The organism is Kitasatospora sp. NPDC094019, assembly GCF_044764505.1.
Taxonomy (GTDB): domain Bacteria; phylum Actinomycetota; class Actinomycetes; order Streptomycetales; family Streptomycetaceae; genus Kitasatospora.
In genome coordinates, this window is record NZ_JBIWIF010000013.1 from 57,672 (window position 1) to 114,114 (window position 56,443).

A 56,443-nucleotide genomic window follows, 5' to 3' on the forward strand; every position below is an offset into this window, starting at 1 on the left:
AGGTGGGGGGCGAGGTGGTGGGCGCGGAAGCCGTCGACGCCGGCGGACGCCCAGTCCTCCAGCAGGCGTTCCGGAGGACGCCAGAACAGCCCACCGTTGACCACGGTGGTTCCCCCCACGCAACGCCCTTCCCCGAAGGGGATGGTGGGCGCGCCGTGGATGGGCAGCAGGCCACCCTGGCGGTAGAGCAGGCGCAGGTTCTCCGCCGGGGACGCCCGGGTGATCCACTCCTGCGACACGCGCGGGCCCTCCTCGAGGACGCGGACCTCCCTGCCCGCGCCGGCGAGCTCCAGGGCAGCCGTACTGCCGCCGGCCCCCGAGCCGATCACCAGGGCGTCGCAGCAGACGGAACGGACGGTGCCGGTCATCCGAGCCCCCGGCGCGGTGCGGTGGCGGATCCGTCCGGAGCGCGGTCCGTCCCGGCGAACGGATCACCGTCGGAAGCGGCGTCGGGAGCGGCGTCGGGATCGGGGGACGGAGCACCGCCCGAACCTCTGGACGGGGCACCGGCCCGGGCCCCGTCGGGAGCCCCGTCCAGAGCTCCGTGCAGGGCCAGCACGAGGCTCACCCTGAACAGTTCGGCGCAGCCGGGCACCTTGGACAGCCGGTCGGCGACCCGTCGCGGCCGAGCCCGGTCCCCGGTGTCCCGGAGCGCGCCCCTCGGGTCCGCGAGCACGACGGCGACCGGGAACGTCCGCATCAACAGGGCGAACACCAAGCGGTACGGTCTCGGGAGGGCGGCCAGGGTGGCGGCCGTGTGCCGGACGGCGGCGGCCCGGCGGGACGGTTCGGACAGGGCTGCGCAGCGCCCCGCCCAGAGCGGCGGCAGTCCGGCCGAGCACACCCTCCGTTCCCAGACCCGCAGGCGGCGGTGCTCCCGCGCGGTGCGGAACCCTCCGACCGGTGCCGCGGCACGGACCGCCGGGGAGCTCATGCGGAGACCTGCTCCCTGACCAGCCCCGCCAGGAGGCGGGGCATCCCCTTGGCCAGTACCGCGTCCAGGGCCGCCAGGAAGACGTCGAGGTCGGAGTCCTCGGCCACCAGGGGAGGCGCGGCGATCAGGGGAAGGTCCTGGTTGGAACCGTAGTAGGTGAGCACACCGTGGTCGCGGTAGAGGCCGGCCACCACGGCGGCGGTGGCCAGCTTGGCCGCGGCCTGCGGGTCGCGCGCGAAGGAGGACGGCAGCAGACGCAGCGCGTGGTCGAGGACGGCCGGACCATGGCGCAGGACGACGCCCCGGAGGGCACCGGCGCCGCGCACCTCCGCGATCCGGTGCGGGTGCGCGGCGGCGAGGGCGGTGAGGCCGCGGTGCAGCCGCTCGCCGAGGCGGCGGGCCCGGGCGGGGTAGTCGTCCTCGACCGCGATCGCCACGGCCTCCAGCGCGGTGGCCGTCTCCTCGCCGAACCCGTAGTAGGTGGTGCTGTGCAGGGTGGCGTCGGGGAGCGAGTCGTAGGCCCGGCGGAAGACCGGCTCCCTGGCCACGTAGCCGGAGATCGACGCCTTGCCGCCGCCGAAGGACTTGGAGGTGGTCACCACGTCCGGAACCAGGCCGGGGTGGCGCATGAAGTGGAAGAGCGAACCGGTCCTGCCCCACGAGGTGTAGACCTCGTCGAAGATCAGGACGATGTCGTGCCGGGTGCACAGCCGGCGCGCCTCGCGCAGGAACTCCTCCGAGCACTCGCGGAGGCTGGACGCGCTGAAGGGTTCCAGGACCAGTGCGTAGACGTCGCTCTCCCCCTCGGGCGTGGTGTGCCGCTCCAGCGCCAGTTCGAGGGAGCGGAGGTCGTCGAAGGCGAAACTGTCCGTGCCGGGGATCCGCGGGAAGGTGAAGTGCACCTCCGGCGAGGCGGTCAGGCTACCGGCGCCGAGCAGCTTGCCGTGGAAGGCGATGTCGGTGTGCAGCACGGTGCCGCGATGGCCCCGGTGGTACTTGTAGGCCATTTTGAGGGCACCCTCGACGGCCTCCGCGCCCGAGTTGGGGAAGTAGCTGACCTCCAGGTCCCCGGGAAGCAGTTGCGCCAGGTTGTGCCCGAGCGCGGCGACGTACGGTGAGAGGTAGTTCTTGTGCACCTCCATCCGCCGCAGTTCCTGGAAGCGCCGGCGCGCGGCCAGGATGCGGGGGTGGTTGTGGCCGTGGTTGAGCACGCCGATCCCGCCGGTGAAGTCAAGGACCCGCCGTCCGTCGCGCAGGGTGATCCAGCACCCCGAGGCGCTGTCCACGGCGTCCCGGCCGAATCCGAAGGCGGAGAGCAGCGTCACCTGGCCCCGGCTGACGTGCCGTCGGTAGAGTTCGTGCACCCGCTCGACGGGCATCAGCTCGCATTCCTCGGTGCTGATCAGGGCGTTCATGGCGTCCCTTCCTCGTGCTGGCCGGGGTGGTCGGCGCGGCCGGGGTGGCCGGGGTGGCCGGGGCAGTCGGGGTGGCCGGGGCAGTCGGGGTGGCCGGGGTGGCCGCGGCGTTCACGGCGTCCCTCCCCCGGGGGCGGACCGCGGGCCCGTACCGTCCCCGGTGCCGGAGCACACCGGATCACGGGCGGTGCGGATCCGGTCGGCGATCAGGCGGCCGACCTGCCGTCCCTGCCGCACGGCGTAGTTGGTGCCCCGGTCCTGGGGGTAGACCTGGGCCATGCTGGCCAGGTAGAGCCCCGGCACATCGCTCTCCACCGCCGGGATGCGGTCGGAGTAGTGCGGGGTGATGACCGGCTGGGCGTGATCGGCCCGCCAGACGTGGTGGCCCCGGACCCACTCGCGCCGGAACTCCGGGAACATCCGTCTCAGGTGCGGCAGGCTGGCCTCGAACACCGCGTCGTCGTCCATCCGGTACAGCTCGGCGCCGGTCGGCAGGTAGGCGGACAGGTAGACCAGGTGGCGCCCGGCATAGACGTCGGAATCCTCCAGGTTGGTGTGCTCGATGACGCCGACGTAGGGGAACGACGGGTCGGTGACGTTGAGCCAGTAGGTGTCCGACAGGGACCGGTCGGTCTGCAGCACCAGGCACAGATTGGCCAGGTAGGAGATGTCGGACAGCCGGCGGCGCACGGCGGGCACGTCCGGATGGGTCGGGGGTCCGCCGCGGGCGGGGGCGAGGAGGCCGGCGAGCAGGTCCGGTGCCGTGGTGGCCAGCACCCGCCGTGCTGGCAGGACGCCGCTCCCGGTGCGGACCCCGCACACCCCGTGGGCGTCGGTCAGCACCTGCCGGACCGGGGTGTCCGTGCAGATCCGCACTCCCAGTCCGGACAGCCGCGAGACCCAGGCGTCCAGCAGTGCGGCGCAGCCGCCCCGCAGGTAGTAGAGGACCTCGTGGCCGCTGTGCGACCGGCTGCCACCGCGCAGGTGGAGTTTGGTCCACATCCAGGTGGCGCCGACCTCGGTCGCGTACTGGCCGAACTTGCCTTCCAGCAGCGGACGCCAGACCGTCTCGTAGACCTGCGGCCCGCTCAGCTGCACCAGCCACTCCCGGGCCGTGAGGTCCTCCAGGTCCCGCCAGTGCTTCACCCGGTGGGCGCGCACCGCGGACCAGCCCAGCCGGACCCGCCCGGGCAGCGGGAGGGGGGCGAACCGCAGCACGTCCCACGGACTCGACAGCCGGTACACCGAGTTCGCGTAGTAGACGCCGGTCCGGGTCCGGTGCGGCTGGAGCAGGTCGGAGCAGCCGAGTTCCGCGCACAGCCCCTGGACCTCCCGGTCGGAGGAGAACCAGTGGTGGTAGAACCGTTCGAGCCGGGCTCCCCCGACCTCGAACGACCCCGCCAGACCGCCGACGTACGGGTCGCGCTCCAGCACCCGGCAGGCCACCCCGGCCAGGGCCAGCTCGTGGGCGGCGGCCAGGCCGGTGAACCCGCCGCCGATCACCAGGACCTCGTCGCCGGGCACCGGGGCCGGGGTCCGGCCGTTCCGGGGTGCCGTGGCCGCCGTCGAGCCGCTCACGGGGCCGCCGCCCGCGTCGTCCGCCCGGTCCGTTCCGGTCGGTCCGTGCGATCCGGTCGTTCCGTGCGTTCCGTGCGTTCCGTGCGTACGCGTTCCGGGTGCTCCATCTGCTCCGTGCGCTCCGTGCGCTCCGTGCGGCCGTCGTCCGCGAGGAGCGGCTCCCGGTCGCAGCCGGCCGGACCACTCGTCACGCCGGTCGGCCGCTCGTACGCCACGGGCAGGACGGCCACTTCGCCGGAACGCGGGACCACGACACCGATCGGACTCGGCGGGCCGAGTCCCGGGGCCGCGCTGTTCTCGGACATCGCTGCTCCCTTCGAGTCCTCCGGCGCTCTTCCGTCCGAAGGCGACGGCCGGCGGAGGTACAGAAGGTGATGTGGAAGGGTGGAAGGTCCGGGCGGCGCTGGCCGGATCGGATCCGGCCGGCCTGGTAGGCATCGCGGACGCCCGCCGCCCCGGCCGCGGTCGCCAAGGGGGCTCCGGCCGGTCACTGGTCCCGGGGGAGGAGGGGGCGTACCGCCCCGCCGAGGGAGGCGTCGCCGCACGGGAAGCGCATCGGGACCGCCGTCGGCGATCCGGGCTCCCCAAGGACCCTAGCACCGTCCCCGGCTCGCGGCCTGTGAAGCGGCCGGGCACCGCCGGGACACCCGGCACGACCCCGCTCCGGTTGCCCCGGCCGTCGCGCAGCCGGGACCATCGAGGCGGGAACCGGTCGCACCGGTGACCACCGGGGTCCGGTCCGGAGAGTCGTCCGGGACCCCGCGGGCCGTCGGGACGGCGATCAGGAGAGCGACCGGGCAGCCGATCAGGAGGGCGACAACCGATGGACGCCACACCACTGCAGCCCCTGCGCTACGCCGTCGGACTGCCCAACAGACGCGAGTACGCCGATCCCCGCCTGCTCCGGGAACTCGGAGTGCTGGCGGAGCGGTCCGGATGGGACGGCTTCTTCCTCTGGGACGGCCAGGTCGCGGAACACCCGGACGAACACGTCACCGACTCGTGGACCACCCTGGCCGCGATCGCCGCCGACACGGAACGCCTGCGCATCGGCGTCATGGTCAACGTGCTCGCCCTCAAACGTCCGGCCGAAGTCGCCCGCGCCACCGTCGCACTGGACCTCCTCAGTGACGGCCGGCTGATCTTCGGCGCCGGACTGGGCTCCTCCGCCGCCGAGTTCGAGGCGCTGGGCCAGGACCCGGCCCCCCGGGTGCGCGCGGAGAAGCTGGACGAGGCGCTCCGGATCCTCGACGGCCTGTGGACCGGCCGTCCGTTCACCTTCCACGGCCGGTGGTTCACCGTCACCGACCTCACCTTCCAGCCGGTGAGCCCTCAACGTCCCCGGATCCCGGTGTGGATCGCCGGGACCTGGCCCGCACGACGCCCCATGCGCCGGGCCGCACACTGGGACGGCGTCTTCCCCACCCGGGCCGGAGTGGGCCACACCGAGATGATGCCCCCGGCCGACCTGGAAGCCGTGGTCTCCTACGTCCGCTCCCAACAGCCCTCCCAGGACAGGCCGTTCGACGTCGTCATGGAGGGCCGGACATCGGGCGACCAACGGGCTGCCGACGCCGCGCTCGTCGCCCCGTACCGGGCGGCCGGCCTCACCTGGTGGGTGGAGAAGCTGGGCTGGTTCCGGGGCCCGGTCGAACTCGTCCGCGCCCGCATCGCATCCGGCCCCCCGCGTCCCCCGGCCCCGGACGCCGCCCCCGCCGGCGGCCGCGCCTGACTTCGCCCCCGCCACCCCGTCTCCACTACCCCGCCCCGCCGACCACCCGGCCGAGGCGACCTCCGGCCGGGGAAATGATCGATCGAGCGCGTACCGACCCCTGTCGACCGCCGTCCGGAACGGACAGAATCACCCGTATGACAACCGCTGCGGTCGTACCGCCCACCGGTGCCGCTCCCGTCGACCTCGCCAGGGGGTTCCTGACCGGTGGCGTGATCGGGGCGGCGGCGGCCGCCTTCGTCGTCGGCTGCGTCCTCGGGAGGGTCCCGCTGATCGCCGCCGGGCCGGTCCTGCTCGCGGCCTACGCGCTGCTGTTCCGCCTCGCGGGCGCGCCGCGCCGGGCCCGCGAGGGGTCTCTCGCTCCCCTGACGGCGCTGGCGCTGATCGACGCGCGGGAGCTGCGCAAGGGCGAGGAGACGGACGTCCCGGTGCGGTTCGACCTGACCGTCGCCCCAGACCGGGCGCCCGCCTTCCGCATCCGGATCACCCAGGACGTGCACGTCTCCGAGCTGACCGACTACCGGGTCGGCACGGTCCTGGTGGTCCGCTACCCCCCGGAGCGGCCGTGGCTGGTGCGGATCGTGAAACGGCCGACCCCGGCGTGGGAGGAGCGGGCGGCCGGCGCCGTCCTGGAGCCGGCGCCCGGGCCGATCGTGGTGGCGGAACGTCAGGACGGCTGTGCCTGGAGCCTGACCACCCTCCTCGGGGTGCTGCTCGGCGCGGCCGCCGTGGTCCTGCCCCTGCGTGCGGAACTGTTCGGGAACGAAACCGGCACACCCGCCGGACAGCCCGTCCCCGTCAGCACGTCGAGCACCAGCACGACCACGAGCACGACCACGAGCACCGTCACGGTCCTTTCCTCCGCCACCGGCACGGTCACCTTCGGCCCCGGCCGGTCGGTGCTGGACCGGGGCGTGTTGCGGGAGGCCGTCGAGTCGCTCACCGGGAGCGGGGACGGCCGGCAGGCGCTGACCGTCGTCGTGCGGGAGCAGCTGCTGACGGTGGTGTTCGCCCCCGACGGGGCGGGTGCCTCGGCGTTCGACCCGCGGTCGCTGCCCCTGGACCGGGTGCCCGCGCTGGTCGAGGAGGCCAGGACCACGCTCGGCGTCGACGCACCGCACGGCTGGCAGCTCTCCGCGGAGCGCCTGAGCGGGGCCCTCACCATCAGGATCGGTGTGGCGGGGGCCGGCGGCTCGGCCTCGTTGGAGGCGGACGCGCGGGGCGTGGTGGTACGGCGCAGCCCGGCCCGTTGAGGGCGTACCCCGGGGGTCGGGCCGCCGTGGCCCGGTCCGGCGGGGCTTCAGGGGTCGGTCAGGGGTCGGAACGACAGGAGGGGTGGGTTCATGGGGTGGCACGGGTACCTGGCGCTGTGGTGCGCGCTGCTGGGCGCGGTGGCGCTGGTCGGGTACGGCCGGTCGCTGGCCGGGGCGACCCGCGAGCAGCGGACGCTACGGGTGCGGGGGCGGATCGAGCGGGTGCGGGTCCCCCGGCACGGCGGTTCCCGGCGCGGGGGGATCGCGGTGGTGGTGTCCTACCGCGATCCGTCCAGCGGTTCACAGGTCGTCGTGACGAACGACGGCGAGCACGGTGAGCGCGGAGAGATGATCACCGCCGCGTGGACGGGCCGGGAGATCGGGGTCCGCCACCCGCCCGGCAGGCCGCACGACTACCGGTTCACGGACCGCCCGCAGGCGGGCGGCCGCGGGCTGGGCCCGCCGAACACGGCGCTCCTCCTGATGTACGTGAGCCTGGTGGTCGCTGCCTCGGTCGACCGGGGCTGGCCGTGGGCGCTGGTCGGCGTCTGCGGACCATGGGCCGTGATCGGCGTCTGCTACCTGCCGGGGAACATCCGCGACACCCGGCGCCGCCGCGCGGCGCTGGAGTCGATGGTCGAGGTCCCGGGCCGGATCGTCGCCGTCCTGCGGGACGTCACCACCGACGCCGAGGGCAGCACCTCCACCACGATCACACCGGTCGTGGCGTTCACCACCCACGAGGGGACGGCCGTCACCGCGCACTGCGACCGCGGGGTCCCGGAGCCGGCCGCCTCGTACGGGCGGACACTGACGGTCCACTACCCCGCCGACGACCCCGCCGGGTTCGTGCTCGACCACACGGCCCGCCGACGCTCGACGCGCTCCGACGTCGCCGTCAACGTGGTGTTCCTGGCCCTCGTCGCGGCGGCGGCCGTCGCGGGCGTGCTCCTTCTGTGACCCGGATCCGCGCCCGCCCACCGCGGACACCCGGTCGAGCGATTCTCTTCACCGGCCCCCGGGCCCGGGCGTCCCGGTCCCGGCGCGCCCGCCGGGCCGTTCGCCCGGCGGGCGCCCCCGTCGACCGATCGGCGTTGTCCGCACAGGCTGATCCGTGCTCGAACGGGTCGACGATCGACCGTCCGGGCGGCGGGCCGGGATGCCGGAGGGGGCAGGTCCGCAGGTCACGCACACACAGGGGGACGAGGACATGCGCGAAGAACGGGAACCCGACGGGTACCAGGAGTACGCCGAATCCGGCGGCACCGTCACCAACAGCTGGTTCATCGCCTACCGCGTCGACCTCGCCGTCGCCGCCGAGGTCGACGGCGGCGGCAACGGCTGACGGCGGCCGACGGCCCACCCGCAGCGGGAGCCTCGGCCCGGACCGGGTCCGCACCGCGCGGCCCGGGCCACGTCCTGTGAGCCCGTGTCCGGAACCCCGGACCGTTTCGGTACACGGCCTGCCTGAGCGGTCGGGGCCGGCGTCGCGTGCGACGCCGGCCCCGACGGTGCTCATCACGCGCCCGCCCCGGCCCTGTCGGCCGGGCCCCGGCGCGGGCCGGATCAGATGTGGATCCAGAACGCCTCCATCCAGCGGCCCTCGCCGATGCTGCCGATCCACTGGTTGTACGAGTACAGACCCGTACCCTTCCAGCCGACGTTCTTCACATGGGCGGCGGCCATCATGCTCTCGTTGGAGCTCCACAGGTGGATCGCCTCAAGGACATTGCCGTTGGCGTTCCAGATCTCGACCGCTCCACCCGGGGCGATGTGACCCTCCGCGCCAGTGCCGTCGTTCGCCCAGTGCAACTGCACGTTGAAGTCCATCCCGCCGGTCGCGCCGACGGAGAAGCGGACGGCGTCGATCGGGTCGACCTGCCCCTGCGATCCGGTGAAGCCCGACTGATCGGTACAGATCGTGCTGGTCCACCCGGCGGACCGGGCGTGCGCCTGGAAGCACACGCGGCGCCCCCCGGCCGCGGTGCCGTCCGTGACTCCCTGCGCGTTCGCGTCGGCCTGCGCCGCCGCCATCTCCCGGAGCCCCTCCGGGCCCAGCTTCTCGACCCTGGTCACCCCGTTCACCGCGGGAACCGGCGAGTCGGCGGCCTGCGCCGCCGGCACCATGCCGAGGAACGTGAGCGCGGTGAGCGTCGAGACAGCGGTCAATGCACGAACTCGCATGACTGTTTCCCCTTTTCCATCACTCCGTCAACTGCTTTGCAGACGCCAGTAAATGGCACTCCGAATGATTGCACCGTATGAAAACCAGCCAGGTTTCCCAACCTTCCCCGACGATTGCGAGGGGGCCGAATTCCTCGAAATTCATAGCTTTTGACGGATATTTGACCCCATGCATTCCCACTCGTACGACGGAGCCGGCCGACGCGGTTCGACGCCCGCAGGGGCCGCCCATTGCTCCGTCCACGACCGGGGGTGGCGCAGGAGGGTGGCGCGGTGGCTCGCATCGGCACGCAGGGGGCGGGCGCGGGTCGTGCCGAGACCGCCCCACAACCGCTGCATGCGCAACAGTGCGGCAGGAACGGGCCGTTGCCCCGCCAGGACCGCACCGCCCCACCGCAAGAACGGCACGAGGCACCACGGCACCCCGGCACCAACCCCGGCAACGCGGCCAGCGGGTCGGCCCGGCACCCCCCACCGGAACTCGCCCGCAGTGGGGACCTGGCCGAATCTCCGCCGAAGGACGGGCGGTGCGGTGGCCGCCGCCCGGTGTCAGCAGGCGACAGAGACGGCGAACGGTGCGAATCCGGAGGTCCGGATCACGTGCGGCAGGAAGAGGACGCAGGGCGGCCGTTGGCGTCCTTCGCCCGGCGTGCGTCGAACGACGCGACCTGGACGCGCATCCCGTCGGCGATGTCCACGCCGACCGACACCGCCCCGTCGGTCAGGGAACCGAGCCCCGACCCGGCCGGAAGGCCCAACGGGAACCGGCACCCCTTCACCTCGGCACCACCGGCCACCACGGGAGCCCTCACCGGAACACGGTGCCCCACTCCCGGACCAGCACCCCCTGTCAGGACGGCACGCGGGTGCGCCGCTGCACCCGGGACGCCGTCCTGTCGCCCGGCGCCTGGGGCCCCAAACGGCGGCGCAGCAGCACGGCGCCCAGCGCGGCGAGAGCGAACACGGCTCCCGCCCAGGGGAGTTGGTGCGTTCCGGCGGTCGCGACCACCAGGCCGCCGACGGCACTGCCGATCGTGATGCCCAGGTTGGAGAAGGAGATGAAGAGACTGTTGCCGAACTCCGGAGCGTCCCGAGCGTCCCGGGCCAGCCAGGTCTGGCTCACGACGAGCCCTCCCGAGTGCATCGCGCCCCAGAGCAGCACCGCGAGGACCGTCGGGACCGCCCACGGGCCGACCGCGCGCAGGAGGACGTAGAGCAGGGCGTAGAGGACGGGGAAGGCGGTCACGGTCCGCACGGGGTCGCGTTCCAGGAGCCGGCCGAAGAGGAGGTTGCCGAGGACCATCACGGCCCCGAAGGCCATCAGCAGCGCGCCGGTGGCCGATCCGCCCAGGTGGGTGACGCGTTCCAGGTACTCGGCGAAGTAGCCGTAGACCGAGAACATCGCCGCGAAGACGAACACCACGGCCGACAGGGACAGCCACAGCCGGGGGCGGTGCAGGATGCCCAACTGGCTGCCGTAGGAGAGGCGTTGCCCGGCGGGCTCGGACGGGAAGAGGGCCAGGATCCCGAGCAGCGCGAGCAGGTTGGCGCCGGCGCCGAACCAGAACGCGGCGGCGAGGGAGAGGTGTTCGGCGAGGTAGGAGGTGATCGGCACGCCGAAGGCGAAGCCCAGCGTCACTCCGGCGAAGACGGTGGTGGCGGCCCGGGTTGCCTTCTCCGGCGCCACGAGCCGGGTGGCGGCGGTGAGCGCCACCGCGAAGAACACCGGATGGAAGAGCGCCGGAACGATCCGGAAGAGGAGCATCACCGGGAAGCTGTCGGTCAGCGCGTAGACGGCGTTGGAGGCCGCGAACACCGCGAGTGCGGCCGCCAGGACACTCTTGCGCCGCACCCCGGATGCCAGCAGCGTCGTGAACGGCCCGGCCACCGCCACCACCAGCGCGAACACCCCGACCAGCCAGCCGGCCTCCGCCGCCGGCACGTCGAGTTCCTCGGAGATCCGGGGCAGGACACCGACGACACCCATCTCCGTGGTGATGATCCCGAACACCCCCAGGGAGAGGGTCAGGACGACAGGACCGGTCTTTCTCATGACTGCCTTCCGCCGCCCGGACCGGAGGAGGGCAAGGACGCGCCGCCCCACCGGACCGAGCTACAAATCTAGATAGTTAGATGGATTTTCGCGCGGAAAAGGGCAGACCCCTCCCCCGCGCCGACCCGACAGGGAGGCTCAGAGCTCGTCGCGCACGTACGCCGCGAAGGCCGCGATCGTCTCCTCGTCGCGCCGGTAGAACGTCCACTTGCCGACCCGCTCGGACACCAGCAACCCGGCGTCCCGCAGGATCTGCAGGTAGCTGGAGACCACCGACTGCGCCAACCCGGAACGCTCCCGGATCTCCGTCACGCACACACCGATGTGGAATCCCACACCGCGCTCGCGGTAGTACTCCTCGTCCCAGTAGAGCTCCGGCGTCTTCAACCAACGCAGGAACTCCGCCCGCGCGGGGTTGGCGAGCGCCTTGTGAACGGCCAGCGGGTCCACCGCACACCCCTTTCGCGAACCGGACCTTCCAGGACGCATCTAATATTCTCGATACGAAGAAACGTGTCAAGCCCGCCACCTCGGGGAACCCGGACCGGACCGGACCCGGCAGCAACGGTTCTCCGTCCCGAACCACCGTCCGCCGCACCAGCCTCACGACGTGGCCACGCCCCCCCGGCCAGCGCGTGCGGGAGGCCGCGGTGCCCGTCCTGCCGGCCGGGGCCCTCGACACGCCCACCGGGTCCCACCGAGCCGCAGCACCGGTGAACCGCCCGATCGGCAGACACACGGACGGCGAAGTCCGGGTCGTCGTCGCCCGAGCCACGGCTCCCGGGTCACGGGCGGTCGGGGGCGGGGTCGTCGAGGAGGGCACGGCCCAAGGGGGTGAGGGTGTGGCGGACGGCGGGGCCGGCGCGTTCGGTGGTGAGCAGGCCGGCCGCGCGCAGGACGGCCGTGTGGTGGCTCGTGGTGGCGGCCGAGGTGGCGGTGCGGCGGGCGAGTTCGGTCGTGCCGGCCGGGTCGGTGGCCGCGCGCAGGGTGCGGGCGCGGGTGGTGCCGAGCAGGGCGGCGAGCGCGCCGCCCCGGCCCTCCGGCACGGCCGCGGAACGGGTCCCGGGATGAGGGGCGAGGTCGGGGGCGAGCGGGTAGTGCACGACGAGCGGGTGGTCAAGGCCCCGGTTGTCGATGAGGGCCATCGGGTCGGGTCGGAAGAACGTGGGGACGAGCATGACACCGGCGCCGCGCAGCCACACGTCCGCGTCGACGGGCCAGGGCAGCGTCAGCACCGGTGACCGCCACCTGATGTCGGGGTGCAGAGCGGCCAGCAGCGCGTCCAGCCCCTGGTCGGCCACGACGGCGGCCCGCCGCCCGCGGTCGGCGCGCGCGGCGGCCAGCAACTGCGGCCAGTACGGCGCGAGGGCGAAGGCGTGGTACTCGCGCAACCCCCGGTCCACCGGCTCGCGCGACCCCCGCCCGCCCCGGCGCAGGTCCTGGACCCATCCGCGCGTCCCGGGGCGCGGCCCGCCCAGCACGGGCAGCTCGGCACTCCACCGCCGCCGGGGCAGTGACCAGGTCTGCTCCAGACTCTCCGCCAGGGTGTGACTGCCCGCGTGCAGGAAGACCTCCGCGCCCTCCACCGCACCCACCGGCGTCACCAGGTCCAACAGCACCCGTAGTCCGGGGCGCAGACCGGTACGGGTCCGGCTGCGCCACCCTTCGAACGCCACACCGCCGGCCCGGCGGGTCCGCAGCAGTGACAGGCTCAGAACCGTCTCGGCGAGCGGGTCGGGTGCCCGCGCGATCCGGACCCTGGCGAGGTCCTCGTGGGTGAAATGGATCCGCAGCAATTCCGCCCCCTCCGCCGAACACCGAACACCGAACATCCGCAGGGTGCTGCGGCGTCCCCTCCCCGCCCCCGCGACCTCACACCCACCGTAGACGGAACGGCTCAGCAGGAGAGGGGTGTTGCCCGGCCATGACCGGTTCGTTCCACGGCACGGACGGAGGAGCGGATGGCAAGGGCCGCCACGGCGCTCGCGCGACCCCCCGCCCGCCCCGGCGGCGGCAGGGTCGGAGGGTCGGCCCGGCGCCGGGTGGGCCGGGCGCCCGGCGGACGGGGCCGAACGGTCAGGGCGGTTCGGACGCGGGCACCGGTGGCGGCCCCGCACCTCCCTCCCACCGGCGCCCGCCCGCGGCGGGGACCTGGCCGGGTCCCCGCCGGAGGGCGGGTGGTGCGGCGGCCGTGGCCCGCTGTCAGCGGGCGACGGCGATGGCGAAGGGTGTGAATCCGGAGCTCCGGACCACGTGCGGGACGAAGAGGACGGCGGCTTCGGTGGCGCGGGCGGTGGTGATGCCGCCGAGGTCGGTGATCCATTCGGGGTGCCGGCCCAGGTCAGGTCCGCCCCTGCCGGTGACGGTGCGTGAGTCAGGGAGCTGACGGTGGATCGGCCGGACCGGGTCTGTTGCAGGGCTGGACGAATGACGGGGCCGTTTCGGGTGGTCTGTTCCGGCGCGAGAGTGGGATAAGCAGCTGATCGCACAAATCTGTGTGGTTGTGACCGCCGCTGCCCGGCCCCGTTACTCGGAGTTCTGGATGTCCGCACACCAAGGCCACGCCTGGCGAGCGTCGCTCGCTGCCCCGGTACGACGTTCGCTCGCGGGCATGGCCGTCGCCTCGATACTGGTCGCCACGGTGCTCGGTCCCCTGACGGACAGCCCGTCGGCGCAGGCCGCCGTACCGATCCCCGAGTGCGTGGCCGATCGTGGCTTCGACCACTGTGCGGCCTTCGGCCACGGGACCGAGCCCCACTCCTTCACCGTGCCCGAGGGCGTCTCCGCCGTGACCGCCAAGGTCTGGGGCGCGGGCTCCGGCGCGAACGGCGAGCGCGCGGGCGCGGCCGGCGAGTACGTCACGGGTGTGCTCGCCGTCGACGGCGGCCGGACCCTCACCGTCTCCCCCGGCCTGGGCGGCCGGGCGGCGACCTCCGCCACGGCAGGGGTCCCCGCGCACCAGGGCGAGGCCGGAGGCCGCTCCGGGGTCCGGGTCGCCGGCGCCAACGCCGGTAGCGACGTCGTTCCCGAGGCCGCCGGCGCCGACGGGCGCGAGCAGCCGGAGAAGTCCTCGCTGGTGGCCGTCGGCGGGGCCGCCGCACCGAAGGCGCCCGGCGCCGAGGCCCCGCACCGCGGCGAGGCGCAGTACGTCGCCGGCATCGCCGCCGGCGGCACCGCCGGGGTCGCCCGGGGCGCGGGCGGCAACGGCCTGGTCGTCCTGGAGTGGTCCGGCCCCGCGGCCACCGAGCCGGTGGCGGGCCGCCGGGCGGAGTCACCGTCGCCGAGCGCGCCGGGATCGGCCTCCGCCACGGCCGCCGCGTCCGCGTCCGCCTCTGCGGAGCCGGGTGCGCAGCCCTCGTGGTCCGGTGCCACCGCCCGGACCACGGCACCGCCGTCCGGCGCCACCACGGCGACGCCCGACGGCACCACCCGCACGGCGCCCGCCCCGGGTGCCACCGGCACGGTCCCCAAGGGCCGGGCCCCCGGTGACCCGCTCGACTGCACCGGCAACGTCATCTACGCCTACCAGCGCGGCGCCAGCGCCACGGCCAACGGCACCCTGCTGGCGCTCAGCGCGCCCACCCTGGCGGGCCCGACCCCGACCAGCGTGACCGCGACGGCGATCAGCACGGTCCCCGGGGCGGGCTTCGCCAACGCGCTCGGCATCGCCAGCGGCGGCACCGCCGCCTACCTGGTCCGGCAGACACCGCTCGTCGCGGGCTCGGTCGACGTCTACGGGTACAGCACGGCCACCAACACCTGGACCACCTACACCGGCAGCGCGACCGGACCGACCGACAACTTCGTCGCCGGCGCCATCGACCCCGCCAACGGCATCTACTACTACGCCGACTACACCAACGGGATCGCGACCCTCTACGGCTTCGACACCGCCACCAACACCGCGATCCCCGGCATCGTCGCCACCTTCCCGCTGCCGATCAGCGCGACCGGCGGCTCCAACGGCGACCTGGCCTTCGACGCCGCGGGCAACCTCTACGCCCTCAGCTCGCTCGGCACCACCGCCGCCATCGGCCGCGTCGACGGCCCGCTGCCGACCACCGGCTCGGCCACCGGGACCCCGCTGACCTCCACCACGGTCAGCGTGATCGACAACCCGGGCTCCGACTCGTACAACGGGATCGCCTTCGACAACGCGGGCCACCTGTTCGTCGAGTACACGGACGGGACGAACACCTACCTGAAGGAGCTCGACCCGAACACCGGTGCGCTGATCAGCGGCCCGAAGCCGTACTCCGACAACGCCTTCCTCTCCGTCGACCTCGGGGCCTGCTCGACCAACCCGACGATCGAGCTGCAGAAGAACATCGTGGGCCGCTTCGTCTCCTCGGCCTCGTCGAACGACCAGTTCACGCTGTCGGTCACCGGCGGCGGCATCGACACCGGCAACACCGCGACGACCACCGGCACCGCCACCGGCGTCCAGCCGGTCACCGTGGGCCCGCTCATCGCGGTCTCCGGCACGACCTACACACTCGGCGAGAGCGCGGCGGCGGGCGGAAGCCTCGCGAACTACACCACGGCCTACAACTGCGTCGACACCGCGAACGGCGACGCGCCCGTCGCCTCCGGGAGCGGCACCTCGTTCGCGCTGCCCTTCCCGCCGACCGTCGGCGGTTCCCACAGCCCGGCCGTGCTCTGCACGCTCACCAACACGCCGGTCGCCCAGAACCCGGCGCTGACGATCGTGAAGTCCGTGGACGCGACGCAGCTCACCGCCGCCGGACAGGTCCTCACCTACAGCTTCCTGGTGACGAACACGGGCAACGTGACGCTCACCGACGTGAAGGTCACCGAGACCTCGTTCACCGGGAGCGGCCCCGCGCCGGTGGCGGTCTGCCCGGCCGGCGCCGCCTCGCTCGCCCCCGGCGCGTCCGTGCTGTGCACGGCCACCTACTCGGTGACCCAGGACGACATCGACCGCAGCACCCTCGACAACACGGCCGTGGCCACCGGCACCCCGCCCTCGGGACCGCCCGTGACCTCGCCGCCCTCGTCCGCCCACCTCCCCAACACCCCGGCGCCGGCGCTCACCCTGGTGAAGACCGCGGACCCGACCACGGTCACCGCCGCCGGCCAGAGCGTCACGTACGGCTTCCGCGTCACCAACACCGGAAACGTGACGCTGCACAACCTGACGGTGACCGACACGGCGTTCTCCGGCACCGGCACGCCGCCGGTGATCAGCTGCCCGGTCGCGGTCCTCGTCCCCGGCGCCGCGACCACCTGCACGGCGACCTACGCCGTGACGCAGGCGGACATCGATGCCGGGCAGGTCACCAACTCGGCCACGGCGACGGGCACCCCGCCCACCGGCCCGCCGGTGACGACGCCCCCCTCCTCCGCGATCGTCACGGCCACCCAGTCCCCGGCGATCACGATCGTGAAGTCCGTGGACCCGGGCACGGTCAGTGCCGCCGGCCAGGCGGTGGCGTACGGCTTCCTGGTGACCAACACCGGGAACGTGACCCTGACGAACGTGTCGGTGTCGGAGACGGCGTTCTCCGGGACCGGCACGCCGCCGGTCATCACCTGCCCGCCCGGTGCCGCCTCCCACGCGCCCGGCACGTCGGTGACCTGCACCGCCCCCTACACCGTCACCCAGGCCGACGTGGACGCCGGTCGCGTGACCAACACGGCCGTGGCGACCGGAACCCCGCCGACCGGCCCGGCGGTCACCTCGCCGCCCTCCAACGCGGTCGTGATCGCCATGCCCACCCCGGCCCTGACGATCGTGAAGTCCGTGGACGCGACGCAGCTCACGGCGCCGGGCCAGGTGCTGGCGTACTCGTTCCTGGTGACCAACACGGGGAACGTGACCCTGACCGACGTGTCGGTCACCGAGACGGCCTTCACGGGCAGCGGCACGGCCCCGGCCGTGACCTGCCCGGCGGACGCCGCCTCCATGGCCCCCGGCGCGTCGGTGACCTGCACCGCCTCGTACACGGTGACGCAGGCCGACATCGACCGCGGCACCATCGACAACACGGCTGTCGCCAACGGCACCCCGCCGACCGGCCCGCCGGTCACCTCCCCGCCGTCCTCGGCGAGCGTGCCGAGCACGAAGACGCCCGCGCTGACCATCGTGAAGTCGGTGGATCCGGCGACGGTGACGGCTGCGGGTCAGAGCGTGGCGTACGCGTTCCTGGTGACCAACACCGGGAACGTGACCCTGACGAACGTGTCGGTGTCGGAGACGGCGTTCTCCGGGACCGGCACGCCGCCGGTCATCACCTGCCCGCCCGGTGCCGCCTCCCTCGCGCCCGGCACGTCGGTGACCTGCACCGCCCCGTACACCGTCACCCAGGCCGACGTGGACGCCGGGCGGGTGACGAACACGGCGGTGGCGACGGGTACTCCGCCGTCGGGTCCGCCGGTGACCTCGCCCCCGTCGGACGCGGTCGTGACGGCGACGCCGTCGCCCGCCCTGACGATCGTGAAGTCCGTTGACGCGACGCAGCTCACGGCACCGGGCCAGGTGCTCGCGTACTCGTTCCTGGTGACCAACACCGGGAACGTGACCCTGACGAACGTGTCCGTCACCGAGACGGCCTTCACGGGCAGCGGCACGGCCCCGGCCGTGACCTGCCCGGCGGGCGCCGCCTCCATGGCCCCCGGCGCGTCGGTGACCTGCACCGCCTCGTACACGGTGACGCAGGCCGACATCGACCGGGGATCGGTGATGAACACGGCCACGGCGACGGGTACTCCGCCGTCCGGTCCGCCGGTGACCTCGCCCCCGTCGTCGACCAGCGTGCCGAACACGCCCACCCCGGCCCTGACCGTCGTGAAGTCGGCCGAACCCACAAGGGTCACCACCGTCGGCACGACGATCGCCTACACGTTCCTGGTGACGAACACGGGGAACGTGACGCTGACGAACGTGTCGGTGACCGAGACCGCGTTCTCCGGCTCGGGCACCGCCCCGACGGTGACGTGTCCGGCGGGTGCGGCGTCCTTGGCACCGGGCGCGGCGGTGACGTGCACGGCGTCGTACACGGTCACGGAGGCGGACCTCGCCAGCGAGCGGATCACCAACACGGCAGTGGCGACGGGTACTCCGCCGTCGGGTCCGCCGGTGACCTCGCCCCCGTCGACCGCCACGGTCACCACCGTGCCGCCGGTCGTCACGACGTCGCCCTCCCCGTCGCCGTCGACCACGGCGTCCCCCTCGTCGTCTCCCTCGCCGTCTCCCTCGCCGTCGACTCCGGCACCGAGCGGGGCGCCCTCCCCCTCCCCGAGCAAGCACCACGGGAACGGGCACGGCCACGGAACGCCGGGTCACTCGCCGTCGTCCGGCGGGCAGCCGCTGCCGGACACGGGTTCACCGGTGGGCGTGCTCGGCCGTCTCGCCCTGGCGCTGTCGCTGGCCGGAGCGGGGCTGTACGTGGCCCAGAACCGGTCGCGCCGCGGCCGCCACCGGTGAGGTAGTCCGGCGCCGGTCCGACCGGCAACGGTGAGGCGGTCCCCCGGGAGCGACGACCCGGGGGACCGCCGTCCAGGACGACGACCCATCAGTAGGATCACCGGGCCGACATCCGCGCCCGCACGGTGGGCGCCTGCCGCGAACCGTCAGGAACGGCTCCGGGCAACCGAGTCGGACTTGGAACGGATGGGGACATGACCGAATCCGCGAACACCCTCGCCTCCGGTGCGGGACTCGCGTCGCTTTCGACGGAGGAGTTCATCTCGGGGATCGAGGCGGCCGCCGCGCGGTTCGACGCGGCGACATACCCGCAGCGGGAACTGCCCGCGAAGGACTGGGCCGGGCTGACGGGGGCGGGTGTGCTGCTACCGGTGCTGCCGGTCGAGTACGGGGGCCGGCACAGCCACGCCGAGATGTGCCGGGTGGTCGAGGTCCTGGCCGAGCGAAACCTGGCCGTCGCCGTCCACACGGCGATCGTGACCGGGCTGGCGCTGCGACCCGTCGTCCTGTGGGCCGGGGAGGAGACCAAGCGCGAGGTGCTGCCCCTGTTCGCCGGGACGGTCGCACCGACGGCGGGGTTCGCCTCCACCGAGCCCGGCTGCGGCTCCGCCATGTCGGGCCTGGCCACCACCTTCGAGGAGGTCGCGGGCGGCTACCGCATCCGCGGCCGCAAGCACTGGCAGGCGCTGAGCGCCACCGCGTCCTGGTGGGTGGTCGTCGCAAAACGCGACAACGACGGCAGCCGCGAGTACGGGTGGTTCGTCGTCGAACGCGGCGACGGGTTCCGCACCTCCCAGCGGTACGAGGCGCTGGGCCTGAAGGTGATCGACTACGGGGTCAACGAGATCGACGCGGTGGTCCGCACACACCGGCGCATCGACGTCGGGGCAGGGGACCTGCGCTCGATGGTGGACATCTACCTGTCGGGGCGGGCGCTGATCGGCGCGCTGGCATGCGGCTTCCTGCGCCGCGTCGCCCGTGAGGCACGCGCCTACGCCGACGCACGCCGCATCGGGCGCTCCCCACTGTCGGCCATCGGGTTCGTCCGCTACCGACTCGCAGCCATCGACAGCGCCCACACGGTCTGCACGGCACTCAACCACTACGTCCGGACCCGGCTCGACCTGACGTCCGACCTCACCCCCGAGTTCCCCTCCATCCAGGCCGTCAAAATCGTGGCCACCGAGCTGATGGTCAGCTCCGCCAACCACTACCAGCAACTCACCGGCGGCGAGGGCTACCGCAACGGCTCGCCCACCAACATCGCCGCCCAGGCGTTCCTGGACTCCCGGGTCTTCACCATATTCGACGGCACCAACGACCTCCTCAGCCAGCAACTCGCCCAGCACTGCCTGGACAACGCGCACGGCCGCTCCCTCAGCGACTTCCTCGCCGCCTGGGCACCGACCGCGCCGGCCGTCCCGGCGCACGGCCTCGACCTGCGGTTCCTCGACCGTGAACTCGCCCAGGAACACCTGGTCCTGGCCGGCCGAGTGATCGCCTGCACCTTCGCCGCCGCCCGCGTCCTGCAGTGGGCCTCCGAGACCGCTGCCGACCCCGACCGGGCCCACCGGGCAGCCGCGTTCCTCAAGGCCGACGTCGACCGCGTCCGCGTCGAGTTCGACCTCCTGGGCCACCTCGATTCCGGCTCCTGACCCGCGCCGACGCGAGGCGGGCGAGGCCCCACACCGGGGCAGCTCGCGCGACTCGCCGACCACGGCATCGAGAGGGCCGGCGGGCCGGGACGGCGTAGCCCGCGGACGTGGCCGCCGCGCATGCCCACGGGGCTGTCGATGTTCTTGCCCACGGCCGGCGGTCTCCGGTCAACGAGGTGAGGTGATCTGCGGATCCACCGCCGGCGCCCGCCCGCGGCGGGGACCTGGCCGGGTCCCCGCCGAAGGACGGGCGGTGCGGCGGCCGTGGCCCGGTGTCAGCGGGCCACGGAGATGGCGAACGGTGTGAATCCGGAGCTCCGGATCACGTGCGGCACGAAGAGAACGGCGGCTTCGGTGGCGCGGGCGGTGGCGATGCCGCCGAGGTCGGTGATCCATTCGGGGTGCCAGCCCAGGTCGGTGAGCAGGTCGTGGACGGCCTTCTTCGCCTGCGGGTCCTCGCCGGACAGGAAGACGGTCGGCGGCGTGGTGAGGCTCGCGGGTGCGGTCATCACCGGGAAGAGCATGGTGTTGAGGGTCTTGACGACACGGGTGTCCGGCAGCGCCCGCTGGATCAGTTCGGCGACGCTGCCACCGGGGTGGAGCAGGGCGTCGGGCAGTCCGTCGGGTCCGTCGGTGGTGGCGTTGGAGACGTCGACGAGGATCTTGCCGCGCAGCTCTTCGCGCAGGGCGGCGAGCCGCTCGGGGGCGCCGGCACCGGGGGCGGCGTGGACGACGACCTCGGCGGTGCGGGCGGCCGCGGCGGCGGCACCGGGCTCGCGGTCGGCGACCGTCACCTGGTGTCCGGCCCGGGTGAGGGCGGCGGCCAGGTTGCCGCCCACGCGGCCGTTTCCGATGACAGCGATCGTGGTCATGAGGAGAGAGTCCTTCCGAAGGGGTGGAGCGGGCTGATATTGACGGGGCGTCAGAGCGAGAGCGCGGCGACGGCCCGGATGTGAATGCCGGGAGCGATGGCGCGCACGGCGTGGGGATTCGGGGTGGTGACGCCCGGTCAGCGCGAGAGCGCGGCGACGGCCTGGGCGTGGACGCCGGGGGTGGTGGCGAGGAAGCTGTCGCTGTCCGGGGTCCAGGGCCGACCCTGGGCGTCGGAGACCCGTCCGCCAGCCTCGGTGACGAGCAGCGCCCCGGGCAGCAGGTCGGCGCGCGCACCGGCGAACTGCCAGAACGCGTCGATACGGCCGGCCGCCAGGTTCGCCAGGTGCAGGGTCGCGGGCACCGCGGTGCGCACGACGAGGGCCTCCTGGAGCATCGCGGTGATCGAGGAGCCGATGCTCCGCACCACTGCCTCGTCCTCGTCGGGGCGGGCCTGACTGGTGGCCACGATCCCCAGACCCAGATCCGACGTCCCGGACACCCGCAGCACCCGGCCGTCGAGCTGGGCGCCCTCCCCGGCGAGCGCGGTGTAGGTCCCGCCGTCCAGCGGCAGGTGCACCACCGTGAGCACCGGACGGTTCTCCCGCACCAGCGTCGCGGTCACCGCCCACTCCGGCAGGCCGTGCAGGTGGTTCACATTGCCCTCCGCCGGATCCACCACCCACCACTCCCCCGACGGCAACGCCCCACCGGCCAACTCCTCCTCCACCCACCCCGCACCCGGCCGCAACCGGCTCAGACGCGGCCGAAGGACCTCCAGCACCGCGTCGTCGTTCGCGGCCAGCGCACGCATCAGCTCCTCGCGCGTCCCGTGACGGACCACGTCACCGAAACGCCCGCGCAGCGCGGCACCCGCCTCACGCACCGCCTCCGCGGTCCCACTGAGCAGATCAGCGTCGGAAGCGGCGGGGGCGACAGCGGCCCTGTCGGCGGGGGCGGCGGTACCGAGTATTTCGGACATGGCGAAATCCCTTGCGAGCAGTGGATGGTGAGGGTCGTTCGGATCGTCCGGCGTGCCCTGTTCGGCGTTCCGTCCGGCGTCCTGGTAACGAAGGTATGCGCCCCGACAGCTGACTTCAAATGCATGTCAGGAACGCCTGGAGTTACCTGCACGCAATTGGATTCGAGCCCGCCGACCGCCCCCGACGCAGCCCCCGGAGAAGGGCAGCGCGGCCGACGCCGCCGCACGCCCTCACGTCACCACCCCCGCGACGAGCCGCAGCCCCGGGACGGATCCGGCGTCAGGACGGCGCAGAGGCACAGCGACACCGCGGCCGGCGCGTGCGCCGCAGCGGCCCGGGCGTGTCAACGCCGCCGATCGCCCCGATTCACAGGCCCCCGCCCCCGGGCCCGTACCCGCCGTCGCCGATGCCGCCTCCCGAACCCCCCGATCCCCCCGACCGGATCACCAGACCGACAGCCGCCGCGACCAGGGCGACAACCATGAGCAGGCCACGCAACCACATCGGGAGCGGACCGCCGAACAGCAGGAGCGCAAGAAATCCCAGACCCGCGGGGACCATCACCGCGGCACCGACGAACTCGTTGTTCTCCACACACCCCCCACAGCGGAACGCGATCCGGACCCGCGCCTCCGCACCCCGGTTCCTACCCGCTCCCGCCACACGATGCACTCGCCCGCGGAAAGCCGCCGCACTGCTTGAGGACTACGCCGTCACCATGGCGCCCCAGGAGCCGGACGATCTCCCCGAAACAGGTCAGCGACCGGCCCGGGCCCGCAGCGAAGCCCCGTGCCCCCGCAGCGTGCCGGACCAGCGTGAAGGAGCGGAACGGTCGGCCCGGAACCATCCGGGCCGGGACCGACCCGGAGCGACCCGAACACCACCGGGAGGCCGTGCAGCGGGACACCCGTCCACCCCGGCCGGCACGGCCCCGGTCAGCGGTCAGCGCGGTCCGGGCCCACGACCTGCCCCGGAGACGCCGGTGCGCGGTCGCAGGCGCTCTCCCTGCGGCCCGAACATGATCAGGTATTCGACCGGTCCACCGGGTCCGGCGTTCGCGACGCCGTGGGCGGTACGGGTGTCGAACTCGGCCACCTCCCCGGCGCCGAGGACGAGGTCCTGGTCGCCCAGCGCCAGCCACAGCCGCCCGTACAGCACGCACAGCCATTCGTACCCGTCGTGGGAGACCTGCCGCGGCCGTGCCGGCGGCGCGTCGACGGCGGGCAGGACGTGCTTGTGGGCGTGCAGACCCCCCACGTACCGGGTCAGCGGCAGCACCGTCTTGTCGTCGCCGGGACGCCGCGGCGTCCGCAGGTCCGGCCCGGGCACAGTGACGGACGCGGCGACGGACGCGGTGACCGGTGCGGCGACGGACGCGGTGCCGGCCAACTCGTCCAGGGAGACGCCGTACGCCTTCGCGAGCCGCAGGAACACCTCCAGGGTCGGCCCGCGCCGACCCGTCTCGATCCGCGACAGCGTGCTCGGCGAGATGCCGGTCGTGCGACCGACCTCGGTGAGTGTGGCGCCACTCCGCTCGCGCGCGGCCCGCAGCCGGGGGCCCATGGCCGCCAGCATGTCGGCCGTGCCGCCGTCCGTCACCGTCGACCCGCTCTCTCCGACCACGCTGCCTCCACCACCCTGTCCTGCCGGTTTGCCAGAATGGCAACGGTACTCGCGTCGTACGGCCGCCCCGTCGCAGGATCGGTGCAGTCACCGCAGCCGCCCGTGAACCGAGGAGTCGCCATGCACCCGCCCGTACCGTCCGCCGAGCCGCGCCACCGCACTGTCGAGGCACCGGCCGGGCGCCTGCACCTGGTCGAGCAGGGCACCGGGCCGCTGGTCCTGCTCGTCCACGGCTTCCCCGAGACCTGGTACTCCTGGCGCCGCCAGCTCCCGGCCCTCGCGGCGGCGGGGTACCGGGCCGTCGCGCTCGACGTACGCGGCTACGGCCGGTCCTCGAAGCCGGCCGCGACGGACGCCTACCGGATGCTCGACCTCGTGGCGGACAACGTCGCCCTGGTCCGCGCCCTGGGCGAGGAACGGGCGGTGATCGTCGGACACGACTGGGGCTCCTCCATCGCCGCCTCCTGCGCCCTCCTCCATCCGGAGGTGTTCCGCGCCGTCGCACTGCTGAGCGTCCCCTACGCGCCGCCCGGCGGCCCCCGCCCCAGCGACGTCTTCGCGCGGATGGGCGGCGACCAGGAGTTCTACGTCTCGTACTTCCAGGAGCCCGGCCGGGCCGAGGCCGAGATGGAACCCGACCTGCGGGGCTGGCTCGCGGGCTTCTACGCGGCCATGTCCGGCGACACCATGCCGACGCCGGGCGAGCCCGACCCCCACTTCGTGGCCCGCACCGGCGGCCGGCTGCGCGACCGCTTCCCCAGCGGCACGCTGCCGTCCTGGCTGGCCGAGGACGACCTCGACGTCTACGCGGCGGAGTTCGAGCGCACCGGCATGACCGGCGCCCTCAACCGCTACCGCAACATGGACCGCGACTGGGAGGACCTCGCCCAGTACGCCGGCGCCCCGATCAGGCAGCCGTCCCTGTTCATCGGCGGCGCCCTGGACGCGTCCACCACTTGGATGGCCGACGCGATCGACACCCACCCCGTCACCCTCCCCGGCCTGTCCTCCAGCACCGTCCTGGACGGCTGCGGACACTGGATCCAGCAGGAGCGCCCCGAGGAGGTGAACCGCCTCCTGACCTCCTGGCTCGCCTCCCTCCAGGACTGAACCCCCTGGCGCGCCCTGCGGGGTGTCCTCCGGGTGCCCGTCGCAGCACCACCGCGAGGCCCCGGGACCGGGCTGCGGCGCCCGGCCCGGCCCCAGGTCTCCCGGTGGTGCCCTGACGCTCGTCGGCACCGCCCCACGGACGCCGCGGGCGTTTCCGCCGCTCGCGCCCCGCCCCCGCAGGGCCGTGACGGGGACTCAGCTCCCGACGATCCTGCTCAGGCCGTATTCGAAACGCTCGTCGAAGGAGTCCGGCCCCAGGTGGGCGAGCACCCGCGTCAGGGCCGGGTGCGAGGTTCCGGAGAGCGCCGCCGCGAGGCGGCCGTCCAGCGGCTGCTCCGCGGCGGCCTGTTCCTCCTGGCCGAGGCCGAGGGTGAAGTAGACCAGGGCCCAGGCCGTCCAGGCGGCCTCACGCTCCCCCAGCCCGCCGTTCAGCAGCGCCGCGACCAGGGCCTCCGCGAAGCGCAGGGTGTGCGGTTCGGCGGTGCTCGTGCCGACCACCAGAGCGGCGCCGTCGCGGTGCGCGAGGAGGGCGCGGCGGTAGCGGCGGGCCAGTTCGCGGACCCGTTCCTCCCAGTGTTCCGGCAGTCCGTCGAGCGGGATCTCCCCGATCACGGCGTCCGCCATCAGCTCCAGCATCCCGGCCTTGGTCTTCACGTGCCACAGCACCGTGTTCATCCGTACGCCGAGGCGGTCGGCGACGGCCCGGGTCGACAGCGCGTCGAGCCCCGTCTCGTCCAGCAGTTCCAGTGCGGCGCGGATCACCGTGCCGGGGTCCAGGCGCGCGCCGCGGTTCTCGACCGCTTGCTTCTTGGTCATTGACCTAGTCTACTGGGGGCCACCCACTTGGTCAGTGACCAAGATCTTTGGAGGAGGACCCATGGATCAGCACGTCGTCATCGCCGGGGGCGGACCGGTCGGGCTCTGGCTCGCCGCGGAACTGCTCAGGGGCGGGGTCGCCGCCACCGTCGTCGAGCAGCGCCAGGAGATCGACCGGCGCTCGAAGGCGCTCACCGTGCACCCTCGCACCATCGAGGTGCTGGCCTCGCGCGGAGTCCACCAGGAGTTCCTGGACGAGGGCCTGCCCATCCCCGGCGGCCACTTCGCGGTGCTCGACGACCGCCTCGACTTCCGGGTCCTGGACACCCCGTTCCCCTTCACCCTCGCCGTGCCGCAGGCCCGGACCGAAGCACTCCTGGAAGCCGGGGCCACCCGGCTCGGCGCGCGGATCCTGCGCGGACACCGCGTCACCGGGTTCACCGAGCACTCGGACGGCGTGACCGTGAACGTGGAGGGACCGCAGGGACCGTACGGGATGCGGGCCGACCACCTGGTGGGCTGCGACGGCTCCCGCAGCACCGTGCGGACAGCCGCCGGCATCGACTTCCCCGGAACACCCTCGACCGTGTTCGGCTGGCTCGGCGACGTCACCCTCGACCAGCCGCCCCGGCCCGGCTACAGCACCTTCGGGCCCCGGGGCGGCCTGTTGGCCGCGCCCCTGCCGGACGGGCGGCACCGGATCGTCGGGATCAGCCCCGACAGCCTCACCACCGACCGGCCGGGCGACCTCACCCTGGACGAACTGCGCGCCAGGACCCTCGCCATCACCGGCACCGACTTCGCCATGCGCGACCCCGCATGGCTCTCCCGCTTCGGCAACGCCACCCGCCTGGCCGCCCGCTACCGCAGCGGGCGCGTCCTCCTCGCGGGCGACGCCGCCCACCAGCACTTCCCCGCCGGCGGCGTCGGCATGAACGTCGGCATCCAGGACGCCCACAACCTCGGCTGGAAGCTCGCCGCCACCCTGACCGGCCGCGCCCCCGACAATCTCCTCGACACCTACCACCTCGAACGCCACCCCGTCGGCGCACAGCTCGCCGAGCACAGCCGCGCCCAGACCGCCCTCATGGCCGCCTTCACCCCCGAGAACCTCGCCCTGCGCTCCTTCCTCGGCGCGATGATCGCCGACCGGCCCGAGTTCAACCGGGACCTCGCCGAACGCCTCTCCGCACTCGCCGTCAGCTACCCCCCGGCCGACCCCGACGCCCACCCCCTCGTCGGAACCCGCGCCCCGGACCTCTCCTTCGCCGGCTCCGACGGCGGGCTATTCGCCCAACTGCGCGCCGACGCCCACCTCCTGCTCCTCCTGTCGCCCGGGCTCGCGACGGCCGCCGTCCCGGGGCCCGGTCTCACCGTCCGCACCGCGACCCTGCACCGGCCGCCGGCGCGCTGGGCGACGGTGCGCGCGGCGCTGATCCGGCCCGACGGGCATGTGGCCTGGGCGACGACCGCGCCCGAGGGCGACGAGGGAGTCGCCGCCGTGCGCCGGGCACTGGCCGCCGCCGTCCCGGCCCACGGCACGGACGGCCCGCGGGACCACGCCGGATGACGCAAGCGGCCCGATCCCGTCCTCTCCGGGCGGCGGTCAGTCGGCCCGGGGGGCGGGGGCGCGCAGGCCCGTGAGGAGAGCGGCCAGGTAACGGTCGGCGGTGGCGGCGCGGTCGGCGGGGGCGCCCCCGTGGACGTCGACGGCGTGGGCGATGCCGCAGACCAGGGGCACCAGGTCGGCGGCGCTCAGGTCGGGGCGGACCGCGCCCGCGCGGTGGGCGCGGTCGAGCAGCGCGGTGCCGGCCGTGCGGAGCACCGCCTTGAGTTCGGTGGTGCGCGGCAGGGCGTCGGCGGGCGCGGCGGCGACGGGGGGCAGGGCGGCGTCGGCGGTCTGCGCCTCGACGGTGCGCTGCAGGAAGGCGGCCAGGGCCGCCCAGGGATCGGGTTCGGCGAGGGCCCGCCGCGCGTCCGCGGCCAGTGCTTCCAGGCAGGGCGTGGCCACCGTCTCCAGCAGTGCCTCGGGAGTGGGGAAGTGCCGGTAGACGGTGGCCACGCCGAGTCCGGTGCGCCGGGCGATGTCGTTGAGCTGCAGTGCGGTGCCCTGGTCGACCAGGACGCGGGCGACGGAGACGATGCGGTCCCAGTTGCGGGCCGCGTCCTTGCGCAGGGGCGTGGTCATCCGGACATGCTAATCGGATGACCCATCCGCAGGGGCCGGCAGGGGCGCGTACTGTTCGCCGAGGCGCCGCACGGCGGCCGCGACCCGGGGGTCGGCGGCGGCACGCAACGGTGCCCGCGGCTTCGTGTCGGCGCCGATCAGCACGCCCGTCCGCCCGTCGAGGGCCGGGTCGGTGGCGGCGGTGATCGAGGGCCGGGCGGCCACCGACGCCGGACCGGACGTCGAGCGCTCGAAGCGGCGGCGCACCAGCGGCCACAGCAGCCGCAGCGCGGGTGAGACGATCGCCGGATCCGCCAGGGTGCCGTCGGTCATCTCCGTCGCCGCGCCGCCCGGGTCGGCGGCGAACACCGACACGCCCGTTCCGTCCAGACGCCGGGCCAGGTCGAGGGTGTGGGCGAGGTGCGCCAGCTTGGCGCGCCCGTACCAGTGGAAGCCGTAGTAGCCGCCGGGCGGCTCCGCCGCGTCGAACACCCGCCCGCCGACACCCACCGCGGCCGAGGTGACGTTCACGATCCGGCTCGGCGCACCGGCCGTCAGGGCGGGCAGCAGGAGTTCGGTCAGCAGGTACGGCGAGAGGTGGTTGACGACGAAGGACGCCTCGACGCCGTCGAGCTCCGTGCGCCGCGGGAACATCGCCCCGACGTTGTTGACCAGCACGGTCAGCGGGTTGTCGGCCAGACGCGCGGCGAGCGCGCGCACCTCGTCGAGCGAGGCGAGGTCGGCCCGCAGGAACCGGGCCGGACACGACGGGTCCACGGCGCCGATCCGCTCCACGGCCCGGGCACCGCGGTCCCGGTCACGCCCGACCACCGTCACCGAGAACCCGGCGGCGGCCAGGCCCAGGGCCGTCTCCAGCCCGATACCTCCGGTCCCCGCCGTCACCACAGCTGTCTTGCGCATGCGCCCTCCCAGAAAGTGGATAGGTCATCCATTTATGGGGAGGCTAGCAGAAACGGATGGACTATCTGCTTCTGGGGCGGCCCCGGCCACGAGCGAGCTCGGCGAGCGGCGGAGGCGACGGGGCGACCGGCCTCCCCCGAAGCGCGGTCCCGGCGGTACGGGAACGCCTACTCCCGGCGGTGACGAACCGCCGGGAGCCGGCCACGGGGTACGGCGCCGCCCACCGTGCCTCCGCCCGGCCGCAGCAGCGGCCGGGCGGAGGTCAGGAGGACGTCAGGAGGACCTCACGAGAGGGCGAGCTCGGTGACGTTGTCGGCCTCCAGGGTCCACGCGGAGGTGAGGGCACCCTCCTTCACGTAGGCGACACCGTCCCCCTTGAGAATGCCGATGCGGCTGCCGGACAGCGCGAGCTGGACGGTGTTGTCGGCCTCGTTGGTCCACTGGGCGCCGAGACCGCCCTCCTTCACCAGGACGGTGCCGTTGTCCTTCAGCACACCGATGCGGTCACGTGAAAGCTCCAACTGGACGGTGTTGTCGGCCTCCAGGGTCCACGCGGAGGTGAGGGCACCCTCCTTGACGTAGGCGACACCGTCGCCCTTGAGAATGCCGATGCGATTGCCGGACAGCGCGAGCTGGACGGTGTTGTCGGCCTCGTTGGTCCACTGGGCGCCGAGACCGCCCTCCTTCACCAGGACGGTGCCGTTGCCCCTGACCACACCGATCCGGGCGCCGGAGAGCTGGAGGGACTTCACGCTGTCGGCCTCCAGGGTCCACTGGGACGTGAGCGCGCCCTCCTTGACGTAGGCGATCCCGTCACTCTTCACGATGCCGACGCGGTCACCGGACAGCGCGAGCTGCTTCACGTTGTCGGCAACGACGACCCACTGGTCGCCGAGGCCGCCCTGCTTCACGAGCACCGACCCGTTGTCCTTGAGGACGCCGATGCGGTCGCCCGCTACCACGATCTGCTTCACGCCGTCGGCCTCGTTGGTCCACTGGGCACCGAGACCGCCCTCCTTCACCAGGGCGGTGCCGTTTCCCCTGAGGACGGCGATGCGGTTACCACCGTCGCCGGAGACGGTTCCGGGGACGGCCGCGGCCGCCGCCGTGGTCGCGAGGACGGTCGCCGTGAACGCCGCGAACGCGGCAGCTGTCAGGGACTTCTTCATGATGGGCCTCCGTACGGCAGTCAGGAATCACGCGGACACGCAGGACGTGCCCGTGCCCGCGTCGGGTGCTTCGGGGGTGCCGAGGAACAGAAGAACACCGGAATCCCGGCCACAGGGCGGCGCATCCCGAGCGCACGGGCGCACCCCTTCGTACGCGTGTCACACGTGTACTCGTGGTCGTCACAATCACCGGACCGGCCAGGGAGAACTCCTGGCCACAGCACCGGGCGCGGCACCGGCGGGCGTTGCGGACTCGGCCGCCCCGGAGGGGCCCGGGCCGGTTCGCGGCGGGCCGGGCCGTGGAGCGCGGCCGCCCCCGGCGAGCGCCCCCAACACGCCTCCACACGCGGGTGTTCGTGGGACGTCGGGCCGGGACGGCCGGCGAACCGTGGGTAGGCCGGTGGCATGTATGACCTTGAGGTGTCCCCCTTCCCCCGTGCCGAGGCGTCGCCTCCGGGCCCGCCGGACCCCGCGCGGCGCAACCCCCGGGCCGAGTCCGTTCGTGCGGAACACGGGCGCTGGGCGTCCGCGCACGGGCTGACGCCCGCCGACGGACTGGAGCGGGCCGCATGGTGCCACCCCGAGGCTCCGGCCGCCGAACTGGCCTTGCTGGCCGCCTGGTACACCTGGGCCGGCCAGCCACCGCACACCCCGGCCGCCGTCCGCGACCGTGCCCGGTGCAGCCTGTGGGCCAGGACGGTGGCGCGATCCCCCGCCGACTGGTGCCGGCGCTTCGCCGCACGCGTGGCGGATCTCCGGGATCCGGGACCGGCACCCGCCGAGCTCGCCGAGGCCGACCTGATGGCCCATCTCCGGACACGGCGCCCGTTCCGCCTCTGGGCGGCCCTGCTTGTCGAGCGAACGAGCCGTCAGCATGCCCCGCCCCCGGTCGAGAACGCGTTCGCGGACGTGTCCGCGCTGTCCGAGGACCTGGCCTACCCGGGGGTCCGGCCGGACGCGCTGAGCGCTCTCGCCCGCCTGCTCCGGTGCCACAGGTCCGAAGCGGTCCCGGTCGGCAGGCGCCTGCGCTCCGCGCGCCTGGACGAGTTCGACCGCGGTCGGCCCGCCCAGGGGCTGCGGGACTGGCTGGCCGGTGACGGCGAGATCCGGCGCCGGCGCGTCGGGCCCCAGGGCCTTCACGGCGGCCTGCCGACCGGCCCCACCGGGCTCGGCACCTCGGCGGTCCGGCCGGTGCGCCCGCGCCCATCGCACCAGAACCCCGTCGGGCCGGCCCGCGACGACGTCGTGGCCCCGACCACCCCCGGCTACCCCTTCCTCCTGCCCCCCTTCGCCCTGCCCTGGCCCGCCCGCGTCAACCCCCACCTGGAACAGGCCCGGCGGGCGGCCAAGGACTGGGCCCGCTCCGTCGCACTGCTGGCACCGGTTCTGCTTCCGCCCGGACCGGCCCTCTGGACCGAGAACAGCTTCGACAGCGACGACTGGCCCCTGTTCGCCGCCCTCACCCATCCGGACGCTCCCGCCGACCGGCTGACGACGATCGCCCGGTGGGACGTGTGCCTGCTCGCCCTGGACGACTACTTCGTCACCGCCTACAAACTGCCCCGCGACCCCGCCGGAGCACGGGCGTTCGTCGAACGGCTGCCGTCGTTCATGCCCCTGCGAGGCGAACCGGTGCCACCGCCGGCCAACCAGGTCGAGCACGCCCTCGCGGACCTGTGGGAACGCACGTCTCCCGCGATGACCACCGGCCACCGCGAGCGGTTCGCCCGGTACGTGACCGACTTCGTGGCGGCCAACCTGGACGAACTCGACGCGGCGCTGCACAACCGCGTCCCCGACCCGGTCCACTACCTGGAATTCCGGCGGGCCAGCGCCGGCACGGACCTGTCCATCGGCCTCACCGGCACCCGCCCCGCCGCGACCCGGGCCCTGCGGCGCCTGGAGGACGCCTTCGCCGACACCGTCGGCCTGCGCAACGACATCCACTCCTACCGCAAGGAGATCGACGAGGAGCAGGAGGTCTGCAACGCCGTCCACGCCTTCCACCATCTGCTCGGCGGCAGCCTTCAGCAGGCGGTGGACGTGACCCACCGGCTCTTCGAGGCGCGGGTCGAGGAGTTCAGCCGGACCGCCGAACAGGAGGTCGCCGCCGAGCACACCGCGTACCTGACCGTGCTGCAGGACTGGATGGCCGGCGACAACCAGTGGTACCGCCGCACCGGGCGGTACCGGCACGGCACGAGCCGAAGCCTCGCGCTCCCCGTACCCCCGACCGTGGGGAGCACCTGACCGCTCGACGGGCTGCGGCTCGAACCCCTGCGGGGCCTGCCCCAGCAGGGCGGCGACGGCCACGTTCTTCAGCGACCTGGTGCGGTGCGAGACCCGCCTCTACAACACGCTCAACGAGCGACTGCGCCGCCGGCACGGGACAACGGCCTCGCAGTACGAGTTCCTGAGCTACCCGCGCGAGCACCCGCACGCGCGCGTCGGGGACCTCGCGGGCTTCTTCGCCATCGGCGTCGGAGCGACCAGCAAGGGAATCGACCGCCTCGAAGGACGCGGCCTGGTCAGGCACCTCCCCGACCCCGTCGACCGCCGCTCCTCACTGCTGGAACTCACCGACGCCGCCGCGCAACTCGTCCACGAAGCCGACGAGACGTTCGCGGCCGTCGGCGCGCTCATCCACGCCGCCCTCGACCCCGCGCGGCTGCGCGACACCGGTCAGGCACTGCGACAGCTCCTGACCACGCTCGAACACGACAGGATCGGCACCCCCGTCGGCTGACCTCCGGCGCCCGCGCGGCGAGCGGTCCCGCCGGCGCAGAAGGCGGCGGCGAGTGCCGGGGGACGCGGCGGGTCCTGCGGGCAGGCACGGGGATGTCCTCACAGCGTGGCCGGGAGAACGAGGCGGCCGGGCGCTGGTGAGGCGCGGCAGGGTTCCGTTCGCACGGGTGAATGTCGTGGACGGCTGTCCCGCAGGAACAGCGGTCGGCACGGACGGGCGCGAGGAATCAGCGGCCCGTGGCACTCGGCGCGGAGGCCGGCGGGAGGTAGCGCCGTTTCAGGACCGGGGAGTTGCGGTAGCCACGAGCGACCAGGGCGGCAGCGCGGCGCATGGTGTCCTCGGCTCCGGGCCGATCGGGTGGCAGAAGGAAGAGGAGCAGGTCGAGACGGCCGGGCTCGGTGCGGGCGCTGGCGTGTTCCAGGCCGTCCCCGGGTGTGGTGTGGGCCCACAGGATGTCGAGAGCCTCGGCGGCCTCGGTCGCGAGGTCCGGGGTGATGCCGGGGCGGCGGTCCAGGCTGAGGTAGACGATGTCCACCGTCCGATCAGCCCCACTGGAACTCGTTGGGGTCCACCGGCGAGGAGGATGCGGCGATGGCCGGGGCGGCGAGCGCCGGAGCGGCGAGGGCCGTGGTGGCGGCCGCTGCGGGAAGGAGGGTCATGGCGAGGGCGACTACCGCGGTGGCGACGGCGAGGGGCAGACGGGTCATGGTCATTGTCCTTGGCAAGGAGGAGGGACGGTACCTGAGCCGGTTCGGCGCCCCGCGGTGGCGCTCGGTCCGTTCGCCGTTCCGGGTGCTCCCCGGTGGCGATGACTCAAGCTTCGCCGCCCGGCAGTGCCGCCGGTAGGGCTTCGGGCTGTCGCCAAAACGCCAGGCGGGATCCCGACAGACGGACGGGACCCTGGCTGGACCGTTCGGACCCGGCTCGTCCCGGAGCAGAGCGGTGCGACTGCCCGGCGCCGGGCGCTACGGACTCCGGCCCGGGGATCTATCTGACGACAGCGCAGAAAGACGGGAGCAGGTGCTCGATCTGGCTCATCGGTACCAACGATGGGAAGGACCTTTGGCTTCTCGCAACGCGCGGGTTCCTAAGGAGCCGCGCGACCGCTCCGGCCGGCCATTCCCAGCCGCGATCCCCTCCGGCTCGCAGGACCTCGGCCTCGTACTGAACTGTGGGGAACCGAAGCTCCGGCAGGTCGAGGTCATGATCGGCCGGGTCGCGCCAGCCCGCCCGGACCACCTGGTCCCCGTCGCGCCCGACCGTCACCCAGAGGGCTCCGCAGCACTCCTCCACGCCGCGTCCGGACCAGGCGAGACGCACTTCGTGGGGCGTGGCCGTGGTGTGCAACGGCCCGTCCCGGTCCAGCAGGTACCGGGGGCCACTCCCGATTACCGGCTGCCTCCCACGCCCCCGGGGGCCGTCTCGGCCCGAAGATCCCGGCCGTTGACGATCGGGCGGACCTCCACGCCGCCCTCGTCGGGCGGTGGGCACACGGTGCTCGGACCGAGAAGGTCCGGTTCCATGGTCACCGGCCGATGATCGCGGAGCCGGCTCGCACCTGTCATGTGAATTCTCGTGCCCTCCGCCCGGGACGGTACTTCGGGCCCCCTTCAGCCAAGCCGGCGCGGCGGCACACCGCGGTCTTCGGCTTCCCGCGGCACGACCGGCACGGGACCGGCGTGGCGGTCCGGGCCGCGGAGCCGGTGAGGGTCCGCGGTGGTCCGGTGGGACGGGTGGGCCGTGGGACATGACATGGTGTCCCCTGAAGGCACCGAGCCGACATCACCCCACCAGGAGGTCCCGTATGAGCAGCGGCGCAGCGTCACCCGAGAACCCCGAGAGCTCCGAGAAGCCGGAGGCCGAGGCCGCCGCCGCCGAGGCCCCTGGGGCAGCCGCCCCGGACGACGTCAAGGCCCAGTTCCTCGCCGCGCTGCAGCGCAAGCACGGCGCCAACGGCAGCAGTACGGCGGGCGGCCCGAACGGCGACTCGAAGATCCACGGCACCCACGCCGCGGCCGGCGGAAAGCGCAACTTCCGCCGCAAGAGCGGCGGCTGACCGCACCGCGGCGGCCGGGAAGCAGCGGGACGGGCAGAGCCGGAGGCGGGGACCGGCGCGGCGGCGGTGCCACCCTGCCGCCGCCCTGCCGGAGTGGGAGCGGAATGGAGGGCAGCGGGGTGCAGCGGGGTGCGCCGCGCCCCTGTTGCACCTGCTCGAACACTCCACCGGCCCGCTGCCCGTACCCGTGGTGACAGCACGGCCGAAGGTCCTCGACCCGACCTTCCCCGTGCCGTGTGTGCCGTGCCGCCGCCGGACGGCCCGGCCGGGCCCTGGGACTCCCTCTCAGGGCCGGAAGGTCCGGCGGTAGGCGTCGGGCGGGACGCCGACACTGCGGTGGAAGTGGCGGCGCAGGGTGGTGGCGGTACCCATGCCGGTGGCCGTGGCGATGGTGTCGACGGTGGCGTTGGTGGTTTCCAGGAGTTCCTGCGCGTGGCGGATCCGTTGGGTGTGGAGCCAGTTCAGGGGTGTGGTGCCGGTGAGGTGTTTGAACTGGCGGGCCAGGTGACGTGAGCTCATCCGGGCCTGGCGGGCCAGGTCCTCCACGGTGAGCGGGTGGTCCAGCCGTTCCAGTGCCCACGGGAAGAGCTCCGCCAGGGGGTGGTTGCCCGGTTCGGGGACGGGGGTGGCGATGAACTGGGCCTGGCCGCCGTCGCGGTGGGGCGGGACGACGAGTCGGCGGGCGATCCTGTTGGCGTTGGCCGAACCGTGGTCGAGGCGGACCAGGTGCAGGCACAGGTCCATGGCGGCGGCCTTGCCCGCGGAGGTGAGGACGTCGCCGTTGTCGACGTACAGGACGTCCGGATCGACGGTGGCCGCCGGGTGACGGCGGGCCAGTTCCCGGGTGTGGGCCCAGTGTGTGGTGGCGCGTCTTCCGTCGAGCAGTCCGGCCGCGCCGAGGACGAAGGCCCCCGTGCACAGGGAGGCGATGCGGGCGCCGGCCGCGTGGGCGGCGCGCACGGCCTCGACCAGTTCGGCGGGGGGCTCGCGGTCCGTGTCGGCCCAGCCGGGCACGATCACCGTGTCCGCGTGCGCGAGGCGGTCGAGGCCGTGGTCGGGTTCGAGGCGGAAGCGGTCGACGTGCACCGGACCGTTCCCGCAGAGGGAGAAGTCGTACCAGGGGTCCACGAGGTGGGTCAGGTCGGATCCGAAGACCTCGACGGCCACCGAGAGTTCGTAGTGGAGCATGCCGTCGGTGACGGCTACCGCGATGGTGGGCATGTCCGAAACTGTACGTGCCATGTCGTTTCCGACGCTCGTACGGGGTGCTGCCGCGGGGCCAGGATGGGGGATGTCAGGACGCGGCGGATCGACGGCGCGGCGGTGTTTCGAGCGCGGGGAGCGGTCTCATGGAGTCAGGTCAGTTGGTTGCGGTGTTCGGCGCGTACGGTCACACCGGGCGGTTCGTGGTCGCGGAACTGGCCGCTCGCGGGTTCGTCCCGGTGCCGTCCGGGCGCAACGCGCGGGCCGTGCGGGAGCTGGCCGAGGAGTTCGGGCTGGAGGCCCGGGTCGCGTCGGTGGACGACGCGGACTCGCTGGACGCGGCCCTGGCGGGCACCGCGGCGGTCATCAACTGCGCCGGTCCGTTCGCGACGACCACCGGTCCCGTGATCGAGGCCGCGCTCCGTGCGAGGATCCCCTACCTGGACGTGGCCGCCGAACTGGAGGCGAATCTCGACACCTTCGCCCACTACCGCGAGCGTGCCCGGGAAGCGGGGGCCGTGATCGTCCCGGCCATGGCCTTCTTCGGCGGCCTCGGCGACCTGCTGGCCACCGCGGCGATGGGCGACCGGACGGCGGCCGACGAGGTTCACGTCGCCTACGCGCTGAGCAGTTGGCACCCCACCGCCGGCACCCGCCTGTCCGGTGCCGTCTCCCGCGAACGGCGCGGCGACGTCCGCCTGCGTTACCGCGGCGGGCAGTGGGAGCGGCGCACCGACAGCGCGCCCACTCTGGAGTGGACCTTCCCGGAACCGGTGGGAGTCCGGGAGGTGATCGGGGAGTTCACGATGGCGGACGTCGTCACCGTCCCCCAGCACCTGGCCGTCCCGGACGTGACCACCTACATGACCACCGAGGCGGTCCGCGACATCGCCGCACCCCACACACCGGCCCCGACCGCCACCGACCGGGACGGCCGCTCGGACCAGACCTTCCTGGTCGACGTCATCGTGCGCTCGGACGGTGCCGAACGGCGGGCCACGGCGGGCGGCCGGGACATCTACGCCGTCACAGCCCCCCTGGTCGTCGAGGCGCTCGAACGCGTCCTGACCGGCCGCACCAGGACGGTGGGCGTCGCCTCCGCCGGTGAGATCTTCGACGCGGCGGACTTCCTGAACGCACTCGCCCCGCACCTCACGCTCGACCTCCACCCGCACGAGCACACCGGCTGAGCCGCCGTGGCCGTACCGGTCCCGGTGGGCGTGGGTTCCAGGCCGCCGTTCGGACGGGTCGGCAGTCGGCAGTCGGCAGTCGGCAGTCGGCAGTCGGATGACTGATGCGCCTCCGCGCCGGCGAGTGCGAGCGTCGGACCGGCGCCCCGCACAGAGGCGGGGGCCTCGATCGGCAGGGAAGAAGAGAGACGTGGACATGCGCAACTCAGCGAAGCGGCGGCTGTTGCCGGCCGTGGCTCTGCTCACCGCGGTCTCGGTCGCGTTCATCGGGGTCTCCTCGGCCCACGCCTCCCAGCCCGGGGAGGGGACCGACTGGGCGCACGAGACCGTGGGAGGTCACTTCGTCACCACGCCCGGCGCGATGGAGGAGTCCCGGGACCCGAACAACAACAACCTCCTCCAGGTGTGGCGCTCCACGAACAACGCCATCCAGGTCTCCGTCGGCCACGGCCAGGAGATCGAGCTGGCCGGGGCCACCACGTACGCCGACCCGGCGGTGGAACTGGCGGTGTCGAACGGACAGTCGTCGACGTTCCGGGTCTTTCACACCGGGACCAACGGGTTCGTGTTCCACACGGAGGTGACGGTCGACGCCGGGAGCCCGACGCCCCGGGTACGGCCCGGGTGGACCCAGGTGCCCAACGGCGTGGCGACGCCCAACACGATGGCCGTGTCCGTGGTCGCTCTCCCCAACCGCAGCACCCTCATGGCCTACCGGGGTTCCAGCAGCGACGAGAACTGGAGCGTCTTCCTCGACGGGACGTCGAACTCCTGGAGCAACCCGACCAGGATCACCAATTCGAGGAGCGACTTCCCCCTGCACCTCGAAACGGACCTCAGCTCGTGGAACCTCCACTGGCGAGGCACGATCATCGGCACCTGGCTCGGCACCGACCGCCAGGTCAACGTCATCCGCCAGACCTACGGCCAGGGCAACTGGTGGGGGCAGGAGATCCTCGCCGGCATCCAGGGCGAGGGCTCACCGTCCGTGGCGATCACGGACAACGGTGAGGGCCAGGTGGCCGTCCGCCGGGCCGGCGACAACCGGATCGCCCTCGCGCGGGTCAACGCCAACGGCGGCTGGCAGGGAGGCTGGGACATGGAGCGGAACGGCTTCACGGCCCGTGCCTTCGCCCTCTTCGCCTACCAGGCGGCGATCTACGTGCTGGCCACCGGAGGTGGCGGCCGGGTGGACTGGAAGCAGACCCGGCAGTACTGACCTCCCCTCGCGGCCCCTGTCCGCGGCTGCGTCGACGCACGGGGCCGGGCCGGACAGGGCGGCGACCCTTCGGCACCGGCTGTATTCGTCGAGCACGAAGGAGCGCGAGGGACCGCCCGCCGGGTTCGCGCGAACCCGGCGGGCGGTGTCGTCACCGTTGATACCCGACGAAGCGTCAGGCGGCAGCCACGGCCAGGTCGCCGAGCCCGGGGGCGTCGACGGCGGCGGTGACGTTGCCCCAGCCGGTCCAGGCGCCGCGGTCGTAGTCGCCGGTGGCGTTGTAGATCCACCTGCGCACGAGGGCGTACAGGTGGAGCTTGTTCCCGATGGCGACGGCGGAGACGCGATCGACCGGCCCGAGCGCCCCGGTGGCGGAGGTGAGGTCGCTCCACCCCACCCAGGAGCCGGCCGCGTAGTCACGGCTGGCCTGGTACAGACGTTCACCGGCCACGGCGACGACGTGCAACGTACCGCCGATCGCGGCGGCCGAGAGCTCGCCGATCGGTTCGGCGGAGGGCAGGCCGACGACGGGCGCGGGCTCGCCGACGCTCCAGGTGCCGCGGTCGTAGTCGCCGTCCGCGACGTGCACTCCGTCGTCGAGGCCGAGGCCCGCCACGTGCAGCGAGTTCCCGGTGGCGGCGGCCGCGATCCGGGTCACGACGGGCAGGCCCGCGGCCGCGCTGACGTCGCCCCAGCCGGACCAGGTACCGGCGCTCCAGTCACCGGTCGCCTGGTACACATCGCCGCCGACCAGGGCCAGCACGTGCAACTTGCGGCCCATGGCGGTGACGGCGATCTCCTCGGGCACACCGGGCAGCGGACCGGCCGCGCCGGCCGAGGTGACCTCGCCCCACGAGGACCAGCGGCCGTCCGACATGCTCCGGTCGACCATGAAGACCCGGCCACCGGCGGTGACCACGTTGTGGACCACACTGTCGGTCGTGGTGCCGATCGCGGTCGAGGTGACGGCGCTCACGGCGAAGGGCGGAACGGCGCCGGGCAGCGTGGAGAACCTGGCCCACACCCCCAGGCCGTAGTGGCCACCGCTGTTCAGCAACGAGGATTCGCTGACGCCCAGTACCTGCACCCGCTCACCGGGCTGCAGCACGGCGGTCCTGGGATCGGCACCCGCCCGGAGCTGCGCCGGCGCCCCGCCGACGGCGGTTCGAGCCTGCTCCTGGACGTGCTGCTCGACGCGGGGCACGGCCGCCGTGGCCACCGGCCCGGCGACAACGGGAACCGACAGGCCGAACGTGGCGGTCGCCAGCACGGCGGTCAGTCTGAAAGCCTGACGCAGACGCATGTGAGAAAGCCCCCCTCTTGGTGAAGTCGCCCGATTATGGCAGGCACCGGTCCTCCGTGGACCATCGGGTTGTCCGACCGCGATCGCCCGGATCGTGCACGATCAAAATCTCGGCCCGGGAACTCGGCCACAGGACCACTCCCCCGGGTCGACAAAGCGATGAATGTATGATCATCCGATGCACCATGATCTCATCGACGGCGTCCCCGTCATCTGGACCGAGACGCCCGGCCCGCTCGAAGCAACCCTGATGTTCGGCTGCGGGGTCCAGGACGAGACCTTCCGCACCCTCGGGGTGACGCACCTGGTCGAGCACCTGGCGATGAGCACGCTCCCCCGGCTGCATTTCGACCACAATGCCTCCGTCAGCCTCACCATCACCGACTTCACCTGTTCCGGCCGACCGGAACAGGTCGTCGACTTCCTCGCCCGCGTCTGCGCCGCCCTCGGCGAGCTGCCCCTGGAGCGGATCGAGAAGGAGGCCGGAGTGCTGGCCGCCGAGGGCAGCGCCGCCGCCGACCCGGTCACCGGCGAACTGCTGTCGATCCGTTACGGCACCCAGGGCCTCGGACTGGCCTCCTTCGGCGGCCCCGGTGCGGACCGGATCCCGCTGGACGCCGTCCGGGAGACCGTCGCCCGCCACTTCCACGCCGGCAACGCCGTCCTCGCCCTGACCGGCCCACCGCCGCAGGACCTGCGCCTCCCGCTGCCGCCCGGCCCCCGCACCACCCGCGCGCCGCACCCGGCGCCGCGCAGCACCGGACCGTCCTGGCACCGGGCCGACGTCCCCGGTCCCGGCCTGCTGCTCTCCTGCGACCTCGACGACCAGACGATGCTGCTCGCCACCCAGATCCTCAACCAGCGCCTGACCGACACCGTCCGCCACGAGCACGGTCTGAGCTACGACGTCGGCGGCACCGCCGTCTATGTCGGTCCCGGCCGCGGCGAGCGCAGCATCCAGCTGGACGTCCGCGAGGGCCAGGAGCGGCGCGTCGCCGAACTGCTCTGGCAGGAGGCCCTGCGCCTCGCCGAGGAGGAGCCCACCGAGGCCGAACTGGCCGAGGAGCGCGAGGCCGCCCGGGAGTTCCTGACCGACCCGCGCACCCTCGACATGGAGATCGTCGAGCGCGCGGCGGACCTGCTGTTCGACGAGACCCATGTGGACGCCGCGACCAAGCTCGCGCGGCAGGCCGAGGTGACCCCGGCCCAGGTGCGGGAGGCTTTCGCGGCAGCGATGGAGACGGCTCTGCTGCTCGTGCCCTGCCAGGTGGAGCAGCTGACCCTCGCCCGGCCCGACCGGTCGGCGTTGCCCGCCGCCGGCTGCTCCGAGCGCACCGCACTGCCCGCCGGACCGCAGTACCGGCCGCCGCTGCTGGCCCGGGCACGGTTCGGGGCGGCCCGCAAGGTGCGGCTCGTGGTGAACGCCGACGGCGCGTGGTGGCAGGACGACGAGGGCCAGGTCCACGGCTTCCCCTACACCGAGGTGGTCGGTGTCGAGGTGCACGAGGGCGGCCGCGTCCTCCACGGCCTCGGCAACTGCTTCGTCCCCGTGGACCCGGACCTCTTCTCCGGCCTCGGTCCGGCCCTCGCCGCCATCGACGCCGCCGTCCCGCAGCACCTGCACTACCCGCTCTCGGCCCTGCGCGCCACCGGCTGACCCGAGTCGGCGTCCGGCCGTCGGGGCGACGGCCGGACGTCGGCCGGACGGCGGGCCGGGCACCGGGCCGAGGACACCCGAACGCCCGCTCCGGTCTCCGGGAGCGGGTCAGGGACCGGACCGTCTCGGCAAGCTGCTGCAACTCACCCTCTGCCGGTGTCGGAACTCAGGCCGTGCACGGAGTAGCGGCGGGACGCCGACCTGCGGTGAACGCGGCCGGCGGGACACCCATGAAGTGGCGGAACTCGGCCGTCATGTGGGACTGGTCGTAGTAACCCGCCGTCGCGGCGATCTCCGACCACCGGCCGGCATCGGCCGCGAGCACGGTGCGAACGCGGCCGATGCGTGCGAAGTGCTTGGGGGACAGACCGGTGCCGTCGGTGAACAGGGTGTGCAGACGGCGCTCACTGATGTGCAACCGGGCCGCGGTCGTGGCGACAGTGTCGCCGAGCAGTAGGTGTGCCGCCTCTTCGAGCCGCTCCGGGGGCTCCGGGCGGTCGGCCAGTGCTCCTTCGAGAGCGGCGATCGGGTCGGCGGCGAGCTGGTCGACGTCCAGGTCCGGTAGTTCGCGGAACAGCAGGGCCCGGTCGGCGAGATTGCGCAGCGGGCGGCCGAGCAGAGCTTGGGCGCGCCCCGGCCGCATGCGAACCCGCACGCACGAGTGGCCGGACGCCCCGACGTGATAGGCGGCCCGGGTACGGGGGCCCATGACGATCAGCTCACGCTTGTCGATACGCAGGAGAAGTGTGGTGGCGTGATCGGGTACGTCGACCGCCGCCGAACCCACCGCCGTAGCGACATCGATCCCGGCGACCCAGCGCAGAAGGGCGGGCGGCACGACGAGAGAACTCACGCGGTCCACGATAGTGCCGAAACTTCCTATCCCGCGGCGTGGGAGCGCTGTCATCGTCGGCGCATGATCCTTGTTACCGGTGCCACCGGCACCATCGGCAGTCACGTCGTCCGTCTGCTCACCGAGCGGGGCGTGCCGTTCCGGGCGATGTCCCGCCGCGAGCGGCCCGGAGGGGTGCGTGCCGACTTCGACGACCCGGCATCGCTGGCGCGCGCGGTGGCCGGCGTCGACACTGTCTTCCTCGTAACCGTGCCCCCCGTGCCGACCGCGGACCACGACATCGCCCTGGTCGCGGCCGCGCGGGCGGCGGGCGTCCGTAAGATCGTCAAGCTGTCCGCGATCGGCAGCGGCGAGCGGTTCGACGGAGCGACCGTCGGCGCTTGGCACCTCGCCGCGGAGGAGGCGATCGTAGCCAGCGAGCTCGTGTGGACAATGCTCCGCCCGCCGAGCCTCGCCTCGAACTTCTTGTGGTACCGGGCGCTGATCCAGGCCGGAGAACCGATTCCGAACCTGGTCGGCGACTCCCGGCAGGCCATCGTCGACCCGAGGGACGTGGCTGCGGTGGCCGTCGCCGCCATGACCAGCGATGCGCACGACGGGCAGCGGTACGACCTGACCGGGCCGGAACTGCTGACCTTCGCAGGCCAGGCGGCGATCCTGGAGCACGTGCTTGAACGACCGGTCAGGATCGCCGACACGAATGCGCTCGACCAATTGCCCGCCGGAATGATCACTGGCATCGGCTGGGCGCGCGCTGGAGGTGCGGCCTACGTCACCGACCGCGTGCCGCGGGTGCTGGGCCGACCGGCGGGCACGTTCGAGCAGTGGGCACGCGACCACCGGGAGGCATTCACGGCAATGCCGTAACCCGCCGCCGACGGCCCCCCGGGCGCTCGCAACTCACTCGCGACTCAAGGGACAGAGCCCGTCCTCCTATGGTGCTTCGCTGGAGCCGGCCGCTCGGACAACAGGGCCGCGAACTGCCCCAGAGCGTTTCGGTCGGCCACGATGGCAGCACAGGCACAGGTCTCCCCGGTGATCACGGAGCGTCGCAACTCCATGATCGCCAAGACCTGTGCCTGCCTCGCCATCGGGTGTCCCCAACACCCCTGTCCGCGCGGCCACCAACTGATTACCCACCAGCGCCCGGCACAGGCACCGACTCCAGGCGGACGCGCTCCAGGTGGCCCGCGAGGGCGGCCGCGAACTCGGCCGGGTGGCTGAGGTGGGGCGCATGGCCGGCGCCGGTGATCGTGCGGACGGCGGCGGCGGGCAGGCGTTCGGCGAGGATCCCGGTGATCCGGCGGACCGCGGGCGGGCCGTCGGTGCCCACCGTGAGGGTGATCGGGACGGGGCCGGCGGCCAGTGCGGCGAGGTCCAGCGCGTAGTGGTCGGGGTCGCGGAACTGTTCCAGGAACGTGGGGGCGTTGGCCGCGAGCATCGCGCGCTGCGGCTCGGTGAACAGCTCCCGCCAGTGCTCGCCGAAGGCGACCTGCTCCGCGAAGAGCGCGACGGCCTCCTCGGCGCGGCCCGCCTCGATGTACTCGGCAACCGTGACGACGTGGGACCGGGCCGCGTCGCGCATCGCTTCGCCGACCGGGTCGCCGGTGAGCAGGGGGAAGGCGGGCGGCTCGTGCACCAGCACGCTGCGGACCAGCTCCGGATGGCGGGCGGCGGCCATGAGCGCGACGAGGGCGCCGTAGGAGTGGCCGACCACATGGGCGCTGCCGCCGGAGAGTTCGGTGATCACCGCGGCCAGATCGCCGACGTGCTCGTGGATGACGGTCCGGCCCGGCGCGCTGCTGCCGGAGTGACCGCGCCGGTCGTAGCGGACGGCCGTGACACCCGGCGGGAGCAGCGGGACGACCTCGTCCCAGCTGGTGTGGTCGTCGAAGGAGCCGTGGACGAACACCACCGGCGTCGTGGTCCGGTTTGCGTGCCAGCTCAGCTCGGCGCCGCCGGTGCGCAGCCGGCCGGTGCGGTGAACGGTGGCCGTGGTCGGGGCAGTTGCCCGGGTTGCGAGATCCATGCCGGGAAGGGAATCATGTCACCTGACAGACGGTCAATCATTGACTGTCCAGTGATCCCGGAGAACAGATGCTGAAGGTCGGATCGAGCTCCCGTGTCGAGCGGATCGCGGAGACCGTGTTGGAGGAGATCGCCTCCGGACGTTGGGGGCTGGGCGAGCGCATCCCGCCGGAGCCGGTGCTGATGGACCTGCTCGGCGTGGCCAGGAACACCATGCGCGAAGCGGTTCGGGCGCTGGCCCACGCCGGTGTGCTGGAGATCCGGCACGGGGACGGCGTCTACGTGCGGGCGCGCACCGACACCGAGGGCATCCTGCGGCGGCGCTTCGGCACGGTGGACCTGAGCGACGTCCTTGCCGCGCGCCGGGCCCTGGAGGTGGAAGCGGCGCGGGCCGCGGCCGTCCGTCGCACACCCGAGGACCTGGAGCGGCTGGCGGCCGCCTGGCGCCGACTCCAGGGCGACGAGGACGGCGGCGGAGGCGGGGACCGGGGCGGGGAGGGCGACGGAGAGGCCGACCGGGTCGCGGCCGGAGTGGCCTTCCACCGCGCGGTGGTGGACGCCTCGCACAACGTCGTCCTGATCGAGCTGTACCAGGGGCTGGCCAGTGCGGTGGCCGAGAGCCTGCGCCGCTCGAACGCCCTCGAAGACCCGCCCGAACCGCCGACCCACCTGCATCGGGGCCTGTACGAGGCGATCCGCGCCGGTGATCCGGACCGGGCGGCGGCCGAGGCGGCCAAGCCCCTGGACGCCGTGACGGCCCACCGGGCCGCCCCCTGAGCCCTGCCCGCGCCGCCGAGGGGGCCGGACCCTGCCGGCGGCGGGCGGGGCTCCCGGCCCGCCGCGTGCCCGGGTTACTTGTACATGGCCTTGACGGCGGCGATGTCTCCGGCGGACAGCTCCGTGGTCCCGCCCAGAACGAGCCCGGCGGGGAGCTTCTGCTTCGGCGTGATGGTGTCCTTGCCGTTCTTGGAGTACGACTTCGGGCCGTAGTGCATGATCGACGCGTAGTCGTAGGCCGTGCCGAACGTGCTCTCGCCCTTCTGGATCTGGAAGTTGTGCTTGTCGGCCGGCTCGATGTTCTCGAAGGAGACCGTGACGTACGTGTCCCGGTCGGGGCGCTCCTGCTCGTGGTAGAGGCCGACCGTGTGCCCGATCTCGTGGACGAGTTCCACGGCGTAGTCCGGGTAGCTCCTGGCGTTCCCGGCGGTCCGGACGACGAACCTGATCGGGGTCTTCTGCTCCCAGTGGTCGATCGCGGCCTTCACGTCGCTCTTCTGACTCTTGGTCAGCTTCGGGTCGACCACATAGGGGACGGTCGCCTTCTTCCAGCGGAACTTCTTGTCCGCCCGGCCCAGGGCACGCGGACGCCCGCCCTCGTCCACCGCGAAGTCGTTCTCGACGACCGGCAGGTCGTCCCCGGTCAGGACGATGACGACCTGACCGGCGAGCGGCTCCTCGAAGTCCGCGCCGCCCTCGCTCACGGGGATGTCGACCGTGACGGTGCAGGTGGTGCCGTCGCAGGTGATGTCCTCGACCTCCGCGCTGCCGGCGGCCTCCTCGTCGAAGTCCAACTCCTGCTCGAAGCCGACGACCAGGGACTGCGCGGTGTCGGGCTCGCAGCTGTAGGAGACCTCGGCGGTGACGAGGTCGGGCGCCTGGTAGCCCAGGCTCTCCAGGAGGACGGTGCCCTCAGGATCGTTCGGGTCGGGGTCGGCCGCGTGGGCCGACGGACCCAGCGGCCCGGCGAGGGCGGCCAGCAGCAGGGCGGAGACGGCGCAACGGGCGAAGGAGCGGCGGATGGCCATGGGCGTTCGGCGTCCCTCGTTCTCTGACGGCACGCCCGCCACGACCGGGCACGTCCATCACCCCGGTCCGGGACCGCACCGATGACTGGTCGTGTACATCGTGAGAGCGAGGGAACTCCCGCCCGCGCCATGACACGGGGCCGCCCGTGTGACCGTCACAAGGGCGGGGCGGCGAAGACGAGGCGGTGGAAGCGGGGCCGTGGAAGCGGGGCGGCCGGCCATCGGCGGCGAACGGGCCCCGGCGGGAGGGGTCGCCACAGGAGGTACGGCGGACGGGCCGGTCAGGCCCGGCGGGCCGGGTCGGAGAAGGTCAGGCCGCCCGCGGCGAGCGGACGCCGGGGCGGAACGGAGACGGCTGCGGTTTCACCGGGCGGCTGGCGGAAGTCCGCGCCCTGCTCGACCGGCGACGGCAGGCGCCCGCCGGACCGGGCGGGCACGGCGGCGTCGGTGGCCGGCTCGGAGAAGGGCATCGTGAGGGTGCGACGGTCGGTCATGATCACCAGTCTCCCAGCCCGGACGGGCCTGCCGATACCAGGCCGCCGCCGTTCGCCCCGGATCCCGGAGCAGAGCGATGGAGCCGCCACCGCGCCCGCCCCCCCCCCGGCCCACCCGCCCCGGGGCTCGCCGGTCGCACTGCCATGCGCTGCGACCTGGAAGAACAGCGCCAATGCCACCGACCTGGACGGCGGACCGCTCGACCGCCGCCCGAGGGCTCTCGTCAATATGTGCATCGACGAGCCGCTCCCAGGACGGCGTTTCGCGGGAAGGTGACCGGAACGCCCTCCACCGTTCCCCGTCGACGTGGAGCTCCAGCACTCGCTCCCGGAAGATCCACTTTCCGGTGCTGCGGACCGTCGCCTCGCCGAGCGCGATCGACCGCACCGCGGAAACTGCCATCTCCACCGGCATCTCCTCGAACGAGAAGCCTCCGCAGAAGAATCCGTAGTTGGACCAGTCCCCGATCGGCCTCAGGTCGATATCCAGGACATCGCCGAGATCCACAGTGGTCATCGGGTCATCCTGCTCGATATCGATCGAGATCGGCAGGGAATCAGAAATCGCTTCCGCGGCAGATCCCGCACCGGAGATCCTCTCGGACACGTCCTCGATTTCCATGTCACCCGTTATTGATCCGATCGAATCTTCGGACTCTTCCACACAGTAGGCGCAGGCGTTGCCGCCTGGCGGGGCTGTCCGCAGGGAGCGGCCGATGGCCGGGCCGGAGAGAGGGGGACGAACGGACGGCCCGGCCAGAAACGCTGCGGGCATCGGCGTAGCCGCGACCCCCGGTCACCCACCCGCCCTCAAGAACGGCTGACTCCCCGACAATCGCACCGATCACCGAGCACCGAGCACGGCGGAGGCGAGTACGCGTCCGGCGGGACCGCGCGCGGAGGGTGTCCGCCGTCCCCGGTGCGGGCGTCATCGACCTGCCGCGCCGAGTCGGCGTCCGTCGGACGGGAGGGTGTGGTCGGCCGCCGGGTCGGTGTGTGCGGCCGCTCGCCACGGCAGGAGTTGGACGATGCCCCACGCCGTCTCGACGGTGAGGAACAGCCACAGGATCCGTGAGACGCCGTGGGCCAGTGCGTAGGCCATCCACGAGGAGAACAGGACGCGGGCGATGCCGTCGAGCAGACCGTGCACCGGCAATGGCCGGACGATGCGCAGGACGGCCCAGACGATCACGACCGATCCCATCAGGTTGGCGTACAAGGTCTGCCACGGGTCGGGGGCGGGCAGGACGCCCAGCCCGAGGCTGTCTCCCAGCGCGGAGAGCGCGCCGTGCACCAGTGTGTAGGTCCAGGGAGTCGCGAATCCCGCGGTGATGGCGAGGTCGTACCAGGCGCTCGCGCGTACGACACGAAGGTAAGCGGGACGTGCGGGAGTGAGGGGACGGCTCATGACGTGGGCTCCGGTCGGGATCGGGGTCGGGGTCCTTGGAGCCTCACGCTAAACAGTGGAGTACGGTCCAAGGTCAAGTTCACTGTCCGAAAGGGGCGCTGGGGTATGCGCATCGGAGAGCTGGCCGCGCAGACCGGGATCAGCAGGGACACGATCCGGTTCTACGAGAGGATCGGCCTCGTCACGGGGGCGCGCGCGGCCAACGGCTACCGCGACTTCCCGCCCGAGGCGGTGGCCTGGCTGCACTACGTCCGCACCGCGCAGACACTCGGATTCTCGCTGGCGGAGATCGCGCGCACCGGCGAGGAACTGCGCGGGGCACCGGACACCGCCGAGGCGCTGTCCGCCCTGTTCGAGGAGAAGATCCGCCTCGTCGACGCGCGTATGGCCGAACTCGCCGCCCTGCGCGCCGAACTCGCCGCCCGCGTCGGCACCGGTTGCCCGCTGCGGGTATCCGGTCGACCGGGTCGAGGACGGGAGTGAGGAGCAGCGGGAGGGTCGGCCGAAGTCGTGACCCGGTGTCGGCGAGTCCTCCACCGAACGTCAGCGGCAACTCCCAGACTGGGCGGCATGATCCGACTCCGCACCGCCTCCGCGGCCGCCCTCGCCCTCTCCCTGGCCGGCCTGCTCGGCCCCGCCCCGGCACTCGCCGCCGACTCGGCCGACCAGAACGCCAGTCGCGCCGTGACGCAGGTCAACAGGTTCTTCCAGCAGTACCGCCAGGACATCCTCGACGGGGACACCCAGGGCGCGTACAACACCCGCCACCGGTACCTGACCGAGGAGCTGAACGGCAAACTCGACCAGTGGGCCACGGACCACCACGCCGACCCGGTCTTCCGCGCCCAGAACGTGCCGGACGGCTGGACCGCCGTCCAGGGCGACAGCGGCGCCGGTCACACCCATGTGGACCTCACCGAGAGGTGGGGCGACGGCTCCACCACGGTCGTCCAGTACGAACTGCGCCTGGCCAACCTGATCATCGACGATCTCCGGAACGCCCCCGCGTAGCCGCGCGCGGGACCGCGAACAACCGCGTCCCCGGCCCCGCGGGGCCGGGGACGCGGTCCATCGTGGTTCCTCCGTTCGTGGTCCGGGGAGAACCGGTGCGGCTCTCCCCGGACGTTTGCGGGCGCCACCGACCGTCGTGCGCCCCGGCCGGGGCGGCGCCCGTCCTTCAGGAGGCCGTCGGCTGCGGGGTCGTCGCGCGCTCGAACAGCTTCTCCCGGGTCCGCTCGAGGAGTTCGGCGGCCTTCTTCCGCGACGCCTCCTCCGCCTTGTCGAGCGCGCCCGGGTAGTCCGCGGCCATGCCCGAACCCGCGCCGTACTCGACCTCGACGGTCAGCCGCAGATTCCCGTCGCAGAAACCCGACTTGAAGCCCAGTTGGTCGACCGGCCCGGGGATGCTGTCGACGAGCGGGTGCCGGACCGAGGACCAGTAGCCCTCCTGGCCGAGCCCCCCGCCGTCGGTCATCTCGAACTTCCGTGTCTCGGTCGGTTTGGGCCCGCCGAGCGGCGACCTGGCGATGTCCGCCTCGACCTCCAGCCAGTGACACCCGCGGGCGGCCTCGAAGACTGTCGCGTCGATGGCCACCCGCCAGTCCTCCGTCGCCGGACCGGCGGCGTAGCTGCAACTGATCGTCCTGGAGGGGTCGTCCGCGATTCCGGGGCTCGTCACCGGGGTGGAGCTCCTCAGCTCCCCCGGCAGGCCGGGATCGCCCACCACGGCGCAGAGATCGCCGACGGTGCGGTACCAGCCGACCTGCTTGGCCTTGCTGTCGCCACTGCTACTGCTGCTACTGCTGCTGCCGCCGCAGGCGGTGAGAAGGACGAGGCCGGCGGCCGCGAGGCCGGCCGCACCGGTACGGAAGGTCAAGTTTCGATTCGTCACCGCGTCAGGCTAGAGCCCACCCCTGTCGGTGTCCCGGGCGGGAGGAGTGCCCGCGTCGGCACCGGCGGGGAGGAGGTCCGGGGTGGGGGCGGGTCAGGGGGCGGGGGTGAAGGCGAGGGCGGTGGTGTGGCCGCCGAAGCCGGCGGAGGTGCTGAGGGCGAGGTTCGGGTGTTGGCGGCGGGGGGCGCCGTGGACGAGGTCGATCGGGGCGGTGTCGTGGTCGGGGGCGGTGAATCCGGCGGTGGCGGGAACGAGCCGGTGTTGGAGGGTGAGGACGGTCAGGGCGGCCTCGATGGCGCCGGCGGCGCCCATGGTGTGGCCGAGGGCGCCCTTGGGGGCGGTGACCGACGGGGGGTTGCGGGCGAAGAGACGGTCGATCAGGCGGGCCTCGGCCGCGTCGTTGAGCGGGGTTCCGGTGCCGTGGGCGTTGATGTGGTCGACGTCCTCGGGGAGGGCGCCGGCTTCGGCGAGGGCCGTTCGCACGGCGGTTTCCAGGCCGCGGGCGAGGGGGTGGGGTGCGACGGGGTGGTGGGCGTCGGCGGCGGCACCGGTGCCGACCAGCAGGGCCCTGGGCCGGACGTGGCGCGCCGCCGCGTCCCGCTCGCGTTCCAGGACCAGGAAGCCGGCTCCCTCGCCGATGACGAATCCGTCGCGCAGCGCGTCGAAGGGGCGTGAGGCGTGGGCGGGGTCGGTGGTTCGGGACAGGGCTCTCATCCGGGCGAACGCGGACACGCACAACGGGGTGATCATGGCGTCGGCGCCGCCGGCCAGCGCGATGTCGCACGCCCCGCGGTGGAGCAGGAGGGCGGCCAGGTGGATGGCGGTGGCACCGGAGGCGCAGGCGGTGGAGGTGTGCAGGACGGGCCCGCTCGCGGCGAGTTCGATGGCGAGTTGGCCGGCCGCCATGTTGGGGAGGAACGCGGGCAGGGCGAGGGCGGACACGGACGCGGGGCCCCGGGTGTCCAGTTGCCGGGCGGCGTGTTCGTAGCTGGCGACCCCGCCCGCCGCCGAGCCGAGGACCACGGCGACCCGGGCGCCGTCCCAGTGGGCGGGGTCGAGGGCGGCGTCGGCGGCGGCCCGGGTGGCGGCGGCGAGGGCGAGGTGGGCGGTGCGGTCCAGGCGCCAGGGTTGGCGCAGGCCGGGCGGTGCGGCGTTGACGGCGGGCACCCGGCAGGACAGGGTGACGGGCAGTTCGGCGAGCGCGGGGTCGTGGGCGGCGGTGGCGCGGGCGGCGAGGACGGCGCGCCAGGTGGCGTCGGTGTCGACGCCGGCCGGCGTGACCAGGCCGACCCCGGTCACGGCCAGGGGGCGGCTGCGCGAGGTCATCCGGACGTCCCGGGGGGTGCCGGTGTGCCGGGTGTGACGGGACGGTCGGCGGGGCCGGTCGTCAGTTCCGTGATCCGGTCGCTGAGCCGGCCCACCGTGACCTCGGCCGTGGAGTCCTCGTCCTCGTCGAGGGCGATGCCCCAGTGCTCCTGGAGCATGACGATCAGTTCGATCCGGGAGAGGGAGTCCAGGTCGAGGTCCCCGAGGGTGGTGCCGTCACCGATGGCGTCCGGTGCGGCGTCGAACCTCTCGGCGAGCAGCTCGATCAGGTGTGTGCGGGCGGCGTTCACGGCGTCGCGGCCTTTCCGTGGTCGTGGTCGTGGTCGTGGTCGTGGTCGTGCGTGGGGGCGTGGTGGTGCGTGGCGTCAGGGTCGTGCGTGGCGTCGGGGTCGTGCGCAGGGGCATGGACGTGGTCGAGGAACGGGGAGCAAGGCTGGGCGGTGATCGCCCGCACGGGGGCGTCCGGCCAGCGCAGGGTGAGGGAGGCCCAGGTGAGGCCGCCGCCGAAGGCGGTGAGCAGGGCCGGCGCGCCCGGTGGGCAGGCGCCGCCGGCGAGGGCGTCGGCGAGAGCGAGGGGGACGGAGGCGGCCGCGGTGTTGCCGAGGGAGCGGATGTTGCCGAAGCGGTACCGCGCGGGGACGCCGAGCCGGTCGCCGACCGCGTCCAGGATGCGCTGGTTCGCCTGGTGGCCGATGAAGGCCCGGACGTCCTCGGGCTGCCAGCCCGTGGCGGCGAGGGCGGCGGCGGCGGAGGAGGTCATCCGGCGCACGGCATGGGCGTAGACCTGACGCCCGCGCATCCGGAAGCAGCGCAGGTCGGGTCCCTGGCCGTCGGCGGCAGGCAGCCGTGAGCCGCCCGCGGCGACGGCGATCAGGTCGCTCCCGGCGCCGTCGCTGCCCCAGTCCCCCTCCAGCAGGGCCCCCGGTTCGGCGCGGTCCCCGAGGCGCAGGACCACGGCGGCGGCCCCGTCGCCGAACAGGGGCGCGGTGTCGCGGTCGCGGGGGTCGATGATGGCCGAGTACTTCTCGGCGGCGACGACCAGGGGTGCCGCGCAGATGCCGCTGCGCAGCAGGCCGGCGGCCGTGGTGAGGGCGTAGAGGAAGCCGGAGCAGACCGCGGCGAGGTCGAACGCCGGGATCGGGGCGAGCCCGAGGCGGTGGGCGATGTGGGGGGCGGTGGCGGGGCAGGGGCGGTCCGGCGTGGTGGTGGCGAGCAGCAGCAGGTCCGGCCGCGGGCCGGCGGGGCCGGCGGCCTCGATCGCGGCGCGGGCGGCGGCGGTGGCGAGGTCGCCGGTGCTGACCCCGGGATGGGCGAAGCGGCGGTGGTGGATGCCGGTGCGGCTGGTGATCCACTGGTCGGTGGTGTCGAGGCCGCCCCGGGCGATGATCTGGGCGTTGGACGTCGGGTGCGGGGGCAGGGCGGTGCCGACGGCCGCGATCACCGCCGCGGTGCGGGCCGTCGGGGCGGCGGCGAGGGGGTCGGGAACGAGAGGGGCGGGGACGAGGGAGTCGGGGGCGAGGATGGAGGGGCGGGGGGAGGTCATGGCGCGGCGAACGGGGAGGGCGGCTTGGGGGTGCCGGCCAGGCCGCCGTCGGGCACCGACAACCCGCCGTCCAGCGCGACGGCCTGCCCGGTCAGGAACGCGGAGGCGGGAGAGGCGAGGAACAGAGCCGCGGCCGCGACCTCGTCGGCGTCTCCCCAACGCCCCATCGGGACGTGGGCGAGCAGCCATGCCTCGATCGCGGGGTTGCCGTGCACGGCGGCGGTCATGTCGGTGCGCACCCACCCGGGGCAGAGCGCGTTGACGCGGATGCCGTCGCGGGCCCAGCCGGTGGCGAGACTGCGGGCGAGGGAGACCTGGGCGGCCTTCGTCGCCGCGTACGCCTCCATCATCGGCGTGCCGACCAGCCCCGCGACGGAGGACATCAGGACCAGGCTCGCCTCCTCCGAGCGGGCCAGGTGGGCGTGCGCTTGCCGGCAGATCGCGGCGGTGGCGTTGAGGTTGACCGCGACCACCTGGTCCCAGACCGGCTGCGGGAGGTGCTGCAACGGCGCGAGGAGGGTGGTGCCGTCGGGCCCGGTGGGCAGGATCCCGGCGTTGTGGACCACGATGTCGAGACCCCCCAGGGCCTCGGCGGCGCGGTCCACCAGAGCGGCCTGGGCACTGTCGGTGAGGTCACCGGGGACCAGGACCGGCCGGTGACCGTGGTCGGCGGCCTCGGCGGCCGTGTCCGCGAGCGCGGCTTCGGTGCGGGCCGACAGTGCCAGGCGGGCGCCGGCCTCGGCGAGGGCGAGGGCCACGGCCCGGCCGATGCCGCGGGAGGCGCCGGTCACCAGCGCGCGCCGGCCGTCCAGGCGGAAGCGGTCGAGGATGCTCTTGGGCATGGGTGGTGTCTTTCGCTCGCGGGGGTGACAGGGAGGGTGGCGGGTAGCGGTTGGTGCCGAGCGGGTGGTCCTGAGCGGTTGGTGCTGAGCGGCTGTCAGGCGGCCGGCGGGGGCGGCGTGTGCAGGGCCGGGGCTCCGCTCCAGGTCAGCAGGCCGGTGCCCCAGGTGAGGCCGGCGCCGAAGACGCACAGCAGGACGCGTGCCCCCTCGCCCAGCAGGCCGCGGGCGGCGGCGTCGGCCAGGGCGAAGGGCGCGCACGCGGCGCCGATGTTGCCGGTCCGGTCCCCGACGACGTGCAGCCGCTCGGAGGGGATGCCCATGCCTCGCGCGGTGGCCCGGAGCAGGATCGGGTTGGGCTGGTGGGTGATGAAGGCGTCGATGTCGTCGAGGTCGAGGTGGTGGTCGGCCAGGGCCTCGCCGACCATCCGGGGGAAGATGTCGACGATGAAGTCGCGCACGGCGCGGCCGTCCATGTGGATGTGGTGGCGTCCGTCGCGCAGGGTCTCGGCGCTGGCCGGCACGCGGCTCCCGCCGGCGGGGATCAGCACGTGGTGCGCGCCGCGGCCGTCCGAGCCCAGGCGGAACCCGTGGAAACCGCCCGGGTCGCCGACCGGCCCGAGCACCGCGCCGGCGGCGCCGTCCGCGAACAGGACCGCCGTGCCCCGGTGGGTGGGGTCGACGAACTTGGAGTACGCCTCGACGCCGACGACGGCCGCGTACCGGGCGCCGGGGGTGGTGGCGAGCCAGTCGTGGGCGACCTTGGCCGCGAACAGCCAGCCGGAGCAGGCGGCACTGACGTCGAGGGCGGTGGCGTTGTGGGCGCCGGTGAGGGCCTGGACCCGGCAGGCGGTGGCGGGGCCCAGCTCGTCGGGGGTGGAGGTCGCCGCGACCAGGAGGTCCAGGCGCTCCGGCGGGATCCCGGACGCCTCGCAGGCGGCGCGGACGGCGGCGGCCGCCAGGTCGGAGGCGGCTTCGTCGGGGGCGGCGACGTGTCGTCGGGTCACACCGGTGCGTTCGGTGATCCACTCGGGCGGGACCCCGGCGAGGGCGCCGACCCGGTCGTTGCGGTGGATGTCGGCGGGCAGGTAGGTGCCCATGCCCAGGATGCCGATGGCGGGTGGTCCGGTTCGGTTCACGGTGTGTTCCTGTGGTGGACGGGGCGGGCGGGGGCAGGCGGGGGTGCCCGGGCGGGGCCGGGAGGCGGTGAGGTGGTCGGACCGGTCAAGGACGGCCGGGGGCGAGGGCGGTGAACGGCGCGGCGGCCCCGTTCACGGCGTGTCCCCGGGTTCGCCGGACGGACCCCCGTGGGCGGCGAGCAGCACCGCGACGGGGTCGGGCCCGTCGAGCGGGGCGGGGGCGAGGGTGGCGCCGGGGTCGAGGGCGGCGGCGATGTCAGCCAGGCCGGGGCGCAGGCGCTCGCACAGCGCGTCCACGGCCGCCGACAGGTCGCGCAGGGCCGCGGGTTCCAGGACGCCCGTGGCCAGCAGGGGCACGGCCAGGCGGCGGGCCTGGCGCAGGCCGTCGAGCGCGGCGAGGTCGTCCGCGCCCGGCAGGTCGCGCGGGGCGGTGCCCGGGTGGGTCGCGGCGTCGGCGGCCAACCGGGCGGCCTGGACCTCACCGAGTTGCAGCGCCTGCGCCATGAGCGGGTTCCACAGGTCGAGGCCGCGGTGACCCGCCTTCGTCCGCCGGGCCAGGGCGGCCCGGAGGTCGGCGGCGAGCCGGTCCTGCAGCGCCGCGGCGGTGTGCGGCCACCACGCGGGATCGGTCGGGGCGGGCCACGGTCCGCGCGGTCCACCGCCCCCGGGAGCGCGGTGTCCCGGTTCCTCGGCGAGGGCCCGGCCGGCGTCGAGGAGGATCAGGGTGTTGTCCCCGCCGGCGTTGTCGAAGGCGCGGGCGAGCCCGAGGTACCCGGACAGGCGGTTCCGGTCGAGGAACCCCGACACTCCGCAGCGGTGCTGGAGCGAGCCGATCAGCTCGGCGGCGGTCCGGGTGCTGTGGGCCTTGTGGAGGGCGAGGGAGCGGTCGACGGCCGCCCACGGGGAGAAGGTCATCGCCGTCGCCACGTCGGAGCTGTCGGCGCCCGGTGCGGCGCCGGAGCGGTCGGGGTCCGGGGCGGCGCGCTGTTCCTTCCAGGCCGTCAGGGCGGCCCGGGCGCAGCGCCGCAGCCCCGCCGCCGTGGCCAGCGCGCCGACGACGGCCTGCTGCTGGACCCGGTACTCCAGCAGCGGGGCGCCGGGTGCCAAGCGGCCGTGGGCGCGCCGGTCGGCGCTGAAGTGCAGGACCATCACCGCGCTGCGGCCCGCCAGCGCGGCCATCGCCGACGGGAGCGTCGCCCACAGGCCCGCACCGCACCCCAGGGTCCGCCGCAGCCGGGCGTCGTGGTCGGGCTGCGGGTCGTGGAGCGTGCCCGCGGCGTCGATGACGGCCCCGTCCGCCAGCCAGCCGCCGTAGGGCACGGCGGCTCCGTCGAACCGCACGAGCGCGTAGGGCAGCGGCAACGCGCCCAGCGGCATCGCGCCCGACAGGCCCACCCCCGGGGCGGGGCGGCCGTCGGGGCCGGTGATGTCGGCCAGGAACGAGAACACCCCGGCGTCCCGCCCTCCGGTGAGCAACCGCGCGCAGACCACCGCCTGCTGGGGCAGTCCCGTGGCCGCGACCGAGGAGAACTTCGCCGCGCGGTGGTGCGGGGTGTGCAGGGTGAACAGGCGTCGCACCGGATCGAACCTCGCCTCGGTGGCGATCGCGAGGTGGCTGCTGGCGTCACCCAGCTCGGTGACCATGAACGAGCCCTTGGTGCGCGCGTGGGCGAGGTCCGCGCCGGGGACAGGGGCCTCGGAGGCGCCGGGGGCGGCGTCGGCGGAGGGGACGGGGTCCGGGCCGCCGCCGAGGAGCACGAGCGAGCCGACACACAGGGTGTAGTGGGACAGGAAGGTCTGGTGCAGCGCCGGGTCGGCCAGGGCCGTGGCCTC

The 56,443-nt window shown here is 73.7% G+C and carries 50 protein-coding genes and 1 pseudogene (2 of these 51 only partly in view); 18 read left to right on the forward strand and 33 right to left on the reverse strand.

From position 1 onward, the window contains the following. From ACIQ9P_RS26640 to ACIQ9P_RS26655, 4 genes are all read right to left on the reverse strand, one after another. On the reverse strand, nt 1-368 hold the 5' portion of the coding sequence (locus ACIQ9P_RS26640; RefSeq protein WP_402361070.1) for a GMC family oxidoreductase N-terminal domain-containing protein. It extends 1,099 nt beyond the left edge of the window; only the first 368 of its 1,467 coding nucleotides appear in the window; it begins with the start codon at nt 366-368; the stop codon falls past the left edge of the window. After that, nucleotides 365-934: a hypothetical protein gene (locus ACIQ9P_RS26645; protein WP_402361073.1), complete on the reverse strand. Its 570-nt coding sequence runs from the start codon at nt 932-934 to the stop codon at nt 365-367. The genes ACIQ9P_RS26640 and ACIQ9P_RS26645 overlap by 4 nt, the downstream gene beginning before the upstream one ends. Further along, a complete protein-coding gene (locus ACIQ9P_RS26650) occupies nt 931-2,349 on the reverse strand; it encodes an aspartate aminotransferase family protein (RefSeq protein ID WP_402361075.1) in 1,419 nt (472 codons plus the stop codon). The genes ACIQ9P_RS26645 and ACIQ9P_RS26650 overlap by 4 nt, the downstream gene beginning before the upstream one ends. Nucleotides 2,350-2,460: 111 nt before the next feature. Beyond that, nucleotides 2,461-3,873, reverse strand: a complete 1,413-nt coding sequence (locus tag ACIQ9P_RS26655; protein WP_402361078.1) for an NAD(P)/FAD-dependent oxidoreductase — start codon at nt 3,871-3,873, stop codon at nt 2,461-2,463. Nucleotides 3,874-4,750: 877 nt separating this feature from the next. Here ACIQ9P_RS26655 and ACIQ9P_RS26660 point away from each other — a divergent pair. From ACIQ9P_RS26660 to ACIQ9P_RS26675, 4 genes are all read left to right on the forward strand, one after another. After that, entirely contained in the window at nt 4,751-5,659 is a 909-nt protein-coding gene (locus tag ACIQ9P_RS26660) for an LLM class flavin-dependent oxidoreductase (RefSeq protein WP_402361081.1), read from the forward strand. A gap of 137 nt (nt 5,660-5,796) precedes the next feature. Beyond that, nucleotides 5,797-6,912, forward strand: a complete 1,116-nt coding sequence (locus tag ACIQ9P_RS26665) for a hypothetical protein (protein ID WP_402361084.1) — start codon at nt 5,797-5,799, stop codon at nt 6,910-6,912. A gap of 90 nt (nt 6,913-7,002) precedes the next feature. After that, the gene (locus tag ACIQ9P_RS26670; RefSeq protein WP_402361087.1) at nt 7,003-7,872 is read left to right on the forward strand and encodes a DUF3592 domain-containing protein; all 870 of its coding nucleotides are present in this window, start codon (nt 7,003-7,005) and stop codon (nt 7,870-7,872) included. A gap of 250 nt (nt 7,873-8,122) precedes the next feature. Then, nucleotides 8,123-8,257, forward strand: a complete 135-nt coding sequence (locus tag ACIQ9P_RS26675) for a hypothetical protein (protein ID WP_402361090.1) — start codon at nt 8,123-8,125, stop codon at nt 8,255-8,257. 221 nt (nt 8,258-8,478) lie between these two features. On the opposite strand, the gene ACIQ9P_RS26680 is transcribed toward ACIQ9P_RS26675, so the two are convergent. From ACIQ9P_RS26680 to ACIQ9P_RS26700, 5 genes and pseudogenes are all read right to left on the reverse strand, one after another. Continuing rightward, a complete protein-coding gene (locus tag ACIQ9P_RS26680; RefSeq protein WP_402361093.1) occupies nt 8,479-9,096 on the reverse strand; it encodes a hypothetical protein in 618 nt (205 codons plus the stop codon). A gap of 850 nt (nt 9,097-9,946) precedes the next feature. Next, nucleotides 9,947-11,149 (reverse strand): MFS transporter, encoded by a 1,203-nt coding sequence (locus tag ACIQ9P_RS26685; protein ID WP_402361096.1) that lies wholly within the window; start codon nt 11,147-11,149, stop codon nt 9,947-9,949. 138 nt (nt 11,150-11,287) lie between these two features. Next, complete coding sequence (locus tag ACIQ9P_RS26690; RefSeq protein ID WP_402361099.1) at nt 11,288-11,536, reverse strand: ArsR/SmtB family transcription factor; 249 nt, start codon at nt 11,534-11,536, stop codon at nt 11,288-11,290. 398 nt (nt 11,537-11,934) lie between these two features. After that, nucleotides 11,935-12,945 carry an ArsR/SmtB family transcription factor gene (locus ACIQ9P_RS26695; protein ID WP_402361102.1) on the reverse strand — a complete coding sequence of 337 codons (1,011 nt, stop codon included), beginning with the start codon at nt 12,943-12,945 and terminating at the stop codon, nt 11,935-11,937. 406 nt (nt 12,946-13,351) lie between these two features. Next, nucleotides 13,352-13,492: pseudogene (locus tag ACIQ9P_RS26700) on the reverse strand (NADP oxidoreductase); the annotation flags it as partial. Nucleotides 13,493-13,691: 199 nt separating this feature from the next. On the opposite strand from ACIQ9P_RS26700, the gene ACIQ9P_RS26705 reads away from it, so the two are divergent. After that, nucleotides 13,692-18,596 (forward strand): hypothetical protein, encoded by a 4,905-nt coding sequence (locus ACIQ9P_RS26705; RefSeq protein WP_402361104.1) that lies wholly within the window; start codon nt 13,692-13,694, stop codon nt 18,594-18,596. 194 nt (nt 18,597-18,790) lie between these two features. Next, on the forward strand, nt 18,791-20,251 hold the full coding sequence (locus ACIQ9P_RS26710; RefSeq protein ID WP_402361107.1) for an acyl-CoA dehydrogenase family protein: 1,461 nt from the start codon (nt 18,791-18,793) through the stop codon (nt 20,249-20,251). Nucleotides 20,252-20,526: 275 nt separating this feature from the next. On the opposite strand, the gene ACIQ9P_RS26715 is transcribed toward ACIQ9P_RS26710, so the two are convergent. The 4 genes from ACIQ9P_RS26715 to ACIQ9P_RS26730 form a co-directional block, all read right to left on the reverse strand. Beyond that, complete coding sequence (locus ACIQ9P_RS26715; RefSeq protein WP_402361109.1) at nt 20,527-21,123, reverse strand: NADPH-dependent F420 reductase; 597 nt, start codon at nt 21,121-21,123, stop codon at nt 20,527-20,529. Nucleotides 21,124-21,260: 137 nt separating this feature from the next. Further along, nucleotides 21,261-22,103 carry an inositol monophosphatase family protein gene (locus tag ACIQ9P_RS26720; protein ID WP_402361112.1) on the reverse strand — a complete coding sequence of 281 codons (843 nt, stop codon included), beginning with the start codon at nt 22,101-22,103 and terminating at the stop codon, nt 21,261-21,263. A 367-nt stretch (nt 22,104-22,470) separates the two neighbouring features. Beyond that, complete coding sequence (locus tag ACIQ9P_RS26725) at nt 22,471-22,698, reverse strand: hypothetical protein (RefSeq protein ID WP_402361114.1); 228 nt, start codon at nt 22,696-22,698, stop codon at nt 22,471-22,473. Between the two features lie 348 nt (nt 22,699-23,046). Further along, a complete protein-coding gene (locus tag ACIQ9P_RS26730; protein ID WP_402361517.1) occupies nt 23,047-23,679 on the reverse strand; it encodes a helix-turn-helix domain-containing protein in 633 nt (210 codons plus the stop codon). Nucleotides 23,680-23,847: 168 nt separating this feature from the next. On the opposite strand from ACIQ9P_RS26730, the gene ACIQ9P_RS26735 reads away from it, so the two are divergent. Beyond that, a complete protein-coding gene (locus ACIQ9P_RS26735) occupies nt 23,848-24,837 on the forward strand; it encodes an alpha/beta fold hydrolase (protein WP_402361117.1) in 990 nt (329 codons plus the stop codon). A 195-nt stretch (nt 24,838-25,032) separates the two neighbouring features. Here ACIQ9P_RS26735 and ACIQ9P_RS26740 read toward each other — a convergent pair whose 3' ends face one another. Further along, the gene (locus ACIQ9P_RS26740) at nt 25,033-25,653 is read right to left on the reverse strand and encodes a TetR/AcrR family transcriptional regulator C-terminal domain-containing protein (protein ID WP_402361120.1); all 621 of its coding nucleotides are present in this window, start codon (nt 25,651-25,653) and stop codon (nt 25,033-25,035) included. Nucleotides 25,654-25,714: 61 nt separating this feature from the next. Here ACIQ9P_RS26740 and ACIQ9P_RS26745 point away from each other — a divergent pair, with 61 nt between their 5' ends. After that, a complete protein-coding gene (locus tag ACIQ9P_RS26745; protein ID WP_402361122.1) occupies nt 25,715-27,223 on the forward strand; it encodes an FAD-dependent monooxygenase in 1,509 nt (502 codons plus the stop codon). A 36-nt stretch (nt 27,224-27,259) separates the two neighbouring features. Here ACIQ9P_RS26745 and ACIQ9P_RS26750 read toward each other — a convergent pair whose 3' ends face one another. The 3 genes from ACIQ9P_RS26750 to ACIQ9P_RS26760 form a co-directional block, all read right to left on the reverse strand. Continuing rightward, nucleotides 27,260-27,841, reverse strand: coding sequence for a TetR/AcrR family transcriptional regulator (locus tag ACIQ9P_RS26750; RefSeq protein ID WP_402361124.1), 582 nt, complete (start codon nt 27,839-27,841; stop codon nt 27,260-27,262). Nucleotides 27,842-27,850: 9 nt separating this feature from the next. Continuing rightward, the gene (locus ACIQ9P_RS26755) at nt 27,851-28,741 is read right to left on the reverse strand and encodes an SDR family NAD(P)-dependent oxidoreductase (RefSeq protein ID WP_402361127.1); all 891 of its coding nucleotides are present in this window, start codon (nt 28,739-28,741) and stop codon (nt 27,851-27,853) included. A 284-nt stretch (nt 28,742-29,025) separates the two neighbouring features. Continuing rightward, nucleotides 29,026-29,910 (reverse strand): peptidase S1, encoded by an 885-nt coding sequence (locus tag ACIQ9P_RS26760; RefSeq protein WP_402361130.1) that lies wholly within the window; start codon nt 29,908-29,910, stop codon nt 29,026-29,028. Between the two features lie 405 nt (nt 29,911-30,315). Between ACIQ9P_RS26760 and ACIQ9P_RS26765 the strand changes: the two genes are divergently transcribed. Together ACIQ9P_RS26765 and ACIQ9P_RS26770 are read left to right on the forward strand one after the other, a co-directional pair. After that, nucleotides 30,316-32,160 (forward strand): hypothetical protein, encoded by a 1,845-nt coding sequence (locus tag ACIQ9P_RS26765; RefSeq protein WP_402361133.1) that lies wholly within the window; start codon nt 30,316-30,318, stop codon nt 32,158-32,160. Nucleotides 32,161-32,239: 79 nt separating this feature from the next. Continuing rightward, nucleotides 32,240-32,656 carry a MarR family winged helix-turn-helix transcriptional regulator gene (locus ACIQ9P_RS26770; protein WP_402361136.1) on the forward strand — a complete coding sequence of 139 codons (417 nt, stop codon included), beginning with the start codon at nt 32,240-32,242 and terminating at the stop codon, nt 32,654-32,656. Between the two features lie 226 nt (nt 32,657-32,882). Here the strand turns inward: ACIQ9P_RS26770 and ACIQ9P_RS26775 are convergent, their stop codons facing one another. Beyond that, nucleotides 32,883-33,191, reverse strand: coding sequence for a hypothetical protein (locus ACIQ9P_RS26775; RefSeq protein WP_402361139.1), 309 nt, complete (start codon nt 33,189-33,191; stop codon nt 32,883-32,885). Between the two features lie 7 nt (nt 33,192-33,198). Continuing rightward, complete coding sequence (locus ACIQ9P_RS26780; RefSeq protein ID WP_402361142.1) at nt 33,199-33,363, reverse strand: hypothetical protein; 165 nt, start codon at nt 33,361-33,363, stop codon at nt 33,199-33,201. Nucleotides 33,364-34,460: 1,097 nt separating this feature from the next. Between ACIQ9P_RS26780 and ACIQ9P_RS26785 the strand changes: the two genes are divergently transcribed. Further along, on the forward strand, nt 34,461-34,712 hold the full coding sequence (locus ACIQ9P_RS26785) for a DUF5302 domain-containing protein (RefSeq protein ID WP_402361145.1): 252 nt from the start codon (nt 34,461-34,463) through the stop codon (nt 34,710-34,712). Between the two features lie 285 nt (nt 34,713-34,997). Here ACIQ9P_RS26785 and ACIQ9P_RS26790 read toward each other — a convergent pair whose 3' ends face one another. Continuing rightward, the gene (locus ACIQ9P_RS26790; protein WP_402361148.1) at nt 34,998-35,933 is read right to left on the reverse strand and encodes a helix-turn-helix domain-containing protein; all 936 of its coding nucleotides are present in this window, start codon (nt 35,931-35,933) and stop codon (nt 34,998-35,000) included. 128 nt (nt 35,934-36,061) lie between these two features. Between ACIQ9P_RS26790 and ACIQ9P_RS26795 the strand changes: the two genes are divergently transcribed. After that, nucleotides 36,062-37,105: a saccharopine dehydrogenase family protein gene (locus tag ACIQ9P_RS26795; RefSeq protein WP_402361151.1), complete on the forward strand. Its 1,044-nt coding sequence runs from the start codon at nt 36,062-36,064 to the stop codon at nt 37,103-37,105. Nucleotides 37,106-37,301: 196 nt separating this feature from the next. Next, nucleotides 37,302-38,324, forward strand: a complete 1,023-nt coding sequence (locus tag ACIQ9P_RS26800; protein ID WP_402361153.1) for a hypothetical protein — start codon at nt 37,302-37,304, stop codon at nt 38,322-38,324. A 175-nt stretch (nt 38,325-38,499) separates the two neighbouring features. Here ACIQ9P_RS26800 and ACIQ9P_RS26805 read toward each other — a convergent pair whose 3' ends face one another. After that, the gene (locus ACIQ9P_RS26805) at nt 38,500-39,627 is read right to left on the reverse strand and encodes a hypothetical protein (RefSeq protein ID WP_402361156.1); all 1,128 of its coding nucleotides are present in this window, start codon (nt 39,625-39,627) and stop codon (nt 38,500-38,502) included. A 178-nt stretch (nt 39,628-39,805) separates the two neighbouring features. Between ACIQ9P_RS26805 and ACIQ9P_RS26810 the strand changes: the two genes are divergently transcribed. Next, nucleotides 39,806-41,284: an insulinase family protein gene (locus tag ACIQ9P_RS26810; protein WP_402361158.1), complete on the forward strand. Its 1,479-nt coding sequence runs from the start codon at nt 39,806-39,808 to the stop codon at nt 41,282-41,284. Between the two features lie 166 nt (nt 41,285-41,450). Here the strand turns inward: ACIQ9P_RS26810 and ACIQ9P_RS26815 are convergent, their stop codons facing one another. Continuing rightward, entirely contained in the window at nt 41,451-42,137 is a 687-nt protein-coding gene (locus ACIQ9P_RS26815; protein ID WP_402361160.1) for a helix-turn-helix domain-containing protein, read from the reverse strand. 63 nt (nt 42,138-42,200) lie between these two features. Between ACIQ9P_RS26815 and ACIQ9P_RS26820 the strand changes: the two genes are divergently transcribed. Further along, a complete protein-coding gene (locus tag ACIQ9P_RS26820; protein WP_402361163.1) occupies nt 42,201-43,004 on the forward strand; it encodes an NAD(P)H-binding protein in 804 nt (267 codons plus the stop codon). Between the two features lie 265 nt (nt 43,005-43,269). Here the strand turns inward: ACIQ9P_RS26820 and ACIQ9P_RS26825 are convergent, their stop codons facing one another. Then, nucleotides 43,270-44,166, reverse strand: coding sequence for an alpha/beta hydrolase (locus ACIQ9P_RS26825; protein WP_402361166.1), 897 nt, complete (start codon nt 44,164-44,166; stop codon nt 43,270-43,272). 68 nt (nt 44,167-44,234) lie between these two features. Between ACIQ9P_RS26825 and ACIQ9P_RS26830 the strand changes: the two genes are divergently transcribed. Further along, nucleotides 44,235-44,942, forward strand: a complete 708-nt coding sequence (locus ACIQ9P_RS26830; RefSeq protein ID WP_402361169.1) for a FadR/GntR family transcriptional regulator — start codon at nt 44,235-44,237, stop codon at nt 44,940-44,942. A gap of 74 nt (nt 44,943-45,016) precedes the next feature. On the opposite strand, the gene ACIQ9P_RS26835 is transcribed toward ACIQ9P_RS26830, so the two are convergent. The 3 genes from ACIQ9P_RS26835 to ACIQ9P_RS26845 form a co-directional block, all read right to left on the reverse strand. After that, nucleotides 45,017-45,970: a M12 family metallopeptidase gene (locus tag ACIQ9P_RS26835; RefSeq protein WP_402361175.1), complete on the reverse strand. Its 954-nt coding sequence runs from the start codon at nt 45,968-45,970 to the stop codon at nt 45,017-45,019. A gap of 281 nt (nt 45,971-46,251) precedes the next feature. Further along, a complete protein-coding gene (locus ACIQ9P_RS26840; protein WP_402361178.1) occupies nt 46,252-46,464 on the reverse strand; it encodes a hypothetical protein in 213 nt (70 codons plus the stop codon). 928 nt (nt 46,465-47,392) lie between these two features. Next, a complete protein-coding gene (locus tag ACIQ9P_RS26845; protein ID WP_402361181.1) occupies nt 47,393-47,872 on the reverse strand; it encodes a hypothetical protein in 480 nt (159 codons plus the stop codon). Between the two features lie 105 nt (nt 47,873-47,977). Here ACIQ9P_RS26845 and ACIQ9P_RS26850 point away from each other — a divergent pair, with 105 nt between their 5' ends. Further along, nucleotides 47,978-48,355: a MerR family transcriptional regulator gene (locus tag ACIQ9P_RS26850; RefSeq protein WP_402361184.1), complete on the forward strand. Its 378-nt coding sequence runs from the start codon at nt 47,978-47,980 to the stop codon at nt 48,353-48,355. Between the two features lie 87 nt (nt 48,356-48,442). After that, nucleotides 48,443-48,883, forward strand: a complete 441-nt coding sequence (locus ACIQ9P_RS26855) for a hypothetical protein (RefSeq protein WP_402361187.1) — start codon at nt 48,443-48,445, stop codon at nt 48,881-48,883. Between the two features lie 166 nt (nt 48,884-49,049). Here ACIQ9P_RS26855 and ACIQ9P_RS26860 read toward each other — a convergent pair whose 3' ends face one another. The 7 genes from ACIQ9P_RS26860 to ACIQ9P_RS26890 form a co-directional block, all read right to left on the reverse strand. Further along, nucleotides 49,050-49,763, reverse strand: a complete 714-nt coding sequence (locus ACIQ9P_RS26860; protein WP_402361190.1) for a hypothetical protein — start codon at nt 49,761-49,763, stop codon at nt 49,050-49,052. A gap of 93 nt (nt 49,764-49,856) precedes the next feature. Beyond that, nucleotides 49,857-51,089 carry a beta-ketoacyl-[acyl-carrier-protein] synthase family protein gene (locus ACIQ9P_RS26865; RefSeq protein ID WP_402361193.1) on the reverse strand — a complete coding sequence of 411 codons (1,233 nt, stop codon included), beginning with the start codon at nt 51,087-51,089 and terminating at the stop codon, nt 49,857-49,859. Then, a complete protein-coding gene (locus ACIQ9P_RS26870; RefSeq protein ID WP_402361196.1) occupies nt 51,086-51,379 on the reverse strand; it encodes an acyl carrier protein in 294 nt (97 codons plus the stop codon). The genes ACIQ9P_RS26865 and ACIQ9P_RS26870 overlap by 4 nt, the downstream gene beginning before the upstream one ends. Next, the gene (locus ACIQ9P_RS26875; protein WP_402361199.1) at nt 51,376-52,632 is read right to left on the reverse strand and encodes a beta-ketoacyl-ACP synthase 3; all 1,257 of its coding nucleotides are present in this window, start codon (nt 52,630-52,632) and stop codon (nt 51,376-51,378) included. The genes ACIQ9P_RS26870 and ACIQ9P_RS26875 overlap by 4 nt, the downstream gene beginning before the upstream one ends. Then, the gene (locus ACIQ9P_RS26880) at nt 52,629-53,474 is read right to left on the reverse strand and encodes an SDR family NAD(P)-dependent oxidoreductase (protein WP_402361201.1); all 846 of its coding nucleotides are present in this window, start codon (nt 53,472-53,474) and stop codon (nt 52,629-52,631) included. The genes ACIQ9P_RS26875 and ACIQ9P_RS26880 overlap by 4 nt, the downstream gene beginning before the upstream one ends. Nucleotides 53,475-53,569: 95 nt before the next feature. Continuing rightward, a complete protein-coding gene (locus ACIQ9P_RS26885) occupies nt 53,570-54,610 on the reverse strand; it encodes a 3-oxoacyl-ACP synthase III family protein (protein ID WP_402361204.1) in 1,041 nt (346 codons plus the stop codon). A gap of 132 nt (nt 54,611-54,742) precedes the next feature. Beyond that, nucleotides 54,743-56,443, reverse strand: partial view of an acyltransferase domain-containing protein gene (locus ACIQ9P_RS26890; protein WP_402361207.1) — the 3' portion only. 1,323 nt of this gene lie beyond the right edge of the window; 1,701 of the gene's 3,024 nt are visible here — the last part of the coding sequence; the start codon falls outside the window, past its right edge — the gene reads right to left on this strand; it ends in the stop codon at nt 54,743-54,745.

Coding starts and splice junctions, on each gene's coding strand:
- ACIQ9P_RS26835 (WP_402361175.1), bottom strand. CDS start 45,970: ATGGCCATCCGCCGCTCCTTCGCCCGTTGCGCCGTCTCCGCCCTGCTG.
- ACIQ9P_RS26840 (WP_402361178.1), bottom strand. CDS start 46,464: ATGACCGACCGTCGCACCCTCACGATGCCCTTCTCCGAGCCGGCCACC.
- ACIQ9P_RS26790 (WP_402361148.1), bottom strand. CDS start 35,933: ATGCCCACCATCGCGGTAGCCGTCACCGACGGCATGCTCCACTACGAA.
- ACIQ9P_RS26675 (WP_402361090.1), top strand. CDS start 8,123: ATGCGCGAAGAACGGGAACCCGACGGGTACCAGGAGTACGCCGAATCC.
- ACIQ9P_RS26820 (WP_402361163.1), top strand. CDS start 42,201: ATGATCCTTGTTACCGGTGCCACCGGCACCATCGGCAGTCACGTCGTC.
- ACIQ9P_RS26720 (WP_402361112.1), bottom strand. CDS start 22,103: ATGTCCGAAATACTCGGTACCGCCGCCCCCGCCGACAGGGCCGCTGTC.
- ACIQ9P_RS26780 (WP_402361142.1), bottom strand. CDS start 33,363: ATGACCCGTCTGCCCCTCGCCGTCGCCACCGCGGTAGTCGCCCTCGCC.
- ACIQ9P_RS26750 (WP_402361124.1), bottom strand. CDS start 27,841: ATGACCACGCCCCTGCGCAAGGACGCGGCCCGCAACTGGGACCGCATC.
- ACIQ9P_RS26795 (WP_402361151.1), top strand. CDS start 36,062: ATGGAGTCAGGTCAGTTGGTTGCGGTGTTCGGCGCGTACGGTCACACC.
- ACIQ9P_RS26735 (WP_402361117.1), top strand. CDS start 23,848: ATGCACCCGCCCGTACCGTCCGCCGAGCCGCGCCACCGCACTGTCGAG.
- ACIQ9P_RS26875 (WP_402361199.1), bottom strand. CDS start 52,632: ATGACCTCCCCCCGCCCCTCCATCCTCGCCCCCGACTCCCTCGTCCCC.
- ACIQ9P_RS26865 (WP_402361193.1), bottom strand. CDS start 51,089: ATGACCTCGCGCAGCCGCCCCCTGGCCGTGACCGGGGTCGGCCTGGTC.
- ACIQ9P_RS26830 (WP_402361169.1), top strand. CDS start 44,235: ATGCTGAAGGTCGGATCGAGCTCCCGTGTCGAGCGGATCGCGGAGACC.
- ACIQ9P_RS26800 (WP_402361153.1), top strand. CDS start 37,302: ATGCGCAACTCAGCGAAGCGGCGGCTGTTGCCGGCCGTGGCTCTGCTC.
- ACIQ9P_RS26670 (WP_402361087.1), top strand. CDS start 7,003: ATGGGGTGGCACGGGTACCTGGCGCTGTGGTGCGCGCTGCTGGGCGCG.
- ACIQ9P_RS26645 (WP_402361073.1), bottom strand. CDS start 934: ATGAGCTCCCCGGCGGTCCGTGCCGCGGCACCGGTCGGAGGGTTCCGC.
- ACIQ9P_RS26685 (WP_402361096.1), bottom strand. CDS start 11,149: ATGAGAAAGACCGGTCCTGTCGTCCTGACCCTCTCCCTGGGGGTGTTC.
- ACIQ9P_RS26825 (WP_402361166.1), bottom strand. CDS start 44,166: ATGGATCTCGCAACCCGGGCAACTGCCCCGACCACGGCCACCGTTCAC.
- ACIQ9P_RS26665 (WP_402361084.1), top strand. CDS start 5,797: ATGACAACCGCTGCGGTCGTACCGCCCACCGGTGCCGCTCCCGTCGAC.
- ACIQ9P_RS26805 (WP_402361156.1), bottom strand. CDS start 39,627: ATGCGTCTGCGTCAGGCTTTCAGACTGACCGCCGTGCTGGCGACCGCC.
- ACIQ9P_RS26755 (WP_402361127.1), bottom strand. CDS start 28,741: ATGCGCAAGACAGCTGTGGTGACGGCGGGGACCGGAGGTATCGGGCTG.
- ACIQ9P_RS26855 (WP_402361187.1), top strand. CDS start 48,443: ATGATCCGACTCCGCACCGCCTCCGCGGCCGCCCTCGCCCTCTCCCTG.
- ACIQ9P_RS26765 (WP_402361133.1), top strand. CDS start 30,316: ATGTATGACCTTGAGGTGTCCCCCTTCCCCCGTGCCGAGGCGTCGCCT.
- ACIQ9P_RS26715 (WP_402361109.1), bottom strand. CDS start 21,123: ATGACCACGATCGCTGTCATCGGAAACGGCCGCGTGGGCGGCAACCTG.
- ACIQ9P_RS26850 (WP_402361184.1), top strand. CDS start 47,978: ATGCGCATCGGAGAGCTGGCCGCGCAGACCGGGATCAGCAGGGACACG.
- ACIQ9P_RS26745 (WP_402361122.1), top strand. CDS start 25,715: ATGGATCAGCACGTCGTCATCGCCGGGGGCGGACCGGTCGGGCTCTGG.
- ACIQ9P_RS26810 (WP_402361158.1), top strand. CDS start 39,806: ATGCACCATGATCTCATCGACGGCGTCCCCGTCATCTGGACCGAGACG.
- ACIQ9P_RS26680 (WP_402361093.1), bottom strand. CDS start 9,096: ATGCGAGTTCGTGCATTGACCGCTGTCTCGACGCTCACCGCGCTCACG.
- ACIQ9P_RS26760 (WP_402361130.1), bottom strand. CDS start 29,910: ATGAAGAAGTCCCTGACAGCTGCCGCGTTCGCGGCGTTCACGGCGACC.
- ACIQ9P_RS26705 (WP_402361104.1), top strand. CDS start 13,692: ATGTCCGCACACCAAGGCCACGCCTGGCGAGCGTCGCTCGCTGCCCCG.
- ACIQ9P_RS26785 (WP_402361145.1), top strand. CDS start 34,461: ATGAGCAGCGGCGCAGCGTCACCCGAGAACCCCGAGAGCTCCGAGAAG.
- ACIQ9P_RS26880 (WP_402361201.1), bottom strand. CDS start 53,474: ATGCCCAAGAGCATCCTCGACCGCTTCCGCCTGGACGGCCGGCGCGCG.
- ACIQ9P_RS26660 (WP_402361081.1), top strand. CDS start 4,751: ATGGACGCCACACCACTGCAGCCCCTGCGCTACGCCGTCGGACTGCCC.
- ACIQ9P_RS26740 (WP_402361120.1), bottom strand. CDS start 25,653: ATGACCAAGAAGCAAGCGGTCGAGAACCGCGGCGCGCGCCTGGACCCC.
- ACIQ9P_RS26710 (WP_402361107.1), top strand. CDS start 18,791: ATGACCGAATCCGCGAACACCCTCGCCTCCGGTGCGGGACTCGCGTCG.
- ACIQ9P_RS26650 (WP_402361075.1), bottom strand. CDS start 2,349: ATGAACGCCCTGATCAGCACCGAGGAATGCGAGCTGATGCCCGTCGAG.
- ACIQ9P_RS26845 (WP_402361181.1), bottom strand. CDS start 47,872: ATGAGCCGTCCCCTCACTCCCGCACGTCCCGCTTACCTTCGTGTCGTA.
- ACIQ9P_RS26730 (WP_402361517.1), bottom strand. CDS start 23,679: ATGCTGGCGGCCATGGGCCCCCGGCTGCGGGCCGCGCGCGAGCGGAGT.